This is a genomic window from Jeotgalibacillus soli (assembly GCF_000829435.1).
Classification (GTDB): domain Bacteria; phylum Bacillota; class Bacilli; order Bacillales; family Jeotgalibacillaceae; genus Jeotgalibacillus; species Jeotgalibacillus soli.
In genome coordinates this window covers 115344-173014 of sequence record NZ_JXRP01000020.1, presented here as the reverse complement: position 1 = coordinate 173014, position 57671 = coordinate 115344, and the positions used below count along the sequence as shown (strand labels likewise).

General features: G+C 40.7%; 57 protein-coding genes, 5 pseudogenes, 1 riboswitch and 1 other annotated feature (2 of these 64 cut by a window edge). Of the genes and pseudogenes, 44 read left to right on the top strand and 18 right to left on the bottom strand.

Annotated elements, in window-relative coordinates:
• The 3 genes and pseudogenes from KP78_RS17580 to KP78_RS17570 all read left to right on the top strand — a co-directional run.
• Positions 1 to 871: the 3' portion of an alpha/beta hydrolase gene (locus tag KP78_RS17580; protein ID WP_041090915.1), read on the top strand. The gene continues 230 nt to the left of window position 1, outside the view; only the last 871 of its 1101 coding nucleotides appear in the window; its start codon lies off the left edge, out of view; the stop codon is at positions 869 to 871.
• A gap of 537 nt (positions 872 to 1408) precedes the next feature.
• Positions 1409 to 2818, top strand: coding sequence for a GH1 family beta-glucosidase (locus KP78_RS17575; protein WP_041090914.1), 1410 nt, complete (start codon positions 1409 to 1411; stop codon positions 2816 to 2818).
• A 52-nt stretch (positions 2819 to 2870) separates the two neighbouring features.
• A pseudogene (locus tag KP78_RS17570) lies at positions 2871 to 3577 on the top strand (GntR family transcriptional regulator).
• A 191-nt stretch (positions 3578 to 3768) separates the two neighbouring features.
• Here KP78_RS17570 and KP78_RS20855 read toward each other — a convergent pair.
• Positions 3769 to 3948, bottom strand: a complete 180-nt coding sequence (locus KP78_RS20855; protein WP_041090912.1) for a hypothetical protein — start codon at positions 3946 to 3948, stop codon at positions 3769 to 3771.
• Between the two features lie 321 nt (positions 3949 to 4269).
• Here KP78_RS20855 and KP78_RS17560 point away from each other — a divergent pair, with 321 nt between their 5' ends.
• Positions 4270 to 4971 (top strand): DUF2628 domain-containing protein, encoded by a 702-nt coding sequence (locus tag KP78_RS17560; protein WP_041090910.1) that lies wholly within the window; start codon positions 4270 to 4272, stop codon positions 4969 to 4971.
• A 152-nt stretch (positions 4972 to 5123) separates the two neighbouring features.
• Here KP78_RS17560 and KP78_RS17555 read toward each other — a convergent pair whose 3' ends face one another.
• The gene (locus tag KP78_RS17555) at positions 5124 to 5726 is read right to left on the bottom strand and encodes a TraR/DksA C4-type zinc finger protein (RefSeq protein WP_084220144.1); all 603 of its coding nucleotides are present in this window, start codon (positions 5724 to 5726) and stop codon (positions 5124 to 5126) included.
• Between the two features lie 113 nt (positions 5727 to 5839).
• Positions 5840 to 6760, bottom strand: coding sequence for a 1,4-dihydroxy-2-naphthoate polyprenyltransferase (locus KP78_RS17550; protein ID WP_041090908.1), 921 nt, complete (start codon positions 6758 to 6760; stop codon positions 5840 to 5842).
• 326 nt (positions 6761 to 7086) lie between these two features.
• On the opposite strand from KP78_RS17550, the gene KP78_RS17545 reads away from it, so the two are divergent.
• From KP78_RS17545 to menC, 6 genes are all read left to right on the top strand, one after another.
• Positions 7087 to 8490 (top strand): isochorismate synthase, encoded by a 1404-nt coding sequence (locus tag KP78_RS17545; protein WP_157841527.1) that lies wholly within the window; start codon positions 7087 to 7089, stop codon positions 8488 to 8490.
• On the top strand, positions 8487 to 10226 hold the full coding sequence (menD, locus tag KP78_RS17540) for a 2-succinyl-5-enolpyruvyl-6-hydroxy-3-cyclohexene-1-carboxylic-acid synthase (protein WP_041090907.1): 1740 nt from the start codon (positions 8487 to 8489) through the stop codon (positions 10224 to 10226). Before KP78_RS17545 ends, menD begins: the two co-directional genes overlap by 4 nt.
• Entirely contained in the window at positions 10227 to 11036 is an 810-nt protein-coding gene (menH, locus tag KP78_RS17535) for a 2-succinyl-6-hydroxy-2,4-cyclohexadiene-1-carboxylate synthase (protein ID WP_041090905.1), read from the top strand.
• A gap of 43 nt (positions 11037 to 11079) precedes the next feature.
• The gene (gene menB, locus KP78_RS17530; RefSeq protein ID WP_041090903.1) at positions 11080 to 11898 is read left to right on the top strand and encodes a 1,4-dihydroxy-2-naphthoyl-CoA synthase; all 819 of its coding nucleotides are present in this window, start codon (positions 11080 to 11082) and stop codon (positions 11896 to 11898) included.
• Between the two features lie 84 nt (positions 11899 to 11982).
• On the top strand, positions 11983 to 13458 hold the full coding sequence (locus tag KP78_RS17525; RefSeq protein WP_422723722.1) for an o-succinylbenzoate--CoA ligase: 1476 nt from the start codon (positions 11983 to 11985) through the stop codon (positions 13456 to 13458).
• Entirely contained in the window at positions 13455 to 14558 is a 1104-nt protein-coding gene (menC, locus tag KP78_RS17520; protein ID WP_041090899.1) for an o-succinylbenzoate synthase, read from the top strand. The genes KP78_RS17525 and menC overlap by 4 nt, the downstream gene beginning before the upstream one ends.
• Positions 14559 to 14635: 77 nt before the next feature.
• Here menC and KP78_RS17515 read toward each other — a convergent pair whose 3' ends face one another.
• From KP78_RS17515 to ytzI, 3 genes are all read right to left on the bottom strand, one after another.
• Positions 14636 to 15847 (bottom strand): metal ABC transporter solute-binding protein, Zn/Mn family, encoded by a 1212-nt coding sequence (locus KP78_RS17515; protein ID WP_235420980.1) that lies wholly within the window; start codon positions 15845 to 15847, stop codon positions 14636 to 14638.
• Positions 15848 to 15949: 102 nt separating this feature from the next.
• Positions 15950 to 16189, bottom strand: a complete 240-nt coding sequence (gene yidD / locus KP78_RS17510) for a membrane protein insertion efficiency factor YidD (RefSeq protein ID WP_041090897.1) — start codon at positions 16187 to 16189, stop codon at positions 15950 to 15952.
• On the bottom strand, positions 16190 to 16378 hold the full coding sequence (ytzI, locus tag KP78_RS17505; RefSeq protein WP_041090896.1) for a YtzI protein: 189 nt from the start codon (positions 16376 to 16378) through the stop codon (positions 16190 to 16192).
• A gap of 131 nt (positions 16379 to 16509) precedes the next feature.
• Between ytzI and KP78_RS17500 the strand changes: the two genes are divergently transcribed.
• Positions 16510 to 16950, top strand: coding sequence for a Dps family protein (locus KP78_RS17500; protein ID WP_041090895.1), 441 nt, complete (start codon positions 16510 to 16512; stop codon positions 16948 to 16950).
• Between the two features lie 133 nt (positions 16951 to 17083).
• Positions 17084 to 17815 (top strand): annotated as a pseudogene (locus KP78_RS19665) (transposase); the annotation flags it as partial.
• 80 nt (positions 17816 to 17895) lie between these two features.
• Here KP78_RS19665 and KP78_RS17490 read toward each other — a convergent pair.
• Entirely contained in the window at positions 17896 to 18141 is a 246-nt protein-coding gene (locus KP78_RS17490; RefSeq protein ID WP_041090894.1) for a DUF6154 family protein, read from the bottom strand.
• A gap of 161 nt (positions 18142 to 18302) precedes the next feature.
• Here KP78_RS17490 and KP78_RS17485 point away from each other — a divergent pair, with 161 nt between their 5' ends.
• Complete coding sequence (locus tag KP78_RS17485) at positions 18303 to 18689, top strand: hypothetical protein (RefSeq protein WP_052474924.1); 387 nt, start codon at positions 18303 to 18305, stop codon at positions 18687 to 18689.
• 146 nt (positions 18690 to 18835) lie between these two features.
• Here KP78_RS17485 and KP78_RS17480 read toward each other — a convergent pair whose 3' ends face one another.
• Entirely contained in the window at positions 18836 to 19462 is a 627-nt protein-coding gene (locus tag KP78_RS17480; protein ID WP_052474923.1) for a DUF6612 family protein, read from the bottom strand.
• 144 nt (positions 19463 to 19606) lie between these two features.
• Here KP78_RS17480 and ytkD point away from each other — a divergent pair, with 144 nt between their 5' ends.
• Genes ytkD through KP78_RS17465 form a run of 3 tightly spaced genes read left to right on the top strand, consistent with a single transcriptional unit; the run spans position 19607 to position 21154 of the window.
• A complete protein-coding gene (gene ytkD / locus KP78_RS17475; RefSeq protein WP_041090893.1) occupies positions 19607 to 20089 on the top strand; it encodes an RNA deprotection pyrophosphohydrolase in 483 nt (160 codons plus the stop codon).
• Entirely contained in the window at positions 20086 to 20877 is a 792-nt protein-coding gene (locus tag KP78_RS17470) for an alpha/beta hydrolase family protein (RefSeq protein WP_041090891.1), read from the top strand. Before ytkD ends, KP78_RS17470 begins: the two co-directional genes overlap by 4 nt.
• Positions 20878 to 20911: 34 nt before the next feature.
• Positions 20912 to 21154: a DUF2584 domain-containing protein gene (locus KP78_RS17465; protein ID WP_041090890.1), complete on the top strand. Its 243-nt coding sequence runs from the start codon at positions 20912 to 20914 to the stop codon at positions 21152 to 21154.
• A 95-nt stretch (positions 21155 to 21249) separates the two neighbouring features.
• Here the strand turns inward: KP78_RS17465 and pckA are convergent, their stop codons facing one another.
• Entirely contained in the window at positions 21250 to 22842 is a 1593-nt protein-coding gene (gene pckA / locus KP78_RS17460) for a phosphoenolpyruvate carboxykinase (ATP) (RefSeq protein ID WP_041090888.1), read from the bottom strand.
• Positions 22843 to 23028: 186 nt separating this feature from the next.
• A riboswitch (SAM riboswitch) is annotated at positions 23029 to 23169 on the top strand.
• A 162-nt stretch (positions 23170 to 23331) separates the two neighbouring features.
• On the opposite strand from pckA, the gene metK reads away from it, so the two are divergent.
• A complete protein-coding gene (gene metK, locus KP78_RS17455) occupies positions 23332 to 24531 on the top strand; it encodes a methionine adenosyltransferase (RefSeq protein ID WP_041090886.1) in 1200 nt (399 codons plus the stop codon).
• A 376-nt stretch (positions 24532 to 24907) separates the two neighbouring features.
• Here the strand turns inward: metK and KP78_RS20850 are convergent.
• A pseudogene (locus KP78_RS20850) lies at positions 24908 to 25577 on the bottom strand (PstS family phosphate ABC transporter substrate-binding protein).
• 19 nt (positions 25578 to 25596) lie between these two features.
• On the bottom strand, positions 25597 to 26070 hold the full coding sequence (locus KP78_RS20840) for a hypothetical protein (protein WP_235420977.1): 474 nt from the start codon (positions 26068 to 26070) through the stop codon (positions 25597 to 25599).
• Positions 26071 to 26241: 171 nt separating this feature from the next.
• On the opposite strand from KP78_RS20840, the gene KP78_RS17445 reads away from it, so the two are divergent.
• Entirely contained in the window at positions 26242 to 28395 is a 2154-nt protein-coding gene (locus tag KP78_RS17445) for a type IA DNA topoisomerase (RefSeq protein WP_041090884.1), read from the top strand.
• 55 nt (positions 28396 to 28450) lie between these two features.
• On the opposite strand, the gene KP78_RS17440 is transcribed toward KP78_RS17445, so the two are convergent.
• Entirely contained in the window at positions 28451 to 28975 is a 525-nt protein-coding gene (locus tag KP78_RS17440; RefSeq protein ID WP_041090883.1) for a gamma carbonic anhydrase, read from the bottom strand.
• Between the two features lie 152 nt (positions 28976 to 29127).
• Here KP78_RS17440 and KP78_RS17435 point away from each other — a divergent pair, with 152 nt between their 5' ends.
• The 6 genes and pseudogenes from KP78_RS17435 (at position 29128) to KP78_RS17415 (ending at position 34008) form a co-directional block, all read left to right on the top strand.
• Positions 29128 to 29931, top strand: coding sequence for an alpha/beta hydrolase (locus tag KP78_RS17435; protein WP_041090881.1), 804 nt, complete (start codon positions 29128 to 29130; stop codon positions 29929 to 29931).
• A 542-nt stretch (positions 29932 to 30473) separates the two neighbouring features.
• On the top strand, positions 30474 to 31358 hold the full coding sequence (locus KP78_RS17430) for an ABC transporter substrate-binding protein (RefSeq protein ID WP_084220143.1): 885 nt from the start codon (positions 30474 to 30476) through the stop codon (positions 31356 to 31358).
• 110 nt (positions 31359 to 31468) lie between these two features.
• On the top strand, positions 31469 to 31657 hold the full coding sequence (locus KP78_RS19660) for an isochorismatase family protein (RefSeq protein ID WP_052474922.1): 189 nt from the start codon (positions 31469 to 31471) through the stop codon (positions 31655 to 31657).
• Entirely contained in the window at positions 31615 to 32241 is a 627-nt protein-coding gene (locus KP78_RS19480; protein WP_106388596.1) for a cysteine hydrolase family protein, read from the top strand. The genes KP78_RS19660 and KP78_RS19480 overlap by 43 nt, the downstream gene beginning before the upstream one ends.
• Positions 32242 to 32650: 409 nt before the next feature.
• Positions 32651 to 32961, top strand: a pseudogene (locus KP78_RS19655) (DUF2600 family protein).
• A 45-nt stretch (positions 32962 to 33006) separates the two neighbouring features.
• Positions 33007 to 34008, top strand: a complete 1002-nt coding sequence (locus KP78_RS17415; RefSeq protein WP_041090877.1) for an LLM class flavin-dependent oxidoreductase — start codon at positions 33007 to 33009, stop codon at positions 34006 to 34008.
• 42 nt (positions 34009 to 34050) lie between these two features.
• Here the strand turns inward: KP78_RS17415 and mnmM are convergent, their stop codons facing one another.
• Both mnmM and mnmL read right to left on the bottom strand, forming a co-directional pair.
• Complete coding sequence (gene mnmM / locus KP78_RS17410) at positions 34051 to 34623, bottom strand: tRNA 5-(aminomethyl)-2-thiouridylate-methyltransferase MnmM (protein ID WP_041090875.1); 573 nt, start codon at positions 34621 to 34623, stop codon at positions 34051 to 34053.
• Positions 34620 to 35588: a tRNA modification radical SAM protein MnmL/YtqA gene (gene mnmL, locus KP78_RS17405; RefSeq protein WP_041090873.1), complete on the bottom strand. Its 969-nt coding sequence runs from the start codon at positions 35586 to 35588 to the stop codon at positions 34620 to 34622. Before mnmL ends, mnmM begins: the two co-directional genes overlap by 4 nt.
• A 262-nt stretch (positions 35589 to 35850) precedes the next feature.
• On the opposite strand from mnmL, the gene KP78_RS17400 reads away from it, so the two are divergent.
• From KP78_RS17400 to KP78_RS17385, 5 genes and pseudogenes are all read left to right on the top strand, one after another.
• Complete coding sequence (locus tag KP78_RS17400; protein ID WP_041090871.1) at positions 35851 to 37041, top strand: MDR family MFS transporter; 1191 nt, start codon at positions 35851 to 35853, stop codon at positions 37039 to 37041.
• A gap of 68 nt (positions 37042 to 37109) precedes the next feature.
• Positions 37110 to 37334, top strand: a binding site (T-box leader).
• Positions 37335 to 37403: 69 nt separating this feature from the next.
• A complete protein-coding gene (locus KP78_RS20185; RefSeq protein ID WP_157841526.1) occupies positions 37404 to 37559 on the top strand; it encodes a hypothetical protein in 156 nt (51 codons plus the stop codon).
• A gap of 116 nt (positions 37560 to 37675) precedes the next feature.
• Positions 37676 to 40090 carry a leucine--tRNA ligase gene (leuS, locus tag KP78_RS17395; RefSeq protein WP_041090869.1) on the top strand — a complete coding sequence of 805 codons (2415 nt, stop codon included), beginning with the start codon at positions 37676 to 37678 and terminating at the stop codon, positions 40088 to 40090.
• Between the two features lie 233 nt (positions 40091 to 40323).
• Positions 40324 to 41030: pseudogene (locus KP78_RS17390) on the top strand (nucleotidyltransferase domain-containing protein).
• Between the two features lie 72 nt (positions 41031 to 41102).
• The gene (locus tag KP78_RS17385; protein WP_041090867.1) at positions 41103 to 41417 is read left to right on the top strand and encodes a rhodanese-like domain-containing protein; all 315 of its coding nucleotides are present in this window, start codon (positions 41103 to 41105) and stop codon (positions 41415 to 41417) included.
• 160 nt (positions 41418 to 41577) lie between these two features.
• On the opposite strand, the gene KP78_RS17380 is transcribed toward KP78_RS17385, so the two are convergent.
• Positions 41578 to 42834: a BaiN/RdsA family NAD(P)/FAD-dependent oxidoreductase gene (locus KP78_RS17380; RefSeq protein WP_041090865.1), complete on the bottom strand. Its 1257-nt coding sequence runs from the start codon at positions 42832 to 42834 to the stop codon at positions 41578 to 41580.
• A gap of 189 nt (positions 42835 to 43023) precedes the next feature.
• On the opposite strand from KP78_RS17380, the gene KP78_RS17375 reads away from it, so the two are divergent.
• Positions 43024 to 44643 (top strand): putative polysaccharide biosynthesis protein, encoded by a 1620-nt coding sequence (locus KP78_RS17375; protein WP_041090863.1) that lies wholly within the window; start codon positions 43024 to 43026, stop codon positions 44641 to 44643.
• 98 nt (positions 44644 to 44741) lie between these two features.
• Positions 44742 to 45455 (top strand): pseudouridine synthase, encoded by a 714-nt coding sequence (locus KP78_RS17370; RefSeq protein WP_041090862.1) that lies wholly within the window; start codon positions 44742 to 44744, stop codon positions 45453 to 45455.
• A 107-nt stretch (positions 45456 to 45562) separates the two neighbouring features.
• Here KP78_RS17370 and KP78_RS17365 read toward each other — a convergent pair whose 3' ends face one another.
• Entirely contained in the window at positions 45563 to 45781 is a 219-nt protein-coding gene (locus KP78_RS17365; protein ID WP_041090860.1) for a DeoR family transcriptional regulator, read from the bottom strand.
• Between the two features lie 339 nt (positions 45782 to 46120).
• On the opposite strand from KP78_RS17365, the gene KP78_RS19795 reads away from it, so the two are divergent.
• The 6 genes from KP78_RS19795 to dat all read left to right on the top strand — a co-directional run bounded on the left by KP78_RS19795 (position 46121) and on the right by dat (position 50423).
• On the top strand, positions 46121 to 46297 hold the full coding sequence (locus tag KP78_RS19795) for an ATP-binding cassette domain-containing protein (RefSeq protein ID WP_131272640.1): 177 nt from the start codon (positions 46121 to 46123) through the stop codon (positions 46295 to 46297).
• A gap of 85 nt (positions 46298 to 46382) precedes the next feature.
• Positions 46383 to 46838: an AAA family ATPase gene (locus KP78_RS17360; protein ID WP_157841525.1), complete on the top strand. Its 456-nt coding sequence runs from the start codon at positions 46383 to 46385 to the stop codon at positions 46836 to 46838.
• Positions 46839 to 46856: 18 nt separating this feature from the next.
• Positions 46857 to 47249 carry an ABC transporter permease gene (locus KP78_RS19475; protein ID WP_084220142.1) on the top strand — a complete coding sequence of 131 codons (393 nt, stop codon included), beginning with the start codon at positions 46857 to 46859 and terminating at the stop codon, positions 47247 to 47249.
• Between the two features lie 325 nt (positions 47250 to 47574).
• Positions 47575 to 47982 carry an ABC transporter permease gene (locus tag KP78_RS17355; RefSeq protein ID WP_422723721.1) on the top strand — a complete coding sequence of 136 codons (408 nt, stop codon included), beginning with the start codon at positions 47575 to 47577 and terminating at the stop codon, positions 47980 to 47982.
• A gap of 116 nt (positions 47983 to 48098) precedes the next feature.
• A complete protein-coding gene (gene pepV, locus KP78_RS17350; protein WP_041090856.1) occupies positions 48099 to 49514 on the top strand; it encodes a dipeptidase PepV in 1416 nt (471 codons plus the stop codon).
• Positions 49515 to 49553: 39 nt separating this feature from the next.
• Positions 49554 to 50423 carry a D-amino-acid transaminase gene (gene dat, locus KP78_RS17345; protein WP_041090854.1) on the top strand — a complete coding sequence of 290 codons (870 nt, stop codon included), beginning with the start codon at positions 49554 to 49556 and terminating at the stop codon, positions 50421 to 50423.
• Positions 50424 to 50470: 47 nt separating this feature from the next.
• Here the strand turns inward: dat and cysK are convergent, their stop codons facing one another.
• Entirely contained in the window at positions 50471 to 51406 is a 936-nt protein-coding gene (gene cysK / locus KP78_RS17340) for a cysteine synthase A (RefSeq protein ID WP_041090851.1), read from the bottom strand.
• 189 nt (positions 51407 to 51595) lie between these two features.
• Between cysK and thpR the strand changes: the two genes are divergently transcribed.
• The 6 genes from thpR to KP78_RS17310 all read left to right on the top strand — a co-directional run bounded on the left by thpR (position 51596) and on the right by KP78_RS17310 (position 56905).
• Positions 51596 to 52147 carry an RNA 2',3'-cyclic phosphodiesterase gene (thpR, locus tag KP78_RS17335; protein ID WP_041090849.1) on the top strand — a complete coding sequence of 184 codons (552 nt, stop codon included), beginning with the start codon at positions 51596 to 51598 and terminating at the stop codon, positions 52145 to 52147.
• 24 nt (positions 52148 to 52171) lie between these two features.
• Complete coding sequence (locus KP78_RS17330; RefSeq protein WP_041090847.1) at positions 52172 to 53167, top strand: NERD domain-containing protein; 996 nt, start codon at positions 52172 to 52174, stop codon at positions 53165 to 53167.
• A complete protein-coding gene (locus KP78_RS17325; protein ID WP_052474920.1) occupies positions 53164 to 54120 on the top strand; it encodes a diacylglycerol/lipid kinase family protein in 957 nt (318 codons plus the stop codon). Before KP78_RS17330 ends, KP78_RS17325 begins: the two co-directional genes overlap by 4 nt.
• A 108-nt stretch (positions 54121 to 54228) precedes the next feature.
• Entirely contained in the window at positions 54229 to 55008 is a 780-nt protein-coding gene (locus KP78_RS17320; RefSeq protein WP_041090845.1) for a phosphotransferase family protein, read from the top strand.
• Between the two features lie 187 nt (positions 55009 to 55195).
• Entirely contained in the window at positions 55196 to 55843 is a 648-nt protein-coding gene (gene trmB / locus KP78_RS17315; RefSeq protein WP_041090844.1) for a tRNA (guanosine(46)-N7)-methyltransferase TrmB, read from the top strand.
• A 210-nt stretch (positions 55844 to 56053) separates the two neighbouring features.
• Entirely contained in the window at positions 56054 to 56905 is an 852-nt protein-coding gene (locus KP78_RS17310; protein WP_041090842.1) for a YtnP family quorum-quenching lactonase, read from the top strand.
• A gap of 155 nt (positions 56906 to 57060) precedes the next feature.
• Here KP78_RS17310 and KP78_RS17305 read toward each other — a convergent pair whose 3' ends face one another.
• Positions 57061 to 57378, bottom strand: coding sequence for a PepSY domain-containing protein (locus KP78_RS17305; protein WP_041090840.1), 318 nt, complete (start codon positions 57376 to 57378; stop codon positions 57061 to 57063).
• 203 nt (positions 57379 to 57581) lie between these two features.
• Between KP78_RS17305 and KP78_RS17300 the strand changes: the two genes are divergently transcribed.
• A protein-coding gene (locus tag KP78_RS17300; RefSeq protein WP_041090838.1) for a M42 family metallopeptidase crosses the window boundary here: on the top strand, positions 57582 to 57671 show its beginning. 984 nt of this gene lie beyond the right edge of the window; only the first 90 of its 1074 coding nucleotides appear in the window; the start codon lies at positions 57582 to 57584; its stop codon lies beyond the right edge, outside the window.

Genomic DNA, 57671 nt, shown 5'->3' with positions numbered 1-57671 from the left:
AACAGTATATATTCGAGATATACAATATGGAGAAAAATATCCTAATAGTTATTTGGATATCTATATCCCAAACGGCGATACAAATACTCAACGCCCTACCTTTTTCTTTATTCATGGAGGAGGATATGCTTGGGGCTATAAGGCAGAGGGGGATCCTCTTGTAGAAGAATCAGAAGGTGAAAATTCTCCGCAATATTTACAGAGTGTAGCGGAAAATGGGTACAATGTAGTCAGCATAAATTACGCCCTTACTCCTGATTATCTATATCCTACACCCATTTATCAAATTGACGAGGCAGTAAGATTTCTTCAGAAATCTGGAGATAATTATGGCTTGGATATGACCAATATCATTTTTAGTGGAGGAAGTGCAGGAGGACAGCTTGCGGGACAATATGTGAACATTCAAACGAATCCGAAGTATGCTGAAGAAATGGAGCTCACTGCTTCCATTAAAAAAGAAAATATCGAAGCAGTCGTATTCAATTCCGCATTGCTTGATTCAGCCCGCTTTGACAAGATTGGCCATCCATATGGGAATTTTGTATTTAATTCGCTCGGAAGGCTTTATTTTGACACGAACGATCTGAGAGACAGTACTAAAGTGGAACAATCAAATGTCATTACACATATGGTTTCAGATTTCCCTCCAACTTTCATTACGGACGGCAATACGGCAACCTTTACAGACCAGGCAGTAGATTTGGACGAGCGAATGACAAAATTGGACATTCCCCATGAATTTAATTACTACGGTAAAGATGTATCCATACTGGGGCATGGCTATCAAAGCTCACTGGATAATAAATACGCCAAAGAGAATTTTACTAAAATGCTTGATTTTCTTGATCAGCATATAAATAGAGAATAAAGTGGGGAATTTTAACATAGACAGCTAACAAGCCATGCATTTTTAAACTTGTGTTAAGTACCCCTATTATTCGGCTTCTCTTAAACAAGATTGCGATGAAAAGTACTTAACGAACAGAGCAGGTGTTGAATAAGGATGATTTATTCACGAAGATAGCTCTAATAAAGATAATTGAAAAAAGAGTAATGCATCATATTTTCATTACTCTTTTTTTTTTTGTAAATCCGATTGTGCTGCTGGGGTTAATGGCTTTATTATGACGATTCATTCAAATTTAAAAAGGTAAGTAAGGTTAATTTCATCTTCAACTAAAGGTGGGGGCGTTGATTCAGCATGATTAACGTCTTTATTTTTATTTATTTGGGGTACTTGGATTTATGATTTCATTAATGTAGATACTAACTTTTATACTTTTGTTCTACAAAATTTATATAGTCAAATTTGGAAAAAGGTATATAATCATGTTAATATTTGTACCTATAATTAATATACATAGTAATAAATATAACAAGTAGGCATATAAAATGGAGGTTTATAATGAAATTTCCACATGATTTTTTATTCGGAGCAGCTTCTGCTTCTTATCAAGTTGAAGGAGCATGGAACGAGGATGGAAAAGGTAAAACGAATTGGGATGTCTTTTCAAAGATTCCGGGGAAAACGCACGAGGGTACAAATGGAGATGTTGCCATCGACCATTATCATCGATACAAAGAAGATATTAAATTAATGGCAGAAATGGGACTTGAATCGTACCGGTTTTCCATTTCATGGGCACGGATTTTGCCCGCAGGAGATGGAGAAGTCAATGAAAAAGGCTTAGAATTTTATAATAATGTGATTAATGAATGCTTAAAATATGGTATTGTTCCATTTGCTACGCTGTATCATTGGGATTTGCCACTGGTGCTAGAAGAAGATGGGGGATGGACGAATAAGCGAACAGCTGAAGCCTTCGTCAAGTATGCAGAAATTTGTTTTCGGGCATTTGGAGATCGCGTCAAACATTGGATTACGTTTAATGAAACGGTTATGTTTTGCGGATTAGGCTATTTAAAAGGAGCACATCCGCCTGGTATCCAAAATGATGAGAAGAAATACTTTCAAGCGACACATTACGTGTTTTATGCACACGCTAAAGCTGTAGAAGCTTATAAGGAACTAAAATCTTACGGCGAAATTGGTATTACCCATGTTTTCTTACCAGCTTACAGCGTAGATGATAAGCAAGAGAATGTAGTAGCTGCTAGACATGCTAATGAATATGAAACTTTTTGGTATTATGACCCAATTTTAAAAGGGGAATATCCATCTTATGTAGTTGAGCAATTAAAGCAGAAAGGCTGGACGCCTAGTTGGACAGAAGAAGAACTAGGTACGTTAAAAAGAAACGCGGGGAAAAATGATTTTATTGGACTTAATTATTACCAGCCCATTCGAGTAGAAAAATATCACGAAGCTGTTTCATCCATGGAACATTCAAGAGAAACATCTACTCTAGCCCCAGGAAACCCATCTTTTGATGGCTTTTATCGTACCGTAAAAATGGAAGATAAAACATATACAAAATGGGGATGGGAAATCTCACCTCAAGGATTTTTAGATGGGCTACACATGTTAAAAGAGCGTTATGGTGATCTTAAAATGTATGTAACAGAAAACGGACTTGGTGATGAGGATCCGATTATTGACGGTGAAGTAGTAGATGTACCTCGTATTAAATATATTGAAGAACATTTAAAAGTGATTAAGCGTGCCATCAAAGAAGGCATACATCTAAAAGGTTATTATGCATGGTCTGTCATTGATTTATTAAGCTGGTTAAACGGGTATAAAAAGCAATACGGATTTATATACGTAGATCATCAAGATCATTTAAACAGAAAGAAAAAGCTGTCGTTTCACTGGTATAAGCACATTATTGAGACGAGAGGAGAAGAACTGTAAGTAAATTGTGTATAATTACAGTAAATAATTGAACGAGAGACAGGGAGATAATATGGCTGTAAAATATAAAGAAATAGGTGATTGTTTAGAACGGGAAATTCTGGATGGAAAATTTGAAAATACGAATAAGCTGCCTACAGAGAAGAACTGATAAAAGAATTTGAAGTGAGTCGAAATACGATCCGAAAAGCAATTAATCAGTTGGTTAATCGCGGTCTTATCTATCAGGTGCAAGGCAGCGGAATGTTTTTACACGAAAAATCTGCAACAGATTATATAAATTTAGGCAGTCTTAGAGGTTTAACAAAAGATTTGACGTCAAAAACAATTGAGACGAAAATTCTAGCGTTACATGTGCTAGAAGCTGATCAAGAAAAAGCAAAACAATAACGTTGTGAAGCGGGAACAAAACTTTATTATATTAAGCGGCTGCGAATTGTAGATAATGAGCCCTTCTCAATTGAAATAAGTTACTTTAAAAAAGATATTGTGCCTTATTTAAATGAAGATATTGCAGTAAGTTCTATTTATAGTTACCTGATAGAGGATTTAAAATTAAACATTGGTTTTGCCGACAAAGTAATGAACTGTGAAAAAATTGATGAAGCAAGTGCGAGCCTGCTACATGTTAATGAGCAAGACCCAGCATTAATTATTGAAAATACAGTAAGTTTGACTAACGGAACCATTTTTGAATTATCTCAATCAATATTTCATTATCAAAAAGCAAAAATCTTAAATCGGATCAATTTTAAATAAAATGAGATTTAATCGGTTAAGACTCCGGTTCTTAACCGATTTTTTTACGTTGTACTTTTTATTTACTCACTGTATTTGACTAGCTTGATGAATTGGTAAGAAAACTTGAAAGATTTATTAATGAAAGCATGGTATTGGCGACTTCATTATGTTAATTTACAGGCACTAAAATCGAATTTTTTTTGAAACTTCTAAATGCTTTTTATTTTAATAGATATGTTAACCTTGGCTGTTGATTTTCTCTCCGGGCGCTCTCTTTCCGCTTCAGCCCTCAGGAGTCTCTCGCTTTCTGCTACAATCAACGCTGTGCAAAAATCAACAATGGATGTTAACATAGCCATTTTAATAAGAACCATAAAACGCATAATCATTTTACAAGTTCATCTGCTTTTTCTCCTCAATTGCATAATTTCTTCCCAAATGATAATTTCTTAGTTTGATAAGCAGATTCCTTTTATTAAACTATTGCACTATTTTCTTTTATGAAGAACTGCTTTCATGTAGGATATCAATATAGATAAATATGGGAGTGTTTTATATATTGTTCTCAATGTGGATATAAGCTAGAGGAGGATCAGTTTTGTCAGCAGTGCGGCACAATTGTTAATCGAAAAATAAACGCTACTCATGCAACCAATCATAACGATGCGTCATCAGGTTAATACGTAGGTGATCCCACAGATCAAGATTCATTGTTAGATCATCAATTAAAGGCATTTGTTACAAAGAATCAACACTATTATTTACCCAAATCGAAGCGAACCGAGCCTTATGGAAGAAAATCTGTTTTTAATTTAACTGCCTTCTTTTTAACTATTTATTGGTTAGCCTATCGTCGAATGTACGCACAAGCATTTATTGTGTTTGGGATTACTGTCATTCCTATTACTATTCTTACTAGTATAAATGCACCGCAGTGGTTAGTGACAATAGAGAGTCTATTGGTCAGTTTATCAATTGCCATTGTCTATGGGGTTTTGGGCAATCGTTTCTACTATAATCATGCTAAAAAGAAAATTGAGAGATTGAATATCCAAGCTGATCATCTATCAAGTGACGATGAAGCAGCTATTGCTGGGAGCGGGGGAACGAGTGCAGCTGGAGTTGTGGCTATGGCTGGACTTGCTTTCATTTATTTGATTGTGGTAACGGTATTGACTATTTTCAGCTTCTTTAATTCAATCGGATCCATTGAATTTGGTGAAGATGTTAATAATCGAGGGGATCTTGCTGTCCAAGAACGCTTTGAGCAAGAAGAACCCTTTTTTTATGGTGCCGATTTTGCTGAATTTGTTGAGAACGACTTTGTTCAAAACTCCGTCATTTACGTTGTTACAGGTGAAGAAGTAATGTTTTGGGAAGAGTATATAGAAGAAGATTCCGGGTATTTATAAGGGATTTTATATGATCTAGGATATGACCAAATGGTGCTGGATGAAGGGGAGTATCATGTAGTCGTCTCAAAATCAGATGGCACCTTTTTATCGGAAGGCAGCTTTTTCATTGATTAAAAAATCATCCTCTGCGAAAACAGAGGATGATTTTTTTATTTATTATCTGGGTAAATTCTACGTTCATTTCCGCCTATATCTGTTGCTACTGTAGTCAGATCCTCATCTTCATACATTTCATCATACGTATTCTCGTCTCCGCCTCTGTCAGAAGGAGTTTCTGATGTACCATATCGTGCCACATCACTGAAGCTATCCTCATAATCACGAATTTCTCCATCTGCTGCTTTATAAGGGGCTTCGGTTGAAGCGTTTAGTACATCTTCTTCACTTGGGCGGTCATCTAAGCTTGCACGTTGACCATTGGCATGCTCTACGCGTGTAAGGGCTGTTGGGATTGCCTTTAATCTTTCAATAGGGATCTCTTTTCCGCTAACTGCACAAATGCCATATGTGCCTTCTTCTATTGCTTTTAGAGAGTTATCGATTTTTTGAAGCTCTTGTTCAGCATGCTGATCCAGTGCCATGTCTTTTTCGCGATCAAAAAGATCAGTGGCGTTATCTGCTGGATGGTTATCATATTGAGAAAGCTCCGTAGACTGCTCAGCAACACTGCTTGATTCTTTGGCAGAGGCTAATTCTTCTTTTCTTGCTAACAATTGATTTTTAAACTCTTGTAATTGTTCATTTGATAACATATATGACACTCCTTTTATGCATTGAGTTATTACGTATAGTTTATCCCCCATACATAAAATGAAACATCAGCCAAAAAAATAGAGCTGTTCGTTGAGAACAGCTCTAGCACGATTTAAACATAGTATCCGATTAATAGACCGATGGATAATAGAAAGCCAAAGATTGTATTTGTTTGTGCAGTAGCTTTCATGGCGGGCATCATTTGTATTGGCATAGTCTTTCCAATAAAGCCTTTCGTTGCTTTAACGGCTTTAGGGATGCTGAGAAAACTGATGAGCAGCCACGGTGAAGCAAGTCCGAAAACGATAAGGGCAATGACAATACCATATGAAACAATAAACATGCCGGCAAGAAAATAGATTGCTTTTTGTCGTCCTAATAAAATGGCAATCGTTTTTCTTCCATTTTCTTTATCACCGTCGAGATCTCGTATATTGTTAGCCAGCAGAATGGATCCAACTAGAATGGAAACCGGGATTGAAACGAGCATGACGATCGAATTGATTTCACCTGTTTGTATATAAAAGGAAATGAGTACAATAACAAACCCCATAAAAAATCCTGCAGTGATTTCTCCAAAAGGAGTGTATGCGATCGGGACTGGTCCGCCAGTATAGAAATAGCCTGCTGTCATTCCTACAATACCGATAAGGGCAATCCACCAGGAGCTGTTTAGACAAATATATACACCAAGTAATAACGCGATTCCAAAAAGAATAAAGGCGAGTGAAATCACGGTTTTGGGTTTAACGCCATTTCGTACAATCGCTCCGCCGATGCCGACTGATTCTTCCGTATCTAACCCGCGAACATAATCATAATATTCATTGATCATATTCGTGGCGGCTTGAATTAGAATGCTTGCAAGAAGCATAGCAATGAACATAAACCAGTTCATTTGTGTAAACTCAAGAGCGAGAACAGTGCCAAGCAAAACGGGCACAAAGGCAGCAGTCAGTGTGTGCGGTCGTGTTAATTGCCACCATATGCGCCAACCCTTATCAGCTTGGACCGTGGTTTGTTGAGTATTCATTTTTTTCTCTCCTTATATAATCTCAAAGTATTGTGTATTTGTGACAAGAAAAGTCCATAGTAAAGTGTAGAAAAAGCGATAGATTGTGTCAATGGAGTTCTGTCAGCTTTGTCGAGATTTGTATGCTCTTATTATACCTTGACTAAGTATAGAATTGAAATGAAAGAGTGAGTGATGATCGTTTCAGGAATTGGGAAAATAGGTTTTCAAATACAAGGGGAATAAACAGAGCAATGAGGGTTGTTTCATTGACATCATGCTAAAAACAAGTGTATCTTTAAGGAAGATAAAACTTGTTCGCAACAGTGATTTTAGGGGGAAACATGGTGAGAATTATACAGCAATCACATGGGTATGCTGCATTTGAACATGCGTTTGAAAAGGCCTATCAGTTCAAGCGGGATGTGCTATTTAGCATGGTCATCCCAATTGATCCGGTGGACCCCCTTCAATTCTATGAAGCAGGGTATCAAATGTTTCAAGGTGAGCGATCTTTCTGGCAGGACCGAGATGGTGAGCTCGCTTTAATTGGAGTCGGCAATGCCCAGACCTTCACTTCAAATCCTTTGAATGATCGATTTACAACGATACAGCAGCAATGGTCTCAATTTTTAGAGCATGCTGTTTATTTTGGAGTGCAAAAAATAGGAACAGGTCCAATCATAATGGGAGGTTTCTCGTTTGATCCAAGACAAGAGGCAGAGCTTGAATGGTCAAACTTCTCAGATGGATATTTCCAATTGCCCTCTTATATGCTGACAATAGATCAATACGGAGCTGCTTTTTTAACAACGAATATTATTTGTTCGGAAGGAGACCATGCTAAAACGATATGGGCCCGCATCCAAGCAAATAAAGAATTGCTTTTTACTAGATTACAGGATCATATAAAGGATGCAAATGTTGTCCAAACAATAGAGGTTAATCCGGAACGGTGGAAAAACACGATCGGTTTTGTTGTTAAACGTCTTCAAAAAGAAGAAATGGAAAAGGTCGTTCTAGCGCGAAAAATAAAAGTAGAATTTGACGGAAAAAAACGTTCAGATACCGTGCTGGAGCGCTTGAGAGATGACCAGCCTGATAGCTTTATTTTTTCGCTTGAGGTGTTAGACAGCTGTTTTATAGGGGCGACCCCAGAGCGTTTAGTAAAGAAAGAAAATGAGTCCATTTTATCTACATGCCTTGCCGGATCCATACAGCGTGGGAATACCACAGAGGAAGACAATCGTCTAGGACAGCTGCTTCTTCATGATGAGAAAAATTTGCATGAGCATCAGCTTGTCGTAAACATGATTAAGTCGAGCTTGACTGATCTTTGTGAGGTAGTCCACGTTCCTTCACAGCCGGCATTAATGAAAATAAGAGATATTCAGCATTTATATACACCGGTAAAGGGAATCGCGTCCAAAGGAATATCTATTTTGGATTATGTGAGAAATTTACATCCAACTCCGGCACTTGGCGGCACTCCAACACATCTTGCCATGGATGTGATAAGAGAGGAAGAAGGTATGAACCGTGGATTTTATGCAGCACCTGTTGGCTGGCTGGATGCACAGGGAAATGGCGAGTTTGCGGTTGCAATCCGTTCCGGCTTGCTTCATGATCATCATGCGTATTTATATGCTGGATGTGGAGTTGTGGCGGATTCAGACCCAGAAAGCGAGTATCAGGAAACGACAATTAAATTCCGTCCGATGCTGCGCGCAGTAGGAGGAACAATTAAATGAGTCATCAACAAACATTAACAACCTTTGTCGCTACATTTGTTCAGCAGCTGCATAAAGGAGGAGTGAAACGAGCCGTCATTAGCCCTGGCTCACGTTCCACTCCTCTTGCGTATGTGCTGCAGGAGCATCCATTGATCGAATGCCACGTCAATGTGGACGAGCGGTCAGCAGCTTTTTATGCACTTGGTATGGCGAAAAAAACAGGTGAACCGGTCGTATTGCTATGTACATCGGGCACAGCGGCAGCCAATTATTATCCTGCGGTTGTAGAGGCGCGATACGCAAGAATACCCCTTCTTGTTTTAACCGCTGACCGTCCGCATGAATTGCGTGAAGTAGGTGCACCGCAAGCCATTGATCAAATTCACTTATTTGGTCACCATGTAAAATGGTTTGCGGATATGGCGCTGCCCGAGGATTCAAATGCAGTGCTTAACTACGTCAGAAGAATAGCAACACGAGCCATTGCGAAATCACTCGAGGCACCGTACGGACCTGTTCATTTGAATTTTCCATTTAGAGAGCCGCTAATTCCGGACTTGGATGGGGCGTTTGAAGAGCTGCAAGAGGTAAGAACCATTTCATTGTATCGCGGAGAAAAAGCAATATCAAAAGACCAGGCGAGAGAGCTTGCAGTGACGGTTAATTCAAGTGAAAAAGGTATTATCGTTGTTGGTCCAATGGATTCTCCTCATGTCAAGGATGAGCTTATACAATTTGCAAAAAGAACGGGCTATCCTGTTTTAGTTGATCCATTGTCCCACTTGCGTTCAGCCTTAAAAGAAGAATCATTGTTAATCGAAAGCTATGATGCCTTCTTAAGATTGAAAGATTTGATTAACAGATTGAAACCGGACCTAATCATACGTTTTGGCGGGATGCCTGTATCGAAGCCGTTGACTCAATTTTTGCAAGCACATAAAGCAGCTGAGCACTGGTTAGTAGATAAAGGGACTGAATGGAGAGATCCAATTTCAACCGTGACGTCATATATTGAAAGTGATGACGCTGCATTTATTAACGGCCTGCTGCCATTTCTCAAAGATAGAACGTACGGCTCGTGGCAATCATTTTGGCAGGACATTAACGCTGTAACCGTTCATGAAATCGGTCAATATGTCATGAATGAAAGAGATGAGGGGGCAATTGTTGGGCGGATATTACGCCAATTACCAGTTGGAAGCCAATTAGTAGTTGGCAACAGCATGCCAATTCGGGATGTTGATACATTTTGGACGAGAGAGGCCTCTTCTCTTAGTATTTGGGCAAACCGAGGAGCTAACGGGATTGATGGCGTAGTTTCTACAGCATTAGGGATCTCCTCTGTATCTGAAGAGCCCGTGTATCTTTTAATTGGTGATTTGTCATTTTTCCATGATTTAAATGGGCTGTTGGTTTCAAAGCAGCATGCGAATAATTTAAGAATTATTGTGCTTAATAATAATGGGGGAGGGATTTTTTCATACCTGCCTCAATCCTCTGAGCCGAAGCATTTTGAAACGCTGTTTGGTACACCGACGGAGCTTGATTTTGAACATGCTGCCCGTCTTTATGGCGCTTCGTATGAACGTGTAATAGACCCAGAGCAGCTAGATGCGGCTTTGCAAGCACAGTCGGAAGTCCGCGGTGTATCCATCATTGAGGTGATGACGAACCGGGACGAAAATGTGTTGACTCATCGTTCTCTCTGGCGCAGCGTTCAGTCGGCAGTTGAAAGGAAAATAGGGGGAGAATAGATGAATCTTTCCATTAGAGATGCTACCTATAATATACGTGTTGAGGGGCAAGGGGAATCCATTCTATTATTGCATGGTTTTACGGGTGATATGTCAACATGGAAGCATACAATCCGAACACTATCTTCTAAATGGAAATGTGTCGCAGTTGATTTGCCGGGACACGGTGGGACCATTATGCCAGATGATCGTAAGCGGTATTCAATGAAAGAAGTATGCAGAGATTTAAAAGAAATGTTAGATGCTTTAAAAATAGAGAAGGCTCATATAGCAGGATACTCAATGGGTGGAAGAACAGCGCTCTCATTTGCTCATTATTATCCAGAGCGGGTCTCCACTCTTATACTTGAAAGCGGTTCTCCAGGGCTCGCTTCACCGAAAGAACGTCAGGATCGTATTGAAGCGGATGAAAAGCTTGCTCAATTTATTGAAGCTGAGGGCATCAAAGCATTTGTAGATAAATGGGAAAACATTTCACTATTTAAATCGCAAAAAAATCTTTCAGCCAGAATCCAGTCTGACATTCGGACACAGCGCTTAAAAAATCATGCAGCTGGTCTTGCAGAAAGTCTAAGAGGAATGGGAACAGGAAGTCAAAGCTCCTGGTGGGATCATTTATCGACCATGAAAATACCTATGCTGCTTCTAACGGGAGAAGAAGATGAAAAGTTTTGTCAAATTGCGGATCAAATGCTTTTAAAGCTCCCTCATGCAAAAAAAGTCGTTTTTTCGGAAGCAGGTCACGCAATTCATGTGGAACAACCGGAAAAGTTTGATACAATGTTAATGGAGTTTTTATTATTTGGCTGAGCGTGTATGCTCAAAGCCTATTACATAAAAGGAGGTTTCTTTCATGACTCGTGAATGGGTACAGGAACGGAACTATGAAGATATTTTGTATGAAACATATAATGGTATTGCGAAAATCTCCATCAATCGACCGGAAGTCCATAATGCTTTCCGTCCCAAAACAGTAATGGAGCTCATTAATGCGTTTGCTTATGCTCGTGATGACTCAAGTATTGGGGTTATCGTGCTGGCAGGAGTGGGAGACAAAGCGTTTTGTTCCGGCGGTGACCAAAAGGTGCGCGGACATGGTGGATATGTTGGAGAAGATGAGATTCCTCGTCTAAACGTGTTGGATCTTCAACGTTTAATACGCGTGATTCCAAAGCCGGTTATTGCAATGGTTTCTGGCTACGCAATTGGCGGAGGACATGTTCTTCATGTTGTTTGTGACTTAACGATTGCAGCTGACAACGCTATTTTTGGTCAAACAGGACCGAATGTCGGATCATTCGATGCCGGCTACGGTTCAGGTTACCTGGCACGTATTATTGGTCATAAGAAAGCGAGAGAAATTTGGTTCCTATGCCGTCAATACAACGCACAGGAAGCGCTTGATATGGGACTTGTCAACACAGTTGTACCATTAGCTGAGCTTGAAGATGAAACAGTGAAATGGGCGGAAGAAATGCTTGAAAAGAGCCCGACAGCACTTCGCTTCATAAAAGCAGCGATGAACGCAGATACAGATGGTCTTGCTGGATTACAGCAATTCGCTGGGGATGCAACGCTTCTTTATTACACAACGGATGAGGCAAAAGAAGGCCGTGACGCGTTCAAGGAAAAACGTAAACCGGACTTTGGTCAATTCCCTCGTTTCCCTTAATTGTTAAAGAACTGAACAAGCAGCCTGTGGGGAGAACTCACGGGCTCTTTTTTATCAAAAATTGAGTGAGAAGGAGAAGAGATATTGAATTTCTCGGAGCATTGGCTATCAAGAAGAGCAGCACTTACACCAAATCGAATTGCCATCCATACCGCTGAAACTTCCTTGACATTTGCAGAACTATTAAAGGAAACAACTGCCATTGCAGAAAAGCTATCGAGTCTTTCTTTGGATCCCGCTAAGCCGGTAGCATTAATGATTCGAAACTCGCTTGATGGAGTTTTTCTTATTCATGCTTTGCAGCAATTAGCTATTCCAGCATTAATGGTCAACCACAGATTATCAGCGGCTGAATGGAAATTTCAGCTGCAGGACAGCCATACACAGCTGCTTATTGTAGACGATGTATTTGATGAAAAAGTGAATAGCTTAAAAAATGAGCTATCGGTCTATACAATTGGTGCGGTTGAACAGTTAAACAATACCTTCGTAAACAGTTCGTTATATGATGCGGCGGATCGTGAAGTTTGTTCCATTATGTACACATCAGGAACGACAGGTCGTCCTAAAGCTGTTGCACAAACATATGCCAATCACTTTTTCAGTGCCATGGGGTCTGCATTAAACCTTGGGATGGATGTTGAGGATACCTGGCTTTGTGCCGTTCCGCTCTTTCATATTAGCGGCTATTCGATTTTAATGAGAAGCGTTATATATGGAAACAGCATACGTTTATACGAGCAGTTTGATGAAGAAAAAATTCATGACGATATAGAATATGGCAGAGCGACAATGATTTCAGTTGTGACAACGATGCTTCTACGACTTCTTGCTGTGAGAAATGGAAAACCATATCATAAATCATTCCGATGCATGCTCCTTGGAGGAGGTCCAGCTGCTCCGCATATTATTGAAGAATGTTTTGAAGCGGGAATTCCTGTTTTTCAAACGTACGGCATGACAGAAACGGCCTCACAATTTGCCACTCTTTCACCAGAGGACAGCAGAAGGAAAATCGGTTCTGCAGGAAAACCTCTATTTACAAGTGAAATATCCATCGTTAATACGTACGGTGATCGATGTAAAGCGAATGAAGTAGGGGAAATTACCGTCAAGGGACCAAACGTGACGCCAGGTTACTTAAATCATCCTGAAGCAAATGAAACCTCATTTAAAGAAGGTTGGTTTTATACAGGAGATATCGGCTACTTAGATGACGAAGGATTTTTATTTGTACTTGATCGCAGATCTGATTTAATTATTTCTGGTGGGGAAAATATTTATCCTGCTGAAATTGAAGCGGTATTAACGAAGCATCCGGCTATTCTGGAAGCGGGGGTAGTTGGAAAAGATGATCCATCTTGGGGACAGGTCCCCGTGGCATTTATTGTATTGGAGAAGGGTTTCTCATTTAATTCAGACGATTATAACGCTTTTTGCAAGGAAAGCATGGCAGGCTATAAAGTACCGAAAGTGTTCTATGTTATTGATAAGCTGCCGCGAAACGCTTCTAATAAATTGCTTCGGCGTGAACTCAAAAAGAGAGTGATGAACGAATGAAATTTACCAAAGTAGAGCTGCATGTCATTCAAATGGCGCTAAAAGCCCCCTTTGTCACAAGCTTAGGGATTGTCAAAGAGCGAAAGGGGATCATTGTGGAGCTGCATGATGATCAGGGTCATATTGGCTACGGGGAGTCTGTAGCCTTTGAAACGCCGTGGTATACAGAGGAAACGGTTAAAACATGCTTTCATATGATTAAAGATATTCTCGCCCCGATTGTTTTAAAGCAGTCATATGAGCACCCAACTGAAGTGTTCGACTCATTCAATACGATCCGTAAAAATCCAATGGCAAAAGCGGCCGTTGATATGGCTGCCTGGGATGTCTTTGCGAAAATTCATCAACTGCCGTTGCATCAAATGATTGGCGGAACCAGATCAGATATTCTTGCAGGTGTTGTCGTTGGCGCATCTACGATTGATGAGGTATTAAAGCAAATTCAAGCCTTTAAAGCAGAAGGGTATGAACGTGTGAAAATAAAAATTGGCCCAGGGAAGGATTATGACTGGATGAAAGAGATTCGTCATTCGTTTCCTGAACTATCAATTTTGGCAGATGCGAACTCAGCTTATTCAGGAGTGGAGGATCAACTCTTGGAGATTGATGAGCTTGGTCTCCAAATGATTGAACAGCCGCTTGGACAGGATGATTTAGTGGATCATGCTCGACTGCAAAAAAAAATGGTCACACCAATTTGTCTTGATGAAAGCATTACTTCCCTCCATGCCGCTAAAAGTGCGATTGCCCTTCAAAGCGGACGTGTAATTAATATTAAAATAGGACGTGTAGGCGGACTGACAGAAGCCATTCGCATTCATGACTTGTGCCAGAAACACGGAATACAGGTATGGTGCGGGGGGATGCTGGAATTTGGAGTATCAAGGGCTCATAATGTGGCACTGGCCACCTTATCGGGTTTTTCAATTCCAGGTGATATTTCATCATCTTCACGTTACTGGCAAGAGGATATTACGACTCCTGATGTGGTCGTAGAGAGAGGGAGAATTCTACCGTTTGAAGGAGTGGGGATTGGTGTGGAAATAAACCGTAAGAGATTGGATGAGGTAAGGATTCATCATGAAGTACTAATAAAATAAACATCCTCTTATGTTACATCATCAAAAAGACTTTATAATTAAAATGCCGACCATAATTGATCGGCATTTATCCTGTTCTATTCAGCCTGTAGTGCTGTTTTTAACGTTTCAGTATTACGTTCCATAATGGAGAAGTAGTCATCCTCATTATCGATATCTTCTTGCGTTAATACGGATAAGTTATGGAGCTGAAGTGCATCAGCGCCAATTTCGTTCTGAATAACTTCTGTTATATTGGATGAAACATTTTGTTCGAAAATAACATGCTGAATGTTGTTTTCTCTTGCTTGTTCAATCAATGCTGATAATTCACGCTGAGATGGCTCGTCAGAAGTAGAAATTCCTGCGATTGCCATTTGCTCAATGCCATAACGATTTTCCCAATATCCGTAGGCAGCATGAGAGACGAACATTTGATTTATTTTTGCATGCTTGACAACTTCTTGGAATTTGTGGTCAAGCTCGTCTAGCTGTTCAACAAGTGCTTCGTAGTTTTGTGTAAAGTATTCTTCCTGCTCTGGCATTTGTTCAACTAATGAATCTTTAATGGATTTAGCTAGTGATTGAGATAGAACCGGATCAAGCCATACATGGGGATCTACATCGCCATGGTCATGTCCTTCATGTCCTTCCTCGCCACTGTGCTCTTCTTCAGTGTGCTCATCATGCGCACCTTCAGCAAGTTCCTCATCGCTGTGCTCATCATGCGCACCTTCAGCATGTTCCTCATCGCTGTGCTCATCATGCGCACCTTCAGCAAGTTCCTCATCGCTGTGCTCATCATGCGCATCTTCAGCAAGTTCCTCATCGCTGTGCTCATCATGCGCACCTTCAGCATGTTCTTCATCGCTGTGCTCATCATGCGCATCTTCAGCATGTTCTTCATCGCTGTGCTCATCATGCGCATCTTCAGCCAATTGCTCGTCAGTAATAGAATCAGCCGTTGCGACCATGACTAAGTCTTGGCTTTCTAGTACATCAGTAGCTTTTTCGACAAATCCTTCAAGGCCGAGACCAATGTAGAGGAAAAGGTCAGCTTCCGCCAGCTTAATCATATCCTGTTGTGAAGGTTCAAACGTATGTTCATCAGCTCCAGGAGGGTAAATGGTCGAAACATGAACAAATTCTCCACCAATTTTTTTTGTGAATTCCTCCAACGGGTAAACGGTTGTGTAAACGTCCAATCTGTCACCCGACGATTCCTCTGTGTCCGCCGTGTCATTTGTGCTGCAGGCAGCCAGCATCCAAGCAAAGCAGGAAATAAGCATTAAATATACCGATTTTTTCAAATAGGGTCACCTCTTCTAAAGTGTTAAACAGTAATAATTACGATTTATGATTAACATGGCATACTATACTACGCTTTTAAAAAAAGTGCAAGAAAAAAACCATCAAGAATTTTTTTTTCTCGATGGCAGTTTGTCTGGTACCATATCAACCCCGCCAGGATGAAAGGGATGACATTTCAATATTCTTTTTATTGTCAAGAAACCTCCGCGAATGGCACCATGCTTTTCGACCGCTTCCATTCCATAATGGGAGCAGGTGGGATAAAATCGACAGCTTGGCGGGGTAATCGGAGAAATGATCTTTTGATAAAAACGGATAAGTAAAAGCATGATCTGTTTCAATTAGTGCCTCCGTATCTTCCGCTCTTCGTCATCCGAGAGAGAAGAGGTGTGGGTATGCTGCTCATGATTCTTAGGCAGCGGGTCAATTGTATGTTCAAAGCTGTAGCCTTTCTTCGTCACCAATAAAGAAATAATTGTAACAGCTACAATGATCATAATCGAAAAAATGATTAGTGCAATAAAAGACATAGTAAGCGACCTCCTTACTAATATCATAACATGAAACCGGCAAAAATCCCCTTGTGTAATAGGGTTAAATGTTTAAAAATGGACAAGTGTGGTAAACATAATGTAAGCGATATCTAGGAGGATGATGACAAATGTCACAAGAGAAATTAGTTGCAAGTGTGAATAAACAAATTGCCAGTTGGACCGTTCTGTATACGAAATTACATAATTTTCACTGGTATGTAAAAGGTCATCAATTTTTTACCCTGCATGAAAAATTTGAAGAGCTTTATACAGAAGCAGCAGTCCACATTGATGAACTTGCTGAGCGTCTGCTTGCACTTGAGGGAGCCCCGGTTGCGACGCTAAGAGAATCTCTTGAGCTGTCACTTATTCAGGAAGCACGCGGAGATGAAACAGCAGATCAAATGGTACAGGAGCTTCATAATGATTTTCTTGTACTGCTGGATGATTTGAAAAATGGCATGAGCGTTGCAGAGGATAATGAAGATGAGATGACTGGAGATATGCTTCTGTCCATTCATCAAAGCATTGAAAAGCATGCGTGGATGCTGCGCTCTTTCTTAGCTTAGGTAAATAAGATAAAAAGGCCTATTTTTATAGGCCTCAGGCTGTCGAGAAACTCTCGACAGCCTTTTTTATATTGAGCTTCGTCCACTCACCGCGTTAATTTAGTGTAATAGAAGTATCTTTTAATGTCTGGTGATTCTTATGTTTCATACGCGAAAAACCACTCAAAATGAAATTGAATTCATCTCCATTGAAGACTTCGTTCCTGAGGGCCATGTGCTGCGCATCATTGATAAGCATATCGATTTCTCTTTTATCCTGGAAAAAAGTTCATCATTACTATTCAGAGAACAATGGCCGTCCTTTCTTAGATCTCCTAATCCTTTTCAAAATGATGTTCATTGGGTACTTATTTGGCATTCGCTCCGAACGACGATTAGAAAAAGAAATTCAAACCAACGTGGCTTGACGCTTGTTTCTTGGTTTACGCTTGTCCGACCCTGTTCCCCATCACTCGACCATCAGCTGGAATCGTCATCATCGATTTCAGAACACGACGATCTTCCAAGACATCTTCGATGAAATGGTTCTATTGGCTATAGGTCATGAGATGGTCGGCGGAAGAGTATTATTCACGGACTCTACCCACCTAAAAGCCAATGCGAATAAGCATCAATTTACGAAGGAAACCGTTGAAGTCGAAACAAGAGAATATGTAGAAGAACTAAATCGTGCCGTGGAGGAAGACCGGAACCAGAATGGAAAAAAGCAATGAAACAACGGGAGGCGGTGAATGAAACGAATGAAGCTTGAAAGAGTAAAACAGACCCTGAAAGTGTGTTTATGTCTCGTGATCAAAAACAGGAAATGTTTTGTTACCTCGATCATCGAACCACCGACATGAAACACAAGATCATCACCGATGCCATTGATAGTCAGGCATAAATAAAAAGCTAACAGCGTCTATGCAGCTATATGCATAATACCTGTTAGCTTTTATCATACGGCTAGTGATAGATTGTCGGATCTTCTAAAGTAATCTCTTCATGCTGCCCCATTTTTCTCTCCAGTGATTCTAATATGTACAATCTAATAAAATAGGCCAACTCATCGTCAGACATATCCTGTACCATTTCTATTAGTTCCTTACGATCAAACTGCTCAAGAATGGTAAATGCAATAATATCAAAGTCTTCCTTTGTCCCGCGAATTTTCCCTCTGTACATTTCATAAATTTCATCAATTAGCTTCATTTTTTTCAACCCCGATACAAATTAGTTATTTTGTTGATCCAAAATACAAGGGGATGCAAGATGTACTATAACTATACCCCAAACTACTTGTATTAATCATATAAAATGCTTAGGCGATGTTATAAAAAATTGGACATACTGTAGTAATAGGAGGTGGAAGTATGGATGAGAAACACACGTATTATGTTTCAGTGGCTCGAGGTGAAATATTGAGGAGTGGAACAGATTCTCCATATGAATTTCTCGTGAATGCGACGGATGATGAAATAACGAAGCTGCGCCAGCTTTTTGATGCAAACGACGAGGTAGGCTGGGATAATTTTTATCGTGCACATGTGCCTTATGTCCAGTATCATATTGATGAAGAAAATCGTGCAGGTGATTCACTTTTAATTCAAATTTACTCATTCATTCATGAAATTGGTGATGAGGCGGCAGTTAAGCATATTGAAAGTATGGGCATATTACCAAAGGAAAATGAATCAAAGGATCGCCCGCCGTATATTCCACGCGCTCATGATCAATCTGCTCAGCCGGAATCATCATAAAAGAAATAAAGGCTGCATCACCCGAATGAATACTAAAAGAGGGGAGCAGCCTTTTTATCATTTATTCTATGTTAAAGATCATTGTTGATTTTGGCATTAGGATGATTGGAGTGTAAGGCGTGAGACTCCTGCAGGAGAAGCGAGTATTAACTCCGACCAGGCATCATGTCAGCTGTTTGCTGCTGAATAAACTCATTAAACTTTTCTCCAGAAGCTTGCAGAGTTAAAATATAGGAAGTATCATCTTGTTCAAAGGTAAAATCATCTGTGAATTGTTGCAGTTGGGCAATTTGGTCATTTAGATTTCCTTGAGCGGCTGTGGCTTGGAGGACCATATCAGACATCTCTTCCGGCATTTTTACCCATTGATCAGTTGTTGGGTCACTAATGAAAATACCTTCTTCTGTTATATAGGTTTCCGTTTTCATTGAGTCAGCTGCTTCTGGTAATTCTTCGCCGGAAAAGGACCTTTCCGATACAGAATATAAGGCGATTGGATCTACTATACTATCCATCTGCGAAACCGTAGTTACGTTTGTCTCTGTATCTTCTGAAGGAAGAGATACGATTTGATCTATTGTCACCTCAGCAGATACACTTTCAATATTTTCATTCGCTTCAATGGTTTTCGCAAAAACCTCTTCGAGTGTCAGATCACTTGAACTGGCTTCTGTTTCTGCTGTATTGTCATTTTCAACCGGTGTTGCTGGTTCAGAACAGGCCGCCAGTAGAAGTGCAAAAGATGCGGTGAAGATTATCGCTGTTTTTTTCATAGAATTCCACTCCTTATTCCATTTTTATCGAGCTTAGTTGTTTTACGTATAGGAGGATGAAAATATTTTAAGAAAAGGATAAAAACGACTTTATAATGAATGATTTTCCATAAAATGCGTCATTTTTACTAGGGGGGACGCTTTGTGTATACATTTTTAGATTATTATCAGAAAAAGGTTGAGTTCTCTTTTGAAAAAGAGCCTTTTTTAGAACCGGCAAAGCACGTATGGATTGTCACCCGCTATCAAGGGAAATGGGTTTTGACTCATCACAAAAAAAGGGGACTTGAATTTCCGGGTGGTAAAGTAGAAGAGCAAGAATCCTTAGAGCAAGCAGCAAGGCGTGAGGTAAAGGAAGAGATTGGCGGGGAGGTCGATCTGCTTCATTATGTCGCACAATATAAGGTGGAGGATCAGCCGCCTATTATTAAAGCGATCTTTTTTGCGGAAGTGACTCGGCTGGTTAATCAGCCTCATTACTTTGAGACCAATGGTCCTTGTCTCGTCTCAGGTGATTTGCTTGCTGAACGCCATCGTGATACATATAGCTTCATTATGAAAGATGATGTATTGATTCATGTACTTAATTATTGGCATCAACAAATTAAAAAGGAGAAAACCAAATGATCGATGGACACATTATTCAACGGACACCTTTTCCATCTCCGCACCCGTCGGTAGAGCTTTTTTTAATTACGATGTGGTCTGGAGGTCTGAGGGTGAAGGGACTGCTTGCAGAGCCTAAAGGAAAAGAACGGCTAGATGGATTTTTGTATTTGCGCGGCGGTATTAAGGGTGTCGGAATGGTTCGTCCATCTCGTATTGCTCAATTTGCTGCTCAAGGGTTTATTGTATTTGCCCCGTATTACCGAGGGAACCGTGGAGGGGAAGGAAATGAGGATTTTGCGGGTGAGGACCGTCACGATGCTTTCTCGAGCATTGAGCTTTTAAGGAAACACTCTCGGGTCATTCCTTCAAGAATTCATGTATTTGGATTTTCGCGTGGCGGTGTGATGGCGCTGCAGGTAGCTGTGGTGTATCAGGATATTGCTTCCGTTGTAACATGGGGAGGAGTATCCGATATGGTGCTTACTTATGAGGAAAGAAAAGACCTTAGAAGGATGATGAAAAGAGTCATTGGCGGCACGCCGTCAAAGGTTCCGGATGCGTACGAATTGAGAACTCCGCTGCATGAGGCAGCTCACATTCAATGCCCTGTATTAATTATTCATGGCATAAAAGATACGAATGTTTCTGTGGAGCATGCGTATCGACTGGAAAAAAGACTGGTTGAACTGAACAAGATGCATGATAGATGGTATTTTAAAGAGTTCGATCACGTGTTTCCGCCTGCTGAAAATCGAGAAACAGTAAAAAATTTATGCGAATGGATGAAGACTCGAGTTAACAATTAATCTACTCATACATCAACTTAAAAGGAGAATGGAAATGGGGATGCCACTAGAACTAAACACAATGATCGTAACGAAGGGCAAAGAGGTTAGGCAGCAGAACAATTTTTTTCAATTAACAAAAGAGGGCTATCGTCTATATCCAATGCATGTCCCGCTTGAGGTAAAGCGTACGAAAGGTAGTGACCTCATCGGTATCGCAAAAATTCATCAGCTGGAGTGGAAGGATGACACAACATCAATCGTATATGAGCTGGTGTCTTTAGAGTCGAGTAATTAATGAATCATGAAAGTAAATGTTTCTGACAGAGGCTATTGAAAAATAATTATAAGGTTAAAAGGAGTGTCCGATGATATCTGGACACTCCTTTATTATTAAACGATCGGGCCGCCAAGTTTAACAATATTTTCATCAACATCCGTGAATTTCTTGAAGTTTTCTTTGAATTTTTCGGCAAGCTCAGTTGCTTTTTTCTCATATTCTTCTTCACTTGGCCAGGCGAAGCGAGGAACGAGAACATGATCAGGAACCCCAGGGATATGTGTAGGTGTTTCAAGTCCAAAAAGACCGTTTTGCGTTGTTTCAACGTTTGTTAGTTCTCCATGCAGAGCTGCGCGAACCATCGCACGCGTGTAGGAAAGCTTCATGCGGGAGCCTGTTCCGTATGCTCCTCCAGTCCACCCTGTGTTCACAAGGAATACTTGAACATTATGTTCTTCCATTTTACGCCCAAGCATTTCAGCGTAAACAGTTGGACGAAGAGGTAGGAATGGTGATCCAAAGCAAGTAGAAAAGGTTGTTTCAGGCTCTGTAACGCCGCGCTCCGTCCCTGCAAGCTTTGATGTATAGCCGCTAAGGAAATGGTACATGGCTTGCTCTTTTGTTAGCTTACTGATTGGAGGAAGCACCCCGAATGCATCTGCTGTTAAAAAGACGATTGTCGTAGGGTGACCTGCGACACTTGGTTCAACAATATTTGTCATTGCCTGCAGCGGGTAGGCCGCACGTGTATTTTCTGTTAAGCTAGCATTATTATAATCTGCTTCACCTGTAATAGGGTCTAGAACAACATTCTCTAGAACGGAGCCAAATCGAATAGCATCAAAAATTTGCGGTTCTTTTTCACGAGAAAGTTGGATGCATTTTGCATAGCAGCCACCCTCAATATTAAACACGCCGTTGTCAGACCAGCCGTGTTCGTCATCTCCGATCAAGCGTCGGTCCGGATCTGCAGAAAGCGTTGTCTTACCGGTCCCGGATAAACCAAAGAATAGAGCGACATCGCCTTCATATCCAACATTGGCTGAGCAGTGCATAGGCAGAATTTCTTTTTGCGGCAATAAAAAGTTCATAATTGAGAAAATGGATTTTTTCATTTCCCCTGCATATTCTGTTCCTCCAATTAAAATGGTCCGCCTTTCAAAAGAAACGATAATAAACGTCTCAGAGCGAGTACCATCAACGGAAGGATCCGCTTTAAATGATGGTGCTGAAAGAATCGTGAATGGTGCTTCCGATGAAGTCGTTTCCTTATCTTCGGCTGTTGGGCGAATGAAAAGCTGGCGAGCAAATAAGTTATGCCATGCTCTTTCATTAACAACCTGAATGGGCAATCTAGACGACGGATCTGCTCCAGCAAACCCTTCAAAAACAAATACCTCATCCAAGTTACGCAAATGATTCATTACCTTTGTATAAAGCTGGTCAAATGCTTCGACTGAGATCGGCTGATTGACGTTGCCCCAATCAATAAGATCCTTGGTAGAGGGTTCAATAACGGTGAACTTATCTTTAGGTGAACGGCCTGTATAGGCACCTGTTTCTGCCTTAACCGCACCAGTAGATGTTAGTGTACCTTCTTTACGCTCCAAAACTTTTTCCACTAAAGCTGCTACAGAAAGGTTACGATGAACGTTATTTTTTTTCATTAAGTCATTAAGATTCGCAGTCATCTGGATTGTGCTCATGGTAATTACCTCCACCCTTTATACAAAATGATTATGCATCCTTTACTTGGAATTAGTATAACACATTAAAAAGATTAGTCTATACTAATTATTATATTTCTTCTTTCTTTTAACATAAAGAATAAAATACAAAATCTCAGTTGACATCATACGACGAATTCCGTATGATAGGTTTTTGAACGGATACTCTTATCCCGAGCTGGTGGAGGGACAGGCCCTATGAAACCCAGCAACCTGCTCTACAAAAAAGCAACTAGCTTTTGCGTTTAACTTCATTGAGCGAAGGTGCTAACCTGCAGCAAGGCATAGGTCCTTGAACGATAAGAGTGAAAGGCGCGAATCAGACGAAACCTTTCCTCACACAATATAGAGGAAGGTTTATTTTTTTGTCCGTGCCCTACTTGGATTATCAATGTATAAGGTTGATTGAATAAATCTAAGGGTAATGAGTACCGTCCAACCATTCATGTACCATTAGGAGGAAACAATATGTCCACAAAACGCCGCTTATTTACGTCTGAGTCTGTAACAGAAGGACATCCAGATAAGATTTGTGATCAAATTTCTGATTCTATTTTGGATGCCATTTTAAAGGATGATCCAAATGCTCGTGTTGCATGTGAGACATCCGTGACAACTGGCCTTGTGTTAGTTGCTGGAGAAATTTCTACTTCTACTTATGTAGATATTCCAAAAATCGTTCGTGAAACGATTAAAGGAATCGGCTATACACGTGCAAAATATGGCTTTGATGCTGAAACTTGTGCAGTATTAACTTCGATTGATGAGCAGTCTGCGGACATCGCACAAGGCGTTGACCAGGCGCTAGAAGCTCGTGAAGGAAGCATGTCAGATGATGAAATCGAAGCAATTGGAGCAGGGGACCAAGGTTTAATGTTCGGATATGCTTGTAATGAAACATCTGAATTAATGCCTCTTCCAATATCTCTTGCTCATAAGCTTTCTCGTCGTCTTACAGAAGTGCGTAAAGAAGAAATCCTTCCTTACCTGCGTCCAGACGGTAAAACCCAAGTAACTGTAGAATATGATGAAAACAATAAACCAGTGCGTATTGATACAATTGTTATCTCTACTCAGCACCACCCAGAAGTTAGCTTAGAGCGCATTCAGCGCAATCTAAAAGAACACGTGATTAAGCCAGTTGTTCCAGCTGAGCTTATTGACGAAAATACAAAATACTTCATTAACCCAACAGGCCGCTTCGTAATTGGCGGACCACAAGGGGATGCTGGTTTAACAGGACGTAAGATCATTGTTGATACTTACGGAGGTTATGCTCGCCACGGAGGCGGTGCGTTCTCTGGTAAGGATGCAACAAAAGTTGACCGTTCTGGTGCTTACGCTGCACGCTACGTAGCGAAAAACATTGTTGCAGCAGGTCTTGCTGATAAATGTGAAGTACAGCTTGCATACGCAATTGGTGTGGCACAACCAGTGTCAATTTCGGTTGATACGTTTGGAACAGGTACTGTAGATGAGGATGTACTGGTTGAGCTAGTTCGCAGCAACTTCGACCTTCGTCCAGCAGGTATTATCAAAATGCTTGACCTGCGCCGTCCAATCTACAAACAAACAGCTGCTTACGGACACTTTGGCCGTAATGATCTTGACCTTCCTTGGGAACAGACAGATAAAGCTGAAACATTAAAAGAGCAAGCTGCTATCTAATCATACAAAAACATCGCCGCAACAACTTCGGCGATGTTTTTCTTTTATAGTGAAGGTGAGTAAAAAGTGATACACTTTTTTATAGTGAATAGGAGAGGGGAGAATTGGTGGGTGCATGATCATCATTGGAATCTTACTTGATCATTACTTAGTAAAATAATTTTCAATTGAAAAAGAGGGCTGGTGTTATAATTGGATCAATAAAAAGCAAAAAGTGACGGTAGGGATTATTGTTTTACTTGGTATAGGTATCTATACATACAACATGGTTACCTATCCGGATTTCATACTCACCCTTTTGAATAGTAGGAGTAAATATGACGATTCTCATCTATACTCGATAAAAATTTTTCAGGTAATTCCATACCTAAACGATTTAATTCATTGGCACATACCCTGTCTTATCCACTAGCTCCTGTCCCTGTTCTGATAAAATCCATTCTATAAATGGCTCAACATTCGGGTTATCGCTCCCGGCTGCAATCGCATAAAACTCTGCTGAAATAGGGTATTGGTCACTGCGGAACGTTTTCTTGTCCGGATAAACCCCTTCAATTTTTAGTAAGCAAATATCCCCATACTGAACCATTTCAGTCGAATAATAACGGAAAGAATAGCCAATGGCATTATTATCGTTTTTGTAGCTCGATGTTTCTTCAATAATGCCGCCTATCCCCGTAATAACATCCTCTTTTAGTGCTTCCATCAATGGAATGTCGCCCATTAAATTTTCATGAGCGGTTTGGCTTCCGCTATTTGCTGGCCGCTGAAATGCCCGGATAGTGTCATTGTTTCCTCCAACCTCATTCCAATTCTTTTTTTCCCTCTGAATAAATTCCTTGTATTTGTTCAATGGTCAGTCCTTTTACTGGATTCTTGCTGTTTACAAAAAATACAAAGTCTTCTCTTCCAATGGGTGTTAGCTCAAGCTCGATTCCCTGATGTATCGCCTGTTCCAATCGTCGTTCTGAAGGACCGGCAGTAAAAATAATATCTGCTGTTCCCTTTAATAAATTTCGATATGCTTCATCCGTTTTATTGGCCATCACTTCACTCATATAGGGGTCATACTGTTTTTCGAGGCACGTCGCCTGGGAAAAAAGCAGCATACAGTGGATAAAGTGCTGTGGCGCCATTAATAACAGGTAAGTTTTCATCTAAGGATAATGACGATTCTTCATCTAGTCTGACCGCCAGACTTTCTGCATAAAACGGCTGGTACTGATATAAATTCACTTCGTGATCATTAACTGTTGGAATACTTTGGTGATACGAATGATTTAGTTGAAATCCGAAAGCCGTAACGACACAAAGGGCAATAAAGGTAATAAAGCTGATTTTAAGTACCCTCGTTTTTAATAATTGAAACGAAAAATAGATAAAAAAGACCACTGGACCTAATGCGGTAATTATGATGATGGGTGTATAGAAGGTGAGTCCCGATAGAAGGGTAAAAATGATTCCGATAAAGCTAAAAAAAACAAGAAATGCGATTAACAAAATGGAAAAAAATACTTTGAATCCAATGTTGAATTTCATGCTTAATCCCCTCTCCATTGTTTTTTTTTCATTTTGTTATATAGTGAAGGAAGTATTTTTTTATACAGTAATATACTAATCATATAATACGATATTTCCTTAAAAATCCTTATAATAAAATATAGAAATAGATGCAGAGTATTACTACATAATGATGGAAGGGGATATTTCATGAACACCGTGATCATTGCTGAAAAACCGTCCCAGGCAAAAAGCTATGCTGATGCATTCCATAAAAAGATAAAACGCGACGGTTATTTTGAAATAGAAGATCCTCTTATAGGCGGGCAAGCGATCATAACATGGGGCTATGGGCACCTTGTCAGTCTTGAGGAGCCGGCAGCCTATAAAGCAGAATGGAAGAAGTGGAGGCTGAACGAGCTCCCGATTTTCCCTGAAACCTTTCGTTTTACAGTGCCATCAGATAAACGAAAGCAGTTTAATGTGGTTAAAACGTTATTAAAAAAGGCAGATCAGATCATAGTCGCAACGGACAGTGACCGAGAAGGGGAAAATATTGCACGCTCGATTATAAAGCACGCGGGAGCAGACAAAAAGCCGACAAAACGATTATGGATTAATTCCCTTGAGTCAGACGTCATTCGAAGCGGCTTTGAATCCCTGCGAGAGGGGAATGATTATATTCCTCTTTATAAAGAAGCACAGACTAGACAGATGAGTGACTGGTTAATCGGCATGAATCTCTCAAGACTGTATTCACTCCTGCTTCAAAAAAAGGGCGTTGATGGTCCGTTTAGTGTTGGGCGTGTGCAAACGCCAACACTATACATGATTTGGCAGCGCCAGCATGAGATCGAGCATTTTAAGCCTGAGCCTTATTTTGACCTCTATGCAAAAGTAGAATCGCCTGAAGGGTCATTTCAGGCTAAGCATGATAAACGATTTAAAACGGAGCAGGAAGCGCTTGATCGACTTAGCAAGCACAATGTTTACGTGAATGAGAGAACGGAAAGCCTCATTACAAAAGCAGAAAAGAAAAAGAAAAAAACGGCTGCTCCAAATTTGCACAGCCTGTCTTCCTTACAAACAAAGCTAAACCGTCTCTATAAATATAGTCCCTCAAGCGTATTGAAAACCGTTCAGGATCTTTATGAGAAAAAAATCATCTCGTATCCTCGTACAGACAGTCATTTCATTACTGAAAACGAGTTTCGCTATTTAAAAAATCAGCTTGATAAAATGAAGGCAAGTGCAGGTGCAAGCTTTGAAAATCAATATAATATGCCGAGGAAGAAATACGTTCAAAATGACAAAGTGCAGGAACACTACGCGCTAATTCCAACGAAAAAAATATTAACCCAGCAGCAAATAGCCGCTCTTTCACCAAAAGAAAGAAATGTATATTTAGAGGTTCTAAGAAGCGTGCTCGCCATGTTTCACGATGATTATCACTATGAAGAAACAAAAATCGAAGTCTCAATAAACGACCTGATCTTTAAAGCGAGTGGAAATGTCGAATTAAAGAGAGGCTGGAAGGAATTATTCGGACCGGAAAAGAAAGAGAAGGATACGGAACATCAGGTGCTGCCTGCCGTTTCCAAAGGTCAGCAAGTTGAGGCCAGTGCTGCGCCGAAGGAAGGGATAACAAAGCCTCCAAAGCCGTACACTGAAGGTGATATCATTAACATGATGAAAACAGCGGGAAAAGCAGTGGAAGACGAGGAATCCCAGACCATTTTAAAAGAAACAGAAGGCATCGGAACAGAGGCAACGCGTGCTGCCATTATCGAAACACTGAAAAACCAGCAATACATCGAGATTAATAAAAACATTGTTACCGTAACAGAAAAAGGCATTACGCTCTGTGCGGTTATTGAAAACACCCTGCTCAGCAGTCCGGAAATGACGGCAAAATGGGAGCTGTATTTGAAGAAAATCGGGAAGCAGCAAGGAGATCAGCAGAAATTCCTAAGCAGTATTGAGAAATTTATTCATCATTTGATACAACAAGCGCCAGTAAAAATTGACTCAACACCTCTCACGCCATCTCCTGCTGGCGGCAGAAGCAGGACTGGTGAACAGGTGGCAAAGTGCCCTTCCTGTAAAGAAGGAATCATTAAGGATAGAGGGAAATTTTACGGCTGCTCAGAATATGCCAAAGGCTGTAAACAAACCTTCCCGAAAACCCTATTAAGCAAAAAACTTTCTCCTGCTCAAATCAAAGGACTTTGTGAAAAAGGGAGAACGAATATGATTAAAGGATTTAAGAGTAAAAAAGGAAAAAAATTTAGTGCGGCTCTTTTATTGAAAGATGGTAAGATTGAAATGGAGTTCCCGCATACAAAAACAGTTGGCAGTAAATAGTAGAAAGAGACAATCGAACCGAATACGATTGTCTCTTTCGTATGTTTCTATAAAACTATTTGTTATATTTCTCTTCTGCTTCCTTGTAATCCACAGCCTTCTCCGCATACTCTCTGTTAATCCGCTTCATATTGGCAATATCATCCTGATTCAATTCACGGATGACTTTCGCCGGGCGGCCAAAGGCCAATGTATTTGGAGGGATTTTTTTGCCTTGAGAGACAAGGCTTCCTGCTCCAATAAATGCACCTTCTCCAATTTCAGCACCATCCAAAATAATGGAACCCATGCCGATCAGCGCTTTTTTTCTGACTGTGCAGCTATGTAATATGACCTGATGCCCCACCGATACCTCATCTTCTAAAATTAACGGTGTATTCGGGCTTTGGTGAAGAATAGAATGATCTTGGATATTTACCTTTTTGCCAATGATCGTGGGAGAGATATCGCCGCGGATGGTGGTGCCGAACCATACGCTTGATCCCGCGCCGATTGTGACGTCTCCTGTAACGGTTGCGGTAGAAGCGATGTAAGCGCTTTCATCAATTTTAGGAATGTGATTTTTATAAGGTAGAATCATGCTATTACTCCTCTGTTTAGTTAGATTTGTGATATAGTTTATTTTAACATATCACTTGCTTGCATGGAGGATTCGGTGGTCTATAAAAAGACCTGGATAAAACGAATCATCAGCATGTAGGATCATCTAGGCAGGAAGGTGAGGGAACTTCAATGTGGAAATGGGAAACAGATGGTGACGCCCATGGCGTGATCGTCATGATTCATGGTGAACTTGAGCATCATGCACGATATGGGTGGCTGATTGAAATGTGGCGTTCCAAAGGGTACCACGTAATTATGGGCGATTTACCCGGTCAAGGAATGGCAAAGCGCATGGAAAGAGGTCATATTGAATCATTTAATCAATATTTAGCAGAGGTTAAAAGGTGGATTGAGGCTGCTTACCAATTCAGCTTGCCTGTTTTTATATTAGGGCATGGAATGGGCGGCTTAATTGCTGTCCGTATGCTGCAGCAAATTAAGTGGGAATTGGCAGGATTAATTCTATCATCTCCAACCTTTGCCCTAAAACATACACCTTCAAAGATTAGCCATGTGCTATCATCCGGATTAAATAAAGTAACACCAGAGCATCGCTTTACATTTGGCTTTCCAATTGAGAAAGCAACACGGAATTTGGAAATCATCGAGATGGACCGGGAAGATTCTCTTTATGTATCGAAGGTTTCTGTACGCTGGTATCGAGAGCTTCAAACAGCGATGAAACAAGTATCGCTTGAAAATAAACATTTCCCGGACATACCTATACTAGTTATGCAGGCTGGGAAGGATTTACTGGTTGATCCAATTGCGGCTAAAAAATGGTTTCTTAGTCTTGATTTGACGGAGATGCATTATAAGGAATGGACGAACTGTTATCACGAGCTTTTTAACGAGCCGGAGAAAGAAGAAATTTTTCAATATACAGAGTCATTTACTCGGAATTGCTTGCGTAATATTGGGTATGATGTGTAAAAAATCATATATTTTTTACATTAAGGTTATTTAAAGGTGATTTTCGATTTGTAAAAGTAAAGTAGAGGAGTTTGGTATGAGTCATTAAGGATTTTAATTTAAGGCTGTGTAAATGTGTCTGTTGATTGCAGAACGCAGGCGCTCGCTTTTCGTGGGGCGGGCGGTGAGCCACCTCGGTGCAGACGCAGCTGCTTGAGTCTCACCTGCCCCGCTTCACCCATAGGGTTCTTTCGCTCTCCGCTACAAGCAACGCTGGGCAAAAATCAACAATGGACTTTAACATAGCTTAATTTAAATAGAGGCTGTCCTCATAAATCGACTTTAGGTCGACTTATGAGGACAGCCCTTTCTGTATTTATATTTTCTTTTCTCCGAAACTCATTAGCTCATTATTTTCAAATCCTTTAAGAAAGAGTTGCGCAGGCTGCGATAAATATCTTTCTTTCAGCCAAATAACAATAGATTCAGTTTGAAAATGAGAATCTGTAAAGGCGATCATTTTCAATTTATTACTTTGAAAACGATTTACAACTGCAGAACCTGTGCACTCTATTGGGTATCTTCCTCTTTATGCAGCGATTCATAAAGGCTATTTTGAAGAAGAAGGGTTGGAGGTTGAGATTATTTCAGCTACTGGCGGGGCTCACGTAACATCAGTTGTAAGTGGAGATGTCTTGGGGAATATTGGTGGTCCAGAATCCAATGCGATGGCAAATGTTGATAGTCCGGATCCTATTCAATCGATCGTAAATGTTGTCAACCGAGCAAATGTATATTTAATGGCCGATAGTGATTTAGAGGTACCTGAATCTACAGATAAAGAAGAACTTGCCGAGTTTTTTGATGGAAAAACTATTGCAGCTGGACGCCATGGCGGCAGTTTAAATTTATTAACAAGATGGCTTTTAATAGATGTAGGATTAGATCCAGATAAAGATGTAATGTTTGAAGAACCTGCAGATCCCGCAGCAGTTACTTCATTAGTTGAAATAGACAAAACTCAAATTGCCAATGGAGCAGAGCCGCAAATTAAAGAAGGCATGGATAAAGGAATATGGGATGAGCCGTTTTATAGCTTTACAGACTTAGGGGATTATCCATACTCAGTGGTTAGCATTAAAAAATCTAGTATCGAAGAAGACCCTGAAACTGTACAAGCTTTTGTCAATGCAGTCATCAAAGGATTAAATTCGATTAATGAGGATCCTGCACTTGCGATGGAAATCGTAGAAAAGGAATTCCCAACCGCGAATGAAAAAAGCATGCAAGCAGCGTTAGATCGTGCATACGAAGATGAACTATGGAGTAAGGATAGTTTTATTTCTGAAGAATCGGTAGCGAAAACAATGGAGGTTGTGGAGAAAACGGGTATTTTTACGAAGGGATACGAGTATGGAGAGTTAGTTGATATGCAATTTGTTGAATAGCTAAAAATGCTGTTTCTATCATAAATTTGATGACGATATTTAGTGGATATTTGCTTATAAACTTATTGATTCTTTAACTATCAAATCATGATAAGAGAGGAAGATGTTTGATGTCATTTATAAATAAGATTGATCCAGCTAGTACAGCATTAATTGTGGTTGATGTACAGAATGATTTTTGTTCTGAAGAAGGGGCGCTGGGGATACAAGGTGCAGATGTAGGGATGGTTAAAACAATGATGCCTAATCTAACCGAATTGATTTCAGAAGCAAGGGATCACAAGTACCGGTTATCCTGATCCAAACTATCCACGAAAAAGCGACGGATTCTGCGGCTTGGGCAGGTCGTGGGAATTTACGAAAAACAGAGCATAACGGGGTATACAGAAAAGATACATGGGGAAGTGATTTCTATGAAATTATTCCTCAAGAAGATATCATCGTTATCAAGCATCGATATAGTGCGTTTATTAACACCAGACTCGATTCTGTTTTGCGAACTCTGAGTGTAAAAACATTGATTATGACAGGTATTGCCACAAATGTATGTGTAGAGTCAACGGCTCGTGACGGCTTTATGCTTGATTATAATATTGTATTTCTTTCAGACTGTACAGCTTCTTATTCACGACCGGCACATGATATGAAATTGGAAAATATAATTGGAACGGCTTTAGGGATAACGTTTATGAGCTTGTGGGTAAGCGGGTCAATTACAGACTGGATACTGTCTAAGGAAAAAGAACAAATGCACTTGGTGATATTAGGGTTTAATAGTTTTTTCTTGCTCCTTGCTTTTGCCACAATATTAATGGTTATCCGACTTATATGGGTTTGGCATAAATTTAAACAAACGAGTGTTGCTCATATTGGAGGTTCGTAGGATGCGGACTTGGTTGTATAAACCAATAAAGTAATTAATCATTCTTGCTCTTTTCATTAAAAACCTTTCTGTGCCGTAAATTGATTATATTAAATGTTTGTTCGATGCTGATTGGGAAGAGGATTGAATAAAATAATCCCCTATGTATTCTATATTTATTCTGGTTGTTATGTGGAGAGACTACATTCATTTGTAGATAATGGTTAGTGTCAAGCAGGTTACAGAAACAACATTCGATCTTTATAACTGAACAAGTACTAGTGAAACTTAGCAAGGAACAGGAGGATGGAGGGTATCTTGCGTCTCTTGTTGTATCCTGTTAGCAAACGCTCAAAGGTCTTCAAAATTATCCTTACATTAAAAATGAGCTGATTGAGCTTGCCGATATTGTTGTCGTCTGCAATTTCATATGCATGTTCATGAAAAAGAGCGGGTTGAACGCCTGAAGCAGTGGTTTGAGACTCATAAGGCCACTTTCCCTCAAATAGCATGGTATCAAGTCTCGGCATGTACGGGATCAACACTTGGTATTTTTTGTCTTGTGTCCTACACCTTTCGTCCTGATTTTGATTCATCCTTTTCGGCTGTGATCCAAATGGCTATTTTCTTTATATTCAAGGCTTACATATTTTGCTGGATTATTTAATCGACCAGGAGGAGGATTTAGCGAATGATGTAAACCCATCCGCTTGCATGCAAGCGGATTTTTCGACTTTTTAGAGGAATTCTATAATAATAAGTGTGTGTAATAAAGGAGGAAACATTATGGCATTGACCTTGAGTATATTAGATCAATCGGCAATTTCAGAGGGAACCAGTGCGGAGGAAGCTCTTCGTCAAACCGTCAAGCTTGCGCAGCGGGCGGATCAGCTTGGCTTTCACCGTTTTTGGGTATCGGAGCATCATGATGCTACAACATTGGCAGGCTCTTCGCCTGAAGTGCTTATTTCGCATTTAGCCTCGAAAACAGAGCGGATTCGTGTTGGTTCTGGCGGCGTGATGCTGCCTCATTATAGCTCTTACAAGGTTGCGGAAAATTTTAAGCTTTTGGAAGGACTGACTCCGAAAAGAATCGACCTAGGAATTGGCAGGGCACCTGGCGGGATGCCGCGCGCTTCATTGGCGCTTCGTGAAGGGAAGTTTCGTGATTTAAATCGCTACCCCGAGCAGGTGGATGAACTGCTTTACTATTTACATGACAGGCTGCCTGAGGATCATCCATATGAAGGACTAAAGGCAACTCCCGTCACAAAAACGGTGCCGGATGTTTGGATGCTTGGCTCTAGTCCATCATCAGCAGCTTTAGCCGCTGAAAAAGGGCTGCCATATACCTTTGCACTCTTTATTAATGGTGAAGTCGGTTCAGAATATATGAAGCAGTACCTAGATCAGTTTAAGCCTTCTGATTATTACAGTGAACCGAAAAATAATCTAGCTGTGTTTACGATTTGCGGAGAAACAATGGAGGATGCAGAGAGAATTGCTTCAAGTCTTGATCTTTCCATGATCATGATGGAGCAAGGAATGCCTTCAAATGGAACGCCGAGTCCGGAAAAGGCTGCAGCATATCCATACAGCAAATATGAGTGGGCGAGAGTATTGGAAAATCGGAAACGCATGATTGTCGGAGATGTCGATCATGTAGAAGCCGAACTGCATCGTCTTAGCGAGGAATATCAAACGGAAGAAATCATTCTGACAGCCATTACATATGACTTTCAGGATAAAATAAAATCAATTGAGCGGATTGCCGAGCGCATGCTATAAAAAGAAGCTAGTCCCGAATCGTTGGGCTAGCTTCTTTTTGCATTATCTTTTCTCAATCGCCACAATAAAAGGCGGATGATTTTGCTGGTTCATAAATTGATAGCGGAGCACATGTGCTTCTTGCTGATCAATTTTTTGGACAAAACGAAGTAAATATTCTCTTTCGACCGCGCCTTCCGGGTGGCCGTGGTAGATTACAAGAATAATCATGCCTCCAGGAGCCATTAAATCAAGAAGCTGTTCAATGGCCGCAATGGTTGTGCGAGGGCGCGTTACAATAGTATGATCACCGCCAGGCAAATAGCCGAGATTAAAAACGGCGCCAGTAATCGAGCCGTGATGGACGGGCGGAATAACCTGCGACAGCGTTTCGTGCCCTTGCTTGAACAAGGTGACCTGGCTGCGCATGTTATGCTCTTCAAGCTTTAAGGTTGTCTCATCAATCGCTTCCTGCTGAATATCGAAGCCGTATACTCTGCCGTGTTCGCCAACAAGCTGTGCCAAAAATAAGGTATCGTTTCCGTTTCCAATGGTGGCATCTACAACTACATCGCCTTTAGAAACAGAACGTTCAAGAAGGCTGCGAGCATAGGGCAATATGCGGTCTAGTTTCATGGATTCGTTGTCACCTCTTTACGGTTGTATAGCTTTCCTTGATAGGATTCACGGCGAATCAGCTCGCGGTCGATATCTGTCAGCACTTCCCACTTATTCACGCTCCACATCGGTCCTACCATTAAATTGATCGGACCATCCCCTGTAATGCGGTGAATAATCATTTCTTGCGGAAGGATTTCAAGCTGGTCGCAAACGAGCTTCACATAATCGTCCTGGGATAAAAATTCGAGCATGCCTTTTTCATATTGCTTAACCATCGGTGTTCCTTTAAGTAAATGGAGCAAATGGATTTTTATCCCCTGAACGTCCAGGGCTGCAACGGCTTTCGCTGTCTCCATCATCATGCCGTAATCTTCCTTTGGAAGGCCGTTTATGATGTGGGAGCAAACACGAATACCGCGTTCGCGAAGCTTTTGAACTCCCTCTTTATAGCACTCAAAATCATGTGCCCGATTGATCATCGTCGCGGTAGACTCATGAACGGTTTGAAGACCAAGCTCCACCCATAGATATGTACGTTCGTTCAGTTCTGCTAAGTAGTCCACCACATCATTCGGTAAACAATCCGGACGGGTCGCAATCGATAAACCGACCACATCATCTAGCTTGAGTACGGCTTCATATTTTTCACGCAGGACTTCAACGGGAGCATGCGTGTTCGTAAATGCCTGAAAATACGCCATATATTTGCCATCTTTCCATTTTCGGTGCATTCGTTCCTTAATATCATTAAATTGTTTTTCAAGCGGATCAACACGATTTCCCGAAAAATCACCGGAGCCGGCAGCGCTGCAAAACGTACAGCCGCCGTGTGCAACTGTCCCGTCGCGATTCGGACAGTCAAAACCTCCGTCTAGTGCTACTTTAAACACTTTATGGCCAAAATGATTTCGTAAATGATAATTCCATGTATGGTATCGCTTGTTATCCATTGCAAATGGAAATGGGTTTGATTGAGTCAAGGATTCAATCCTCCTTGTATAAAGTGAACGGTATACCAGTGTTTTTTTGAGGTTAGAATAATGATAAAAAACATGGCTCGCTTCTATAGCGCATTCTATCATGAATAGTCGCTCCATTCCAATGACCTTCATTCCTATAGTTGAAAAATAAGCATATAAATCCCCTTCCCTTGAACGATCAGCAAGAAAAGACTAAAATAGTTTTGTGCTTGAAATAGAAACTGATCGAAATAGGAAGTTTATGAGGAAGGAAGCTGTAAATATGCCACGTTCGTTGTGGGTTCTTGTAATTGGAATGATGATTAATGTCACGGCTTCTTCATTTTTGTGGCCGTTAAATACAATTTATATTCACGAGCATCTCGGGAAATCTTTATCTGTGGCAGGGCTTGTCTTGATGGCCAATGCGGGAGCGAGTGTCGTTGGAAATTTATTAGGGGGAACGCTGTTTGATCGTCTGGGTGGTTATCGATCCATTATGCTCGGGATTGTGATTTCTCTTTCAGCGCTGATCGGACTTAATTTCTGGCATGGATGGCCGCATTATGTCATCTTTTTGATTATCATTGGCTTTGGTTCGGGAATTGTTTTCCCATCAATGTATGCGATGGCTGGATCTGTATGGCCCGAAGGAGGACGTAAAGCCTTCAATGCCGTTTATTTGGCGCAAAACCTTGGAGTAGCTGTTGGAGCTGCATTAGGTGGAGTTGTGGCTGCGGTGTCATTTGACTATATCTTTTTAGCCAATATGCTCATGTATGCTTTATTCTTTTTGCTGGCACTCATCACGTATCGGGGGATTTCTATTCAACCGAATATACAGACAAGCGTACTGCAGGAAAGCAAGCAGATTAAAAATAAATCTGCCTTTGTGTCACTGCTCATTTTGTGTATCGGTTATATGCTTTGTTGGGTAGGATATGTTCAATGGATGTCGACGATTTCAGCTTACACCCAGCAAATTAATATCACTCTTAATCAGTACAGCTTGCTGTGGACGATTAATGGTGCATTAATTGTGCTTGGTCAACCGTTAATCAAGCCGATTGTAAAGCGTTTTGAGAACAATTTAAAAAAACAGATGCTGATTGGTCTCGTCATCTTTATGGGATCCTTTGCTGTCGCTGCCTATGCAGGGTCTTTTCAGGGGTTTTTAGCCGCAATGATTATTTTAACCATTGGTGAAATGCTCATTTGGCCGGTTGTTCCGACGATTGCCGATCAATTAGCGCCTAAAGGAAGAGAAGGGTTCTATCAAGGTGTTGTGAATAGTACGGGTACAGCAGGAAGGATGATTGGCCCGGTTATGGGCGGGGTCCTTGTAGACTATTATGGTATGAGTGTACTATTTATATTTATCATTGCATTGCTTGTCATAGGAATGGTTACAACGGTATTTTATGATTATCTTACAAAAAGGGCAGCAGACAAGGCACCTGGACAAATAACGTGAACCAATCAAAATATAGAAAAGGCTTGCAACTGCGCCAGCCTTTGTCTAAAATATTAATTACTTCTATAAAGATGACGTTGAAGAGGAATAGTAGAGATGACCTTTCGAGTAGTAGAGAGCTAACGGGTGGTGAAAGTTAGCCGAAATCATCATGAACTCGCCTCTGAGTCGACAATGCGAAAAAACAAGTAGTATTGTCCGTTTTCCGCGATAAGGATGATAACTTTTTTGAGTGCGTGTACACGAATTTGGGTGGTACCGCGGGAGATAATCAATCATCTCTCGTCCCATTATAGGGGCGAGGGATTTTTTTATTTGAAAAGTGCAGGCGGCTTGCTCAGACCCGACAAGCATAAGACGTGATGCACGTGTTGGTGCTCTTTGCCAATAAGGGTATGGCGGCTTATGACCTCGAGGGTCTAGCCGCTGGAGCTGGACAAAGAAAAGAAGCGCAGGCGGCTTGCTCAGACCTGACAAGCATAAGACGCGATGCACGTGTTGGTGCTCTTTGCCAATAAGGGTATGGTGGCTTATGACCTCGAGGGTCTAGCCGCTGGAGCTGGACAAAGAAAAGAAGCGCAGGCGGCTTGCTCAGACCCGCAGGCTTACTGAAGACAACTAAGGAGGAATTTTCATGAGCTTTGATCATCAAAAGATCGAGAAAAAATGGCAGCAGTATTGGGCTGATAATAAAACCTTCAAAACGAAAGATGAAATAGGGAAACAGAAATTTTATGCATTGGATATGTTCCCGTATCCTTCTGGAGCAGGTCTTCATGTGGGACACCCAGAAGGCTATACAGCGACGGATATATTGGCGCGTTATAAGCGTATGCAGGGCTACAATGTATTACATCCGATGGGCTGGGATGCATTCGGTTTGCCAGCAGAGCAGTATGCACTTGATACAGGAAATGACCCAGCGGAGTTTACTAAAAAGAACATCGATACGTTCCGCCGCCAAATCCAAGAGCTTGGCTTCTCCTATGACTGGGATCGCGAAATTAGCACAACGGATCCAAGCTATTATAAATGGACACAGTGGATCTTTTTGAAGCTTTATGAAAAAGGTCTGGCATATGTGGACGAAGTGGCAGTAAACTGGTGCCCGGCACTTGGCACTGTTCTAGCCAACGAGGAAGTTATCGACGGTAAGAGTGAGCGTGGAGGGCATCCGGTTGAACGCCGTCCAATGAAGCAATGGGTTTTGAAAATTACTGCATATGCTGAACGTTTAATCGATGATCTTGAGGAGCTTGACTGGCCTGAGAGCATTAAAGATATGCAGCGCAACTGGGTTGGGAAATCCGAAGGGGCAGAAATTACGTTCAAGATTGCGGATACAGATGAATCCTTTGATGTGTTCACGACTCGTCCAGATACATTATTTGGGGCAACGTACGCAGTCCTTGCACCAGAACATCCATTTGTTGACCGCATCACATCACCGGAGCAAAAAGAAGAGGTTGCTGCGTATATTGACCAAATCAAATCAAAGAGCGATCTTGAACGTACGGATCTTGCAAAGGATAAAACAGGCGTCTTTACAGGGGCTCATGCAATCAATCCAGTAAATGGTGAGAAAATGCCAATCTGGATTGCAGATTACGTATTGATGAGCTACGGAAGCGGCGCCATTATGGCTGTACCCGCTCACGATGAACGTGATTACGAATTTGCGGTTAAATTTGATTTGCCAATTATTGAAGTTGTCAAAGGCGGCGATATCACAAAAGAAGCATACACTGGAGACGGTGAGCATATTAATTCTGGATTCCTTGACGGTCTTGGAAAAGTGGATGGGATTCAAAAAGCGATTGAATGGCTTGAAGAAAAAGGGCTTGGTACGAAAAAAATCACGTATCGTCTGCGTGACTGGCTGTTTAGCCGCCAGCGTTATTGGGGTGAGCCAATTCCAATTATTCATTGGGAAGATGGCACGATGACAGGCGTTCCTGAGAGTGAGCTTCCACTAATGCTGCCAATAACTGATGAGATTAAGCCTTCAGGTACAGGAGAATCTCCACTTGCCAACATAGCAGAGTGGGTAAATGTTGTTGATCCTGCAACAGGCAAAAAGGGCCGCCGCGAAACGAATACCATGCCGCAGTGGGCAGGAAGCTGCTGGTACTATCTTCGTTTCCTAGATCCTGATAACAACGAAGCTCTAGCTTCTCAAGAAAAAATTAATCACTGGCTTCCGGTTGATATTTATATTGGCGGAGCAGAGCATGCCGTGCTACACCTTCTTTACGCACGATTCTGGCACAAGGTGCTTTATGATATTGACGTAGTTCCAACGAAAGAACCATTCCAAAAGCTATTCAACCAAGGAATGATTTTGGGTGAAAACAATGAGAAGATGAGTAAGTCAAAAGGGAATGTTGTAAATCCGGATGATATCGTTTCAAGCCATGGTGCTGATACGCTTCGCGTTTACGAAATGTTTATGGGACCTCTTGATGCATCAATCGCCTGGTCAACAAATGGTCTAGATGGTTCACGCCGTTTCCTTGATCGAATTTGGCGTCTGTTTGTAGCGGATGAAGGAAAGCTATCCGCAAGCATTCAGGATGCGCCAAATGAAGGATTGGAAAAGGTTTATCATCAAACGGTGAAAAAAGTAACAGAGGATACTGAAGGACTTCGTTTTAATACGGCTATTTCTCAAATGATGGTCTTTGTGAACGAAGCAAATAAAGCGGATGTGATCCCTGTTGAATATGCGAAGGGCTTCGTACAGCTAGTAGCTCCATTTGCACCACATATTGCAGAGGAACTATGGGAAAAGCTTGGTGAAACAGACACTATCACGTATTCACAGTGGCCGGCTTTTGATGAGTCCAAGCTAGTAGACGCTGAAGTTGAAATTGTCATTCAAGTAAACGGCAAAATGAGAGCGAAAGTTATGATCGATAAAGAAGCAACACGCGAGCAAATGGAAGAATTGGCAATGAAAGATGAATCTGTTCAGTCATCCATCGAAGGAAAAACGATACGCAAAGTAATCGCTGTTCCAGGTAAGCTTGTCAATATCGTTGCCAACTAAAGAGTGTAAAAAGAGACCTATTCAAGTTCGAATAGGTCTCTTTTGTTTAAGGCTTTGTTAAACGTGTCTGTTGATTGCGGCATACAGGCGTTCGCTTTCCAAGGGGCGGGCGGTGAGTCTCGCTTCAGCCCGTCACGTATCCGTTCCAATCAACGCTGTGCAAACATCAACAATGGACTTTAACATAGCTTTGTTTAAAAACGAACAATGACAGGGACGATGAATAAATGAGAATGTTACCTCAGGAAGTGGCGGAAAAGTTTATAGAAGAAAACTTTCTGGAATGCGATGGGGCAGCTTTTGCTGGAAATGCGGTAAGAGGAGAGGAAACGGCTACCTCTGGCCTTGATATTGTCGTGTTTGATGCAAGCATTCCATCGTCTTTTTGGGAATTTTTTTATGAAAATGGCTGGTCAATGGAGGTTTTTGCCTATAACCTTTCTTCCTGCGAAGATTTTTTCGAAAGCGACTGTGAACGAGGCATTCCTTCGATGCCTAGAATGGTTGCTGAAGGTTTGAACATTAAGGATAAAGGGATCCTTAAAACATTCAAAAAAGAGGCGAATGAACTTTTAAAAAAAGGACCTGATAAGTGGTCAGAAGAGACCATCCGTACAAAACGATATTTTATTACGGATGCATTAGATGATTTTATTGGGTGTACAAACAGAGGAGAAGAAATCTTTGCTGCCAATACGCTTGCGCAGCTTGTTTATGAATTTATTTTAAGAACAAATGAGTGTTGGACCGGTTCTTCAAAATGGGTTGTCCGTTCGTTCAATCAGTATGATACGGAGTTAGCAAATGAATTTGTAGAAGCATTTGATTTTTTTACAATAAAGGTGTGAAGACTAGCGTTGTTGAGCTCGTTGAAAGGATATTAAAACATTACGGAGGACGTTATTTCGGCGGCTTCTCACTTGGGAAAAATTTTTACTAAGCCCTTTGCTGTTAGAACTGATGAATTCTTTGTTATAATAAAAGCACCTACATAAAGGAAAGGAAGATAAAGATGAGTGAATTAAAAACGATTACACCTGAAGAAGTGAAAAATAAATTAGCACAGGGTGAAGAGCTTCATTTGATCGACGTGCGCGAAGACGAAGAAGTAGCAGAAGGTATGATTCCCCAGGCAACACATATTAAAATGGGTGAAATCCCAACGCGCCTTGATGAACTGGACGAGGATAAGGAATATATTTTAATCTGCCGCTCAAGCAAACGAAGCGAAAACGTAGGATGGTTCCTACATGATCATGGCTTCAATGTAGTTAACATGACTGGCGGAATGCTTGAATGGACAGGCGAAACACAGCCGAAGGCATAATTAAAAAGGATCCTTGGTTTAATTGAGCCAAGGATCCTTTTTATAACCTCATATTTATTTTGGAATTTGTTTTGACTCACATTCCAACTAATTGTTAATCGACCTTTTTAAAAAAGAACCACTAATTCTTATCATGCCCGTTGGTGATTCATTTCTAAGATTAAAGCAATCCCGCGTTCACTCCCGCTAGTCTCCCTGTAACAAGTGCTGAGGTGATATTATATCCTCCTGTGTAGCCATGAATATCTAATAGCTCGCCGCAGAAAAATAGACCTTTTCTCTTTTTGGACTCCATTGTTTTTGGGTCAATTTCTTTGATGGAAACCCCCCCGCCTGTAACGAAGGCTTTCTCGATTGACTGGGTTCCGTTAATGCGAAGCTCAAAAGCTTTCAAAAGCTGCGTGAGCATACGGATTTTTTCGGCCGCAATTATTCCTGCCTGCTGATCTGGGTCGATGTCGGCGCGTTCAAACAAGAAATGCAGATAGCGTTCGGGAACGAGTCCCTTCCACACATTTTTAATGGCTTTTTTCGCATCATTTTTCGCTTCACCATGTAGCTGCTGGAAAAGCGATTCCTGGTTGATAGAAGGGACAGCATCAATTCTGACCATCACTTCATTTGATTTTTGTTTTTTCATTTCTTTTACCACAAACTGGCTGCATCGAAGAATGGCAGGTCCTGACAGTCCAAAATGCGTAAACAGCATATCCATTTCATGTGTAATAATTGGTTTTCCTTTTTTGTTTAGCACACTCACAGCCGCACCTCGAAGAGCAAGTCCCTGCAGCTCGCGGTTTTTAATAAACGGTTCGTTCGACAGCAAAGGCACTTCTGTAGGGAACAGCTCGGTAACCGTGTGACCGGCCTTTTCAGCCCAAGGGTAGCCGTCTCCAGTTGAACCTGTTTGGGGAACGGATTTCCCACCGACGGCAAGCACCACGGCATTCGAAAAGATCTGCTGGCCGTCTGCAAGTTCGATGCCTTGAACATGCTCCTCACTAACCAATAATTCCGCTACTGTGACGTTTGTTCTGATCTCAACCATCAGTTCACTGAGTCTGAGCAGCAATGCATCAACAACAGACTGTGCTTTGTCAGAAACCGGAAACATTCTGCCGTGATCCTCTTCTTTTAAGGAAACGCCCAGATCTTCAAAAAATCGAATGATATCTTCATTGCTGAAAACGGAAAAAGCGCTATATAAAAAGCGGCCGTTTCCCGGGATATGCTTAATAATTTCATCAATAGGTAAACGATTGGTTACATTACACCTTCCTCCGCCAGAGATGGCAAGCTTTCTTCCAAGCTTATTTCCTTTATCAACAAGCAATACTTGTTTTTTCTGTTCACCGGCTGCAATGGCAGCCATTAATCCGGATGGTCCGCCGCCCACTACAATTACATCATATTTCATTATTTCACCAACTTAAAATGAATTCGTACTAATTAAACATCTATCTATTTTATCTCTAAGGCAAGTGATGTTCAATGATTTGTCTTGAAATAACACATGAAATCAATTGTCATTCATTGCACGGAGTAGTACACTACCAATAGTGTCTAAAAGACAGATTTCCTAGGATTGGGAAGTGAAAGAGAAGCTATGTCATCATCTACATTAGTTAGAGGAACGTTTATATTAACGCTTGGAACATTTATTTCAAAGTTTCTAGGATTGTTTTATGTGATTCCCTTTGCCGCACTATTAAGTGAGGAACCGGGGTCTATGGCTCTTTATAATTATGGATATCTTCCATATACGATATTTTTATCCATTGCTACAGCAGGTGTACCGCTTGCTGTTTCGAAGTTTATAGCAAAATATAACGCTTTAGAAGAATATGAAATCGGGCGAAGGCTGTTTCGATCCGGTTTGTGGCTTATGACATTGACAGGATTCCTGGCATTTATCGTTATGTATGCTTTTGCACCGATTTTTGCAGGAATGGTCATCGCGTCAGATGAACAGAAGGTTACTGTTGAACAAGTTACAACGATTATTCGGGCAGTCAGCTTTGCGCTGATCGTTATTCCATTTATGAGTATTATTCGGGGGTTTTTCCAGGGACACCAATCAATGGGACCAACGGCGGTTTCAAATGTGGTTGAGCAAATTGTCCGTATCGCTTTTCTTCTTGTTGGTGTTTATGTTGTACTTTTTATTATGAATGGATCCGTAACGACGGCCATTGCTGTTGCAACCTTTGCCGCCTTCGTTGGCGGGGTGGCGAGTTTACTTCTGCTTTTATGGTACTATTTCAAGCGAAAACCTCATTTAGACAAAATGCTTGAGAAAAGCCGAGGGAACATACAAATTTCAATTAAAGACATGTATAAAGAAATTGTACTATACTCGATTCCTTTTGTTTTAGTCGGAGTATCCAATCCCCTTTTTCAGTTAATTGATACAGTGACCTTTAATAGAGCGATGGTATCGATTGGATTAGCAGCTGTATCTGATGCTCAGCTGGAGATCTTAGGTTTTACTACTCATAAACTCGTTATTATACCTGTATCACTTGCTACAGCATTTGCCATGACGTTAATCCCTGTCATTACAAATACTTTTTCAAAAGGAAATTGGAATGCTCTTAATAGCCAGCTTGATCAGACATTTCAAATTTTGCTTTTCCTTACGATGCCGGCTGCAATCGGTCTGTCTTTATTGGCAGAGCCGGCATACACCGTTTTTTATGGTCATAGTGAGCTTGGAACAGAGGTGCTCCGAACGTATTCGCCAGTTGCTATATTATTTGCTCTTTATACAGTGACAGCCGCCATGCTGCAGGGAATTAACGAACAGCGCTGGAGTATATTAAGCCTTTTAGTCGGTCTTTTAGTGAAGCTGTCGATTAATATCCCGCTTATCACCGCATTTGAGGTGCAAGGCGCAGTAATAGCGACATCTGTTGGTTATGTCACGGCAATAGTAATCAATTTGCTTGTCATCCGCCATTTTGCGGCTTATAAGTATAGAGTGGTTGTAAAACGCACCATGCTGATGATTATTTTTAATGTTATTATGGCCGTGCCGGTATTGCTTCTATACTGGCTGTTAACATTATTCCTCGATTCAGCTACCCGCTTGTCATCCTTCATTATTCTTGTAGTATGCGGCGGTATTGGTGCATTTGTATACTTTGTATTAAGTTTAAAAACGAGACTTGCGGATAAGCTATTTGGAGATCGGATTACGCGATTAAGAAAACGATTCACATCGTAATAACAAATAGAGCTAAGCCGGTTGAAAAACCGGCTTTTGTTTATATATAGATCTAATAGAAGGCTGCTGAAGATTAGTAGCCTTAAGGAGGTACGTTCATGCGACTTGATAAACTTTTAGCGAATATGGGATATGGCAGCCGAAAGGAAATGAAAAAACTGTTGAGGTCTGGTGCCGTTACGGTTAATGGCTCGACAGTTAAGGATGGGAAAACGCAAGTGGTCCCTGAGAATGAGGATGTTTTTGTGCTTGGCGAAAAGGTAGAGTACAGGGATTTTATTTATTTACTGATGAATAAGCCACAGGGGATTATTTCGGCAACGGAGGATCGGCTGCTAGAAACGGTAATTGATTTATTGGCGCCTGATTATCAAGTATTCAAGCCTTTTCCAGTCGGACGGTTGGATAAAGATACAGAAGGGCTACTGGTGTTAACAAATGATGGCCAGCTTGCGCATGAGCTTTTGTCTCCAAAGAAGCATGTACCAAAAACGTATTTTGCGCGAATTTCTGGGGTCGTTACCGACGAAGATCGGGCTGCGTTTAAAAAAGGTGTAACACTTGATGACGGTTATGAAACAAAGCCTGGAGAGTTAGTGATCTTGTCTTCTGATGAAATATCTGAAATTGAATTGACCATCACAGAAGGCAAGTTTCATCAGGTGAAGCGTATGTTTGAGGCAGTAGGGAAAGAAGTGACCTATTTGAAGCGAATTTCCATGGGCTCACTTTTGTTGGATCCAGCTCTTTCTCTTGGCGAATATAGAGAGCTGACTGAAGAAGAGCTTGCCGCATTAACGAAAGCTCAATAAGACAAAAAGCGAGAAGCATACGATGTTCATATGCTTCTCGCTTTTTACGTTATTTTGGCAAAAAGGATCCCGCCTAATTGAGAAAAGGCGGGATCAAACGCTTAATATTATGATATTTTCACTTTTTTTTGTGTCGTCGTCCATTTGCCGCGACTTGGACTGATGACCAGGTCGTTATAGGCTAACACATTCAAATCTCTTTGAATGGTGCGAGGTGTGATGCCAAACTCATCAACCAAATCCTTCGTTGTTACTGTCCCGTTTTCTTTAATGAACATGTAAACAGATTTGATACGAGTAAGCATTCGGTTCGTTGTTGGTTTCAAAAAACCACTCCCTCATCTTTTTTCCATGGGCAAAGACTACGGTGGACTTGTATGTTGAGTATCGCTCAACGACCTTTACATTTGGTTGCCTCACGACATCTCCTTTACATAAAGTTCGACAAATAGATTGTCTGACAATTACATTGTACAATTATTTTAACTGTTTTTCTAGGAAAACGACACATTTAACGAATAATTAACAAATATAAGCATGGATAAAAGTGAAGGTGGATCAAACACTTAGCTAACATCGTATATAAGTTAGTTATTTAACCTATTTTTATCAAAATAAAAATTTTATAGAATCTTTTTTGTAAAATGAACTAAATAAATGAAGAAATGAATGGTGCAGGAGGAGGTTTTTTACTTACAGTCGATATAAATCACACAGGAAATGAAACGGACCAACCGATTATTCACCAAAATACATTTTTTGTTGGTTCAGGAGAATTGGTTGCCATGATTGGATCAAATGGAGCGGGGGAAAGTACAACGATCAAAGCTATAATGAACTAGCCCCCTTTCTATAGAAGGATCAGCTTTCATTCAGGATGGAATCCGTTATTCATTTTTACCGGAGCGGCCAACATTTTATGCTGATTTGACGCTTTGGGAGCATATACAGTTTGTAGCAGCAATTGAAGAGCTAAGAGAAACCGAATGGGAGCCGCTTGTTTCTGTATGGTTAAATAAGGTGCGATTAACCCAGGTTATTCATGATTTACTTAACTCGTTTTCGAAAGGGATGCAGCAAAAATCCATAATCCTTTTTGCACTGATGTCGCGTCCACAGCTTTGGATTATTGATGAACCGTTTATGGGATTGGATCCCTCTGCCACACAGCTTCTTCTTGGCTGCTTGAAGGATCAGCGAAAACGAGGAGCTGGTATATTAATGATTACACATATACTGGACACCACGCAGCGAATCGCGGATCGTTTTATTGTTATGAATAACGGTACCTTGTATGTAAAAGGTACACTTCAAGAAGTGATGAACAAATGCAATGTTGAAGATGGTACGTCTTATGGCTGTATTCCAGAGGAGGATCGATAGGTGGGATGATCCCTTTTCATTACACGGCTTAAGAAAGATTGGTCCTATCAGATTGGGGTTTGGAAGAGTGTTCTCGATTGGACTACCTTTGTTTATTTGTTAATATCGGCACTCATTTTTTTAGGTTTAATTAACCGGTCGTTGTGGTTGAATTCATCGCCATTGTTTGACCGCATTTCGTGGCTTGTTTCGATGGCGGTCATACTCATTTTATCTTCTATTGGAAAATGGCGTACATATTTATTCGAGGCTGATCGGATTTTTTTAGTAAGGCGACCTGAATGGCTAAAAAGCATTCCTTCCTTTAGCTTACTTTACAATACGGCAGCTTCCATTCTTTATTTCATCTTCATCATGGTTTTATTCTTACCTTATGCAATTAGAACAGCTAGTGCTTCGATTGGACAATGAATCGCATTAGGGATTGTTTTTGCGGTAGTCCATAGCGGTTTCAAACTGATGTATTATTGGCTGACTATTCGCTAGAGCGGTTTTCAATTAGGAACCATGGCTGCTGCTACCCTCCTTGTGCATGCAATGATATGGATCGCTGTTTTTGGGGGTTTAGCTTATGTCTGGTGGCTGGTGTTCATTATTGCTTTTTGATGTTGGAGCATATTCATTTTGGTTTTTAAAAGAACATTGACAAATCCGGTCTGGCTTCCTTACCATGCATTAAAGGAAGCAGAGTGGAAAGTTTAATGGATCCGCTTAATATTTTCCATGTCAAAAGAAATTGAGACGCCTTTTCAAACAACAACGAATAAAAGATCAAGGCTTTTCAAGAAATCCAAAAAAATTTTTTCGTTTACATATTCCTTATGCAGGGAATATGGAATTGTTTATTAAATCTCATTTGCGAAACAAAACCTATTTCTATCAGTATCTGCGTCTATTAAGCTTTAGTATTGCTGTGGGGATTCTGGTACCGGCGACTTGGCTGATGATTCTCATAGCTGCAGTGCTATGTATTGCATGCATGTCGCTGCACGATCGAATGTGGCGGCTACTTGTTGAAAAGCACTCAATTGGTGTAAAGTATGCTCAATCAACCGGCTATATTCATGCGAAAAAGTGGACGATCGGTTTCATGCTTTTCCCCGTTGTCTCCATCCATCTTATTTTTATCTTCTTAGCTGGATAAAACAGATGAAAAACAGGCTGCTTTTCGTACAAATGAATCATTTATATATTAAAGGAGTGCCTGTACATTTATAATCGATTATAATGGGAGCATTACATAGAAGGAGTGTGGCGCCTGTGCCCATTCAATGGAATGAGGAAGTAAAAAAACACCAGGAACAACTACTGGATAAACTAATGGAGCTGCTGCGAATTCCAAGCGTATTGGATGAAGAAAAAGCTACAGAAGAGGCCCCTCTCGGTGAAGCAGTAAAAGATGCTTTGCAGTTTATGCTTGATCTAGGAGAAAAGGACGGATTCATTGCAAAAAACGTAGATAATTTAGCCGGCCATCTTGAAATGGGTCAAGGAGAAGAGATATTGGGAATTTTGTGTCATGTGGATGTAGTTCCCGCTGGTGACGGCTGGTCTGTTCCTCCTTTTGAAGGGGTTATTAAAGACAATCGTATTTATGCAAGAGGAGCCATTGATGATAAAGGACCAACTATGGCGGCCTTTTTTGCCATGAAGATTGTAAAAGAAATGGGGCATCCATTCCATAAACGTGTCCGAATGATTGTGGGGACAGATGAGGAGAGCAAGTGGCGCTGTGTAGATCGTTATTTTGAGCAGGAAGAAATGCCATCAATCGGCTTTGCTCCAGATGCAGACTTTCCGGTCATTCATGCAGAGAAAGGAATTATTGATTTTGATCTGCAGTTGAAAAAGGAAACGATTGATGAGGTAGCACCCAAAATGGAGCTTCGTTCATTTGTTTCGGGTCAGCGGTATAACATGGTTCCAGATCATGCAGAAGCTGTTTTGATCGCTCATCAGGATCAAACCTACTTATTGCAGGAGTATGATGAATTTTTAACCACACATCAATTAACGGGAGACTACTTCATTGATGGCGGTAATTTAACGCTGCAGCTAACCGGAAAATCAGCACATGCAATGGAGCCGGATGATGGTGTAAATGCCGGCCTTGCGTTACTATCTTTTTTAACTAATTTTGAGTTCGATGCAAAAGGTAAGGTGTTTAGCCAGTTTGCAGTAAAGTATCTCTACCAGGATTCCCGTGCTAATGCGCTTGAATTAGCAGGATGGGATGAAATTAGCGGAGATTTAACGATGAATGTTGGGAAAATTCGTTATAATGATGAAGAATCCTATTTCGGGTTGAATGTACGCTATCCAGTGACATATGACATGGCGCAAAGACTTGAAAAGCTGGAATCGTTGATGGCTTCTAATGGTTTTTCAATTGCGAATGTAGACAATTCTGAGCCGCACCATGTGGATGGTGACGATCCATTTGTCCAAACATTGCTGCGTGTATACGAAGAACAGACAAACAGTAAGGGTGAGTTGCTCGCGATTGGTGGAGGAACCTATGCGAGGTCTTTAACAAAGGGAGTAGCATTTGGCGCTTTAATGCCGGGACGTGTTGATGTCGCTCACCAAAAAGATGAGTACATGGAAATTGAAGATTTGATTAGAGCAACAGCCATTTATGCCCAGACCATTTATGAAATTGCCTGTAAAAAATAATTATTGCCTGTAAGGGTCGAATGAAAAGGGGAGACAACGATGAATAAAGTACTTGTAAATGATCAATTGATGGAACGTCAGGAAGCAAAAGTTGATATTGAAGATAGAGGCTACCAGTTTGGTGACGGTATATATGAAGTTATTCGAATATACAGCGGCAGCATGTTCACAGGGAAAGAGCATATTGACCGTTTGTTCGAATCTGCAAAAAAAATTCATCTTGAATTGCCTTTTTCAGAAGAGATTTTAACAAAAAAGCTGCAGGAGCTTATGGAAGTAAATCAGCTTCAGACAGGAATTATTTATCTTCAGGTGACAAGAGGAGCTTCTCCAAGACAGCATCATTTTCCTGATAATGATGTGAAAGCTGTGTTTACAGCTTATACAAAAGAAGTACCTCGTCCTGAAAAACAAATGACAGAAGGTGTAACTGCCATTGTAGCTGATGATATCCGCTGGCTTCGCTGTGATATTAAAAGCTTAAACCTGCTGGGGAATCTTCTTGCTAAGCAAGAGGCGATGTCAAAAGGAAGCTATGAAGCCGTACTTCACAGAGATAGTACGGTGACAGAAGGATCATCATCAAACATTTTTATTATTAAGAATGATGAACTTCGTACACATCCAGCTACAAATTTAATTCTTAATGGAATTACAAGACGCGAGATCTTGCGTCTTTGCAGCGACATTGGATTGTCTTATAAAGAGGAAGCATTTACGCTTGATGAGATGTACAAGGCAGATGAAGTATTTATGGCAAGCACAACAGCAGAGGTTATGCCGCTCGTACAGGTTGGAGATACAGTAGTTGGGGACCGGACACCTGGAAAATGGACAAAGGAATTGCAGAAAGCTTTTCTTGGCGCTATTCAGCAGCAGTGCGGTGAGCTTATTAAAACGAACGTATAACCAAAAAGTTGGCTCCTTATGACGAGAAGGAGCCAACTTTTATCTATTTAATCCTCGTAACGAAAAAGGTCACTGGATAAATAACGTTCCCCAGTGTCACAAACAATAAAAATAACAATTTGATCGGATGGTAAACGCTCGGCAACCTTCAGAGCTGCATATCCGGCTGCTCCAGAAGACGGACCTACTAAAATTCCTTCTTCTCTTGCCATACGGCGAGTGATATTGTATGCATCCTCATCTTCAATTTTATGAATTTCATCATATACATCTTGGTTTAGTATAGAAGGGATAAAGCCGGGACTTGTACCAACTAGCTTATGCTTTCCAGGCTTCCCACCAGATAATACCGGTGACCCTGCAGGCTCTACAACATGTACTTCAACGTCAGGATATTTTTCTTTTAGTACCTCACCCGTACCTGTTATGGTTCCGCCAGTTCCAGCTGTAGCAACAAAAGCACCGAGCTTTTGTCCAATCTGCTCAACTGCATCGATAATTTCAACAGCTGTGGAATAGCGATGGGCATCAGGGTTTGCAGCATTTTCAAACTGCATGGGCACAAAACTGTTAGGAATGTTTGCTGCAAGCTCCTTCGCCTTTTCAATCGACCCGGGCATTTTATCATCACCTGGTGTTAACACGACCTCTGCTCCATATGCCTTCAAAATATTAATACGCTCTGCCGTCATTGTATCTGGCATAACGATAATGGAACGATACCCGCGTGCTGCTGCATTCATAGCAATCCCTATGCCAGTATTCCCGCTTGTCGGCTCAATAATTGTTGCCCCTGGCTTTAACAGCCCAGCCCTCTCCGCTTCGATGATCATGTTATAGGCAGCACGGTCTTTTACACTTTTGCTTGGATTGAAATATTCAAGCTTTGCATACACCGTAGCACCATTTTCCGGCTGTAGGTGATTTAGTTTTACAAGCGGTGTATCTCCTATTAATTCGGATACATTATTTACTACCTTCATTTTGCTCATCCTTTCTACTTACCCCTGGCTGAAATTATGAATAAAAATAAATGGTCATCTATCATTCATCTCATTATTTTACCTGTAATGGCGTTTTCATTCAATGATCATTGCTTATATGAAAATAGGATGCCTTCTTCTTGGGGAGGGGGTATAATATGAAGAAATAGTAAACTGGAGGAGAATGCGGTGAAAACACCACATTACTTTATTGCCCTTGAGCTACCTGACATGATGAAAGAGGCGATAAACGGCATCATTGAAGACTGGCAGCAATTTATGACTTTTAAACAATGGACGCATCAGGACGATTTACATATTACACTTGCTTTTTTAGGTGAAGTGAAAAATACTGCTTTTATTCGGTATGACAAGCTGCTTAAGGAAATGGCTGCAATGTATTTTCAATTTAATCTTTCACTTGATCATAGCGGGTATTTTGGAAAAAAAGAGTCGCCTCGTATTCTTTGGATTGGCCCGGAATTAAATGGCTCATTAAATCGTATACAAAAAAGTGTACAGCAAGCTGTAGCGAAACTAGGAGGAAAAGTCGATCCTCGTCCTTTTACACCCCATGTTACGTTGGCCAAGAGGTGGCAAGGAAAAGATGAGTTTGTTTTACCAGAAATTTCGGCATCTCATTACTTTAAAGCAACCCATATAACCCTATATAAAATACATATGGACAGGCTTTCAAAATACGAAGCTGTTTATCGATGGCCATTGACAGCCATAGAATAAAAGCAGGAGGAGGGGGTTAACCCAGTGGCACAGCTTATTAAGCTTCAGGACTACGTATCACGCTATGAGAAAGACATGGTACGTTATCCATCTCAATTTGTTAGACTTAAGAAACAACAATGGGAGAAAATCAAAAAACAGTGGGACGAAGGCTCCGTTTTCATGAACACGGATGAAGTTCAACATTTTAAAGAGGAAATTGAAGGGAAAGAAGGTCTTTTTACCCGCTTTCGAAAAATTTTGACACGTGACCATGCAAGAGAGGAGCAGGAAGTTGACTTTGAGGGAGATCAGGAAATGTCTCTAGAAGAGCCGCAATTTGACTTTGAACCTCAGGTGTATTACCGTCCAGAAACATTAGATGAACTTAAGCATATGTATCTCGATCAGCTTTATCAATTTCAATTGAAATGGGCTAGTTCGACATTAACAGAAAAATCCTACGTTGACTCGAAATTTTTACGGGAAGAGACGCTGCGCTACCTATTGCAGCGATTTCCAGATACGTATCTTGTCCTGTATGAACCGATCGTAAAGCTAAAAAAAGCGCCGATCGAATTGGAAATCCTGCTGCTAACACCTACACATATTTGGTGCCTGATGTTTCTTGAGGAATCTGATCAGGCTGCCTATATCGGCTCTATGGACCGCTTTTGGACGGTAAAGTCAGGAGAACAGGAAAAGCGTATTCTTAATCCTTCTATTTCGCTCGATCGAATGGAAAGTATTTTAAAGCAAATATTTCAACAGGATGAAGTAGATTTTCCTATTAAAAAAGCATTAATTTCACGTGATGGATATATTGATTTTCCAGACTATCCTTACGGTCTTACTTTACTTGATCGAAAGTCATACCCTGAATGGTTTATGCAGCAGCGTTCATCAAGATCACCCTTAAAGCATATGCAAATTAAAGCTGCGAAAGCGATCTTGTCTCGTACACAAACAACGTCTGTAAGTCAGATGCAATGGAACATGAAAGACGATGATCAAGCAGTGCTTCAGGAGCCTCTTGAATGAAGAAAATCCTGGTGATTAACCCAAAAGCGAAGAACGGAAAAGCCCTTCAATATTTTCATTCTATCGAATCGATTTGCAAAAAAGAAGGAATTGAGACATGGATTACGGAGTCTCCGGGGGATGCTTCTGAGAAAATACGTGCGTGGTGTGAACAGAATCCGGAGGAAAAAGTGCTATTTATCGGTATGGGTGGAGACGGCACTATGCATGAAATCATCAATGGTGTAGTGGCGGCGGAAGGTGAAAATGTGATGGTAGCCTGCATACCGGCGGGCTCAGGAAATGATTTTGCTCGTGCGTTTCCATCATTTCAACTCACGGCTCGTTCCATTAAGGACCTTTCTTTATTAAATGGAAAATCGGAAAGCTTTGATGCAGCACATTATCAAAGTGAAAATAATACTGGATGGTTTGTAAACAATCTTGGGATCGGGTTTGACGCGCTGGTTGCTTTTTCATCTAATCGCTCACTTTTAAAGAAATGGCTTAACCTAGTAGGGGCTGGTAAATTGATTTATGTTTTTTACTTGCTCAGGCACCTTTTTACCTACCGTCCAACTATGCTGGAAATTGAAGTGGATGGGATAATGGAACAATACTCAAATGTATGGTTTATTTCTGTATCGAATCAGCCCTATTACGGGGGAGGAATGAAAATTTCACCAAAAGCAATCCCACAGGATGGTCTGCTCGATCTAACGATTGTTCATAATCTATCTAGGTGGAAATTGTTAGCGGTTTTTTTGAGCGTTTTTAAAGGTTCTCATTTAAAATACAAAGAAGTAGCGATAAAAAGAGGGCGCGTTTTACAGGTTAAATCGGATGAATTCGTACGTGTTCATGCAGATGGAGAAGATGCTGGGGAACTAGCACACCAGCAAATCATTCATATTACCGTCCACCAGCACAAGTGGAAATTGTTTCTTCCAAAAATGAAGGGTCTTGACGAATAACCCTGATAGACGATAAAATCCATATAGGATAGCTATTGCTGATCAAAGCGTAGATAGCTATCTTTTTATTTATTACTAGTAGACTGATAACATAGAAGGTGAATGGACTTGGAACACTTATTTGATCAGGACTGGGAGATCATGTCCGCCGGTGGCGCCACGGGTGAAGCGTTTTTTGCTCGGTACCATGAACAAAAGCTGTTCTTAAAACGTAATTCCTCTCCGTTTATTGCTGTGCTTTCAGCAGAAGGAATAGTTCCTAGACTGAAATGGACAAAGCGATTAGAAAATGGAGATGTCATCACAGCACAGCACTGGTTAAACGGCCGGGAGCTTAAAGCAACTGAGATGATAAGTGTACGTGTAGCAAAGCTGTTAAATAAAATTCATAGCTCCAAACCCCTCACCTCCATGCTGCAACGATTAGGGAAAGAACCCTACGAAGCGGCTCTTATGTTAACGGAAGTGGAGACCATATTGGATACAGATCTGATACTTCTAAAGCCAGTGCGGGATGCGATTACGTTTTTGCAGGAGCATATAGATGAAATTGAAACCGAAGATTATGCTGTATGCCACGGTGATGTTAATCATAACAATTGGCTCTTATCGGATCAGGACGAACTGTTTTTAATAGACTGGGATGGTGCCATGCTGGCTGATCCTGCCGTCGATATTGGTATGCTTTTATATTGGTATATACCTGAGGCTGACTGGGAAGAGTGGATGGGGCAATATGGACAATCATTAACGGATGAGTTCCGTCTGCGTATGAAGTGGTACGTGGTTTGTCAGGCACTTATTATGCTGCAATGGCATAAGGATAAAAGCCGTCTGCATGAAGTGACGAAATGGATGAACTTTTTACAACGATGCTTTCAAACATAGACCAAAAAAAATATAGATAAGTAATAGCCTGATGGATTTTCTCGTGTTATTTCAGGAGAAAAGCATACAGGCTTTTTTTGTTGAAGAGGTTCTTAGAAATACTGAATAGAGAACATGTTAGGGTTTTCAATGAATAATCCCTGCTGATAAAATGACTAGAATAATAGATAATGAGGTGTACAACTAGATGAGAACGAGAAATAAACCGTGGGCAAAGGAAAAAATGATGGAATATCCGCAATATTTTGTCCACGATCCGGAATTAAAAAAAGGTAAGTGGCATGAGGTTTTTGGTAATGATCATCCCATCCATATTGAGGTGGGGACGGGAAAAGGCCGTTTTGTAACTGGGATGGCACAGGAAAATCCTACCATCAACTATATTGGCATCGAGTTATCAGAAAGTGTTATTGTCATGGCACTTGATCGATTAATTGACGCTGATCTTCCTAACGTTAAGCTGCTTAATATTAACGCAGCAGATCTAGCTAATTTTTTTGAAAAAGGCGATGTCAGCCGAGTTTATCTTAATTTCTCTGATCCATGGCCCAAAAATCGTCATGAAAAACGTCGATTAACCTTTTCAATGTTTCTTGATTTGTATAAGGGCTTGTTAATGGATGAGGGTGAAATACACTTTAAAACAGATAACCAGGGCTTATTTGAATATTCGCTGCAAAGCTTTTCAGCCTATGGATTGCTGTTAACCTATGTTAGTCTTGATCTTCATAAAAGTGACTTTGAAGGAAACATCATGACAGAGTATGAAGAGAAGTTTTCAAGAAAAGGACAGCGTATTTATCGATGCGAAGTTCGATATCCAGCAAATTCATGAGTAAAATGCAGGTTTAACTTACGTAATTTTCTTTACGAGTATTTCGAAAGTAAGAGGTCTTTTATCTTGCGTAAGGGATCATTTATTGAAATTTTAACAACAAGATTGGTATTATTTTCAGCAGGAAGTAAATGTGCTTTCTGCTTTTTTTTTGTATGAGCTAGTATGATAAAATGAAAGCGGATTCATTTAAAGGAGGAATAATATTGTATGGATACATTAACGTTTGGTGAGATGAAGCTAACGTGGCTCGATGGGGGCATTACAAATTTGGATGGGGGCGGTATGTTTGGTGTCGTTCCAAGACCACTCTGGTCCAAAAAATATCCACATAATGAAGCGAATCAAATCGAGCTTCCAACAGAACCGATATTGCTGCAGGTGAAAAATCACAATATTTTAATTGAATCAGGAATAGGCTTTGGCAAGCTGTCAGATAAAAAGAAAAAAAATTATGGTGTAACCCGCGAGTCGAATATTGAACATTCTTTAGCTGAACTGGATCTCAAAAAAGAGGATATTAATCTTATCTTAATGACACATCTTCACTTTGATCATGCGTGTGGATTAACTGAAGTACGTGAAGGTCAGCTCGTTTCTTCGTTTCCTAACGCAAAAATTCATGTGTCAGCCATTGAATGGGCTGAGATGAAAGAGCCGAATATTCGTTCAAGAAATACATATTGGGAAGAGAACTGGCAGCCAATTCAGGATCAAATCATCACTTTTGATGAGGAAATTGAGATATTTCCGACCCTTCACATGGTTCACACTGGCGGACATAGTGATGGACACTCCATCATTATCATGGAGCAGGGAGAAGAGCGACTTATTCATATGGGAGATTTAATGCCAACGCATGCTCACCAAAACTCTCTTTGGGTGCTTGCTTATGATGACTATCCAATGACGTCGATCACTGCAAAAGAGAAATGGATAAAGGAAGGAATTGAAAACGGCTGGTGGTTTACTTTCTATCATGATTCATATTACCGTGCACTTAAATGGGATAAGACAGGTAACTCAATTCATCATGTTGTGGAAAGAACTCCTTTTATATAAAAGCAATGTTAAAGTCCATTGTTGATGTTTGCTCAGCGTTGATTGTAGCGGAAAGCGAGCGTCTGGGTGCAGCAATCAACAGACACGTTTAATAAACCCTTTATAATAGAAAAGGTTGATTCTTACAATGACAACTGTAAGAATCAACCTAATCATTATGATGTAGTCTTGTAGACATCCATAACGGTTCCAGTTTTTGCATCAGCAATAAATTCAAACTGCTCAAGCTCGTTTCCTTTATGACGGGAGATGCCTCCACGGTAGACCTGATTTTTAACAGCATGAATTTCGTATTCTTCTGGTTTCATTTGAATCCATGATCCGTCAATAGCCCCATGCTGTTTAAATGCATTTTTCACATCTTTCAATACTTTATCCGCTGAGACAGAGACTGCACGTGTTGTACTTTGACTGATAGCGATTCCGGCAGCCAGTCCAATCGCCGCGCCAATCGTAATGTCCTTCCAATTCATTCCCTATCACCTCCGAATGACTCAAACTATTTTCAGTATACAGAAAGATCCAATTTTTATCATCTATCTTTTTTTCGAGCTCCTGTTATTGGTGGTAAGTGGAATGAAAGTTCTGTAAAATATAGAAAGGTTGAGAGCGATTTTACAAAAAATTTACATACAAATGAAATTGATGGTTTAACGAAAGAAAGGAGAATATTAAGATGAACCAGGAAACACTTACTTTATTTAAAACATTAACAGAGCTCCCTGGAGCACCTGGCAATGAGCATGCGGTTCGAAAATTCATGAAA

Coding starts and splice junctions, on each gene's coding strand:
- KP78_RS17575 (WP_041090914.1), top strand. CDS start 1,409: ATGAAATTTCCACATGATTTTTTATTCGGAGCAGCTTCTGCTTCTTAT.
- KP78_RS20855 (WP_041090912.1), bottom strand. CDS start 3,948: ATGATTATGCGTTTTATGGTTCTTATTAAAATGGCTATGTTAACATCC.
- KP78_RS17555 (WP_084220144.1), bottom strand. CDS start 5,726: ATGTTATCAAATGAACAATTACAAGAGTTTAAAAATCAATTGTTAGCA.
- KP78_RS17550 (WP_041090908.1), bottom strand. CDS start 6,760: ATGAATACTCAACAAACCACGGTCCAAGCTGATAAGGGTTGGCGCATA.
- menD (WP_041090907.1), top strand. CDS start 8,487: ATGAGTCATCAACAAACATTAACAACCTTTGTCGCTACATTTGTTCAG.
- menH (WP_041090905.1), top strand. CDS start 10,227: ATGAATCTTTCCATTAGAGATGCTACCTATAATATACGTGTTGAGGGG.
- menB (WP_041090903.1), top strand. CDS start 11,080: ATGACTCGTGAATGGGTACAGGAACGGAACTATGAAGATATTTTGTAT.
- menC (WP_041090899.1), top strand. CDS start 13,455: ATGAAATTTACCAAAGTAGAGCTGCATGTCATTCAAATGGCGCTAAAA.
- ytzI (WP_041090896.1), bottom strand. CDS start 16,378: ATGTCTTTTATTGCACTAATCATTTTTTCGATTATGATCATTGTAGCT.
- KP78_RS17500 (WP_041090895.1), top strand. CDS start 16,510: ATGTCACAAGAGAAATTAGTTGCAAGTGTGAATAAACAAATTGCCAGT.
- KP78_RS17490 (WP_041090894.1), bottom strand. CDS start 18,141: ATGAAGCTAATTGATGAAATTTATGAAATGTACAGAGGGAAAATTCGC.
- KP78_RS17485 (WP_052474924.1), top strand. CDS start 18,303: ATGGATGAGAAACACACGTATTATGTTTCAGTGGCTCGAGGTGAAATA.
- KP78_RS17480 (WP_052474923.1), bottom strand. CDS start 19,462: ATGAAAAAAACAGCGATAATCTTCACCGCATCTTTTGCACTTCTACTG.
- KP78_RS17470 (WP_041090891.1), top strand. CDS start 20,086: ATGATCGATGGACACATTATTCAACGGACACCTTTTCCATCTCCGCAC.
- KP78_RS17465 (WP_041090890.1), top strand. CDS start 20,912: ATGGGGATGCCACTAGAACTAAACACAATGATCGTAACGAAGGGCAAA.
- pckA (WP_041090888.1), bottom strand. CDS start 22,842: ATGAGCACAATCCAGATGACTGCGAATCTTAATGACTTAATGAAAAAA.
- metK (WP_041090886.1), top strand. CDS start 23,332: ATGTCCACAAAACGCCGCTTATTTACGTCTGAGTCTGTAACAGAAGGA.
- KP78_RS20840 (WP_235420977.1), bottom strand. CDS start 26,070: ATGAAATTCAACATTGGATTCAAAGTATTTTTTTCCATTTTGTTAATC.
- KP78_RS17445 (WP_041090884.1), top strand. CDS start 26,242: ATGAACACCGTGATCATTGCTGAAAAACCGTCCCAGGCAAAAAGCTAT.
- KP78_RS17440 (WP_041090883.1), bottom strand. CDS start 28,975: ATGATTCTACCTTATAAAAATCACATTCCTAAAATTGATGAAAGCGCT.
- KP78_RS17435 (WP_041090881.1), top strand. CDS start 29,128: ATGTGGAAATGGGAAACAGATGGTGACGCCCATGGCGTGATCGTCATG.
- KP78_RS19660 (WP_052474922.1), top strand. CDS start 31,469: ATGTCATTTATAAATAAGATTGATCCAGCTAGTACAGCATTAATTGTG.
- KP78_RS17415 (WP_041090877.1), top strand. CDS start 33,007: ATGGCATTGACCTTGAGTATATTAGATCAATCGGCAATTTCAGAGGGA.
- mnmM (WP_041090875.1), bottom strand. CDS start 34,623: ATGAAACTAGACCGCATATTGCCCTATGCTCGCAGCCTTCTTGAACGT.
- KP78_RS17400 (WP_041090871.1), top strand. CDS start 35,851: ATGCCACGTTCGTTGTGGGTTCTTGTAATTGGAATGATGATTAATGTC.
- KP78_RS20185 (WP_157841526.1), top strand. CDS start 37,404: ATGCACGTGTTGGTGCTCTTTGCCAATAAGGGTATGGCGGCTTATGAC.
- leuS (WP_041090869.1), top strand. CDS start 37,676: ATGAGCTTTGATCATCAAAAGATCGAGAAAAAATGGCAGCAGTATTGG.
- KP78_RS17385 (WP_041090867.1), top strand. CDS start 41,103: ATGAGTGAATTAAAAACGATTACACCTGAAGAAGTGAAAAATAAATTA.
- KP78_RS17380 (WP_041090865.1), bottom strand. CDS start 42,834: ATGAAATATGATGTAATTGTAGTGGGCGGCGGACCATCCGGATTAATG.
- KP78_RS17375 (WP_041090863.1), top strand. CDS start 43,024: ATGTCATCATCTACATTAGTTAGAGGAACGTTTATATTAACGCTTGGA.
- KP78_RS17370 (WP_041090862.1), top strand. CDS start 44,742: ATGCGACTTGATAAACTTTTAGCGAATATGGGATATGGCAGCCGAAAG.
- KP78_RS19795 (WP_131272640.1), top strand. CDS start 46,121: ATGAATGGTGCAGGAGGAGGTTTTTTACTTACAGTCGATATAAATCAC.
- dat (WP_041090854.1), top strand. CDS start 49,554: ATGAATAAAGTACTTGTAAATGATCAATTGATGGAACGTCAGGAAGCA.
- cysK (WP_041090851.1), bottom strand. CDS start 51,406: ATGAAGGTAGTAAATAATGTATCCGAATTAATAGGAGATACACCGCTT.
- KP78_RS17325 (WP_052474920.1), top strand. CDS start 53,164: ATGAAGAAAATCCTGGTGATTAACCCAAAAGCGAAGAACGGAAAAGCC.
- trmB (WP_041090844.1), top strand. CDS start 55,196: ATGAGAACGAGAAATAAACCGTGGGCAAAGGAAAAAATGATGGAATAT.
- KP78_RS17310 (WP_041090842.1), top strand. CDS start 56,054: ATGGATACATTAACGTTTGGTGAGATGAAGCTAACGTGGCTCGATGGG.
- KP78_RS17305 (WP_041090840.1), bottom strand. CDS start 57,378: ATGAATTGGAAGGACATTACGATTGGCGCGGCGATTGGACTGGCTGCC.